The 52,841-nt window shown below is 57.2% G+C and carries 46 protein-coding genes and 3 pseudogenes (1 of these 49 only partly in view); 28 read left to right on the forward strand and 21 right to left on the reverse strand.

What is annotated here, in order from left to right:
- Both ABSE61_RS14855 and ABSE61_RS14860 read right to left on the reverse strand, forming a co-directional pair.
- On the reverse strand, positions 1–763 hold the 5' portion of the coding sequence (locus tag ABSE61_RS14855) for a flavin-dependent oxidoreductase (RefSeq protein WP_423871881.1). The gene continues 488 nt to the left of window position 1, outside the view; the window shows 763 of its 1,251 coding nt (coding positions 1–763); the start codon lies at positions 761–763; the stop codon falls past the left edge of the window.
- Between the two features lie 101 nt (positions 764–864).
- Complete coding sequence (locus ABSE61_RS14860) at positions 865–2,343, reverse strand: 4-hydroxyphenylacetate 3-hydroxylase family protein (protein WP_423871882.1); 1,479 nt, start codon at positions 2,341–2,343, stop codon at positions 865–867.
- A 292-nt stretch (positions 2,344–2,635) separates the two neighbouring features.
- Between ABSE61_RS14860 and ABSE61_RS14865 the strand changes: the two genes are divergently transcribed.
- The 3 genes from ABSE61_RS14865 to ABSE61_RS14875 all read left to right on the forward strand — a co-directional run bounded on the left by ABSE61_RS14865 (position 2,636) and on the right by ABSE61_RS14875 (position 5,546).
- Positions 2,636–3,169 (forward strand): helix-turn-helix domain-containing protein, encoded by a 534-nt coding sequence (locus ABSE61_RS14865; RefSeq protein WP_423871883.1) that lies wholly within the window; start codon positions 2,636–2,638, stop codon positions 3,167–3,169.
- Between the two features lie 282 nt (positions 3,170–3,451).
- Positions 3,452–4,600 carry an FAD-dependent monooxygenase gene (locus ABSE61_RS14870; RefSeq protein WP_423871884.1) on the forward strand — a complete coding sequence of 383 codons (1,149 nt, stop codon included), beginning with the start codon at positions 3,452–3,454 and terminating at the stop codon, positions 4,598–4,600.
- A 46-nt stretch (positions 4,601–4,646) separates the two neighbouring features.
- Positions 4,647–5,546, forward strand: coding sequence for a polysaccharide deacetylase family protein (locus ABSE61_RS14875; RefSeq protein WP_423871885.1), 900 nt, complete (start codon positions 4,647–4,649; stop codon positions 5,544–5,546).
- Positions 5,547–5,549: 3 nt separating this feature from the next.
- On the opposite strand, the gene ABSE61_RS14880 is transcribed toward ABSE61_RS14875, so the two are convergent.
- From ABSE61_RS14880 to ABSE61_RS14890, 3 genes are all read right to left on the reverse strand, one after another.
- On the reverse strand, positions 5,550–6,152 hold the full coding sequence (locus ABSE61_RS14880; RefSeq protein WP_423871886.1) for a cysteine hydrolase family protein: 603 nt from the start codon (positions 6,150–6,152) through the stop codon (positions 5,550–5,552).
- 13 nt (positions 6,153–6,165) lie between these two features.
- Positions 6,166–6,861, reverse strand: coding sequence for an isochorismatase family protein (locus tag ABSE61_RS14885; RefSeq protein ID WP_423871887.1), 696 nt, complete (start codon positions 6,859–6,861; stop codon positions 6,166–6,168).
- An 86-nt stretch (positions 6,862–6,947) separates the two neighbouring features.
- Positions 6,948–7,571, reverse strand: a complete 624-nt coding sequence (locus ABSE61_RS14890) for a cupin domain-containing protein (protein WP_423871888.1) — start codon at positions 7,569–7,571, stop codon at positions 6,948–6,950.
- A 242-nt stretch (positions 7,572–7,813) separates the two neighbouring features.
- Between ABSE61_RS14890 and ABSE61_RS14895 the strand changes: the two genes are divergently transcribed.
- The 7 genes from ABSE61_RS14895 to ABSE61_RS14925 all read left to right on the forward strand — a co-directional run bounded on the left by ABSE61_RS14895 (position 7,814) and on the right by ABSE61_RS14925 (position 13,967).
- Positions 7,814–8,887, forward strand: a complete 1,074-nt coding sequence (locus ABSE61_RS14895) for a BMP family ABC transporter substrate-binding protein (protein WP_423871889.1) — start codon at positions 7,814–7,816, stop codon at positions 8,885–8,887.
- Positions 8,888–8,908: 21 nt separating this feature from the next.
- Positions 8,909–10,429, forward strand: a complete 1,521-nt coding sequence (locus ABSE61_RS14900) for an ABC transporter ATP-binding protein (protein ID WP_423871890.1) — start codon at positions 8,909–8,911, stop codon at positions 10,427–10,429.
- 1 nt (position 10,430) lies between these two features.
- Positions 10,431–11,471, forward strand: a complete 1,041-nt coding sequence (locus tag ABSE61_RS14905; RefSeq protein WP_423871891.1) for an ABC transporter permease — start codon at positions 10,431–10,433, stop codon at positions 11,469–11,471.
- Complete coding sequence (locus ABSE61_RS14910; RefSeq protein ID WP_423871892.1) at positions 11,468–12,409, forward strand: ABC transporter permease; 942 nt, start codon at positions 11,468–11,470, stop codon at positions 12,407–12,409. Before ABSE61_RS14905 ends, ABSE61_RS14910 begins: the two co-directional genes overlap by 4 nt.
- Positions 12,410–12,480: 71 nt before the next feature.
- Positions 12,481–12,813, forward strand: coding sequence for a cupin domain-containing protein (locus tag ABSE61_RS14915; protein ID WP_423871893.1), 333 nt, complete (start codon positions 12,481–12,483; stop codon positions 12,811–12,813).
- 22 nt (positions 12,814–12,835) lie between these two features.
- Positions 12,836–13,507, forward strand: a complete 672-nt coding sequence (locus ABSE61_RS14920; protein ID WP_423871894.1) for an aminopeptidase P family N-terminal domain-containing protein — start codon at positions 12,836–12,838, stop codon at positions 13,505–13,507.
- Positions 13,497–13,967, forward strand: coding sequence for a M24 family metallopeptidase (locus ABSE61_RS14925; RefSeq protein ID WP_423871895.1), 471 nt, complete (start codon positions 13,497–13,499; stop codon positions 13,965–13,967). Before ABSE61_RS14920 ends, ABSE61_RS14925 begins: the two co-directional genes overlap by 11 nt.
- Before the next feature lie 333 nt (positions 13,968–14,300).
- On the opposite strand, the gene ABSE61_RS14930 is transcribed toward ABSE61_RS14925, so the two are convergent.
- A complete protein-coding gene (locus tag ABSE61_RS14930) occupies positions 14,301–17,408 on the reverse strand; it encodes an efflux RND transporter permease subunit (RefSeq protein ID WP_423871896.1) in 3,108 nt (1,035 codons plus the stop codon).
- Entirely contained in the window at positions 17,405–18,583 is a 1,179-nt protein-coding gene (locus tag ABSE61_RS14935; RefSeq protein ID WP_423871897.1) for an efflux RND transporter periplasmic adaptor subunit, read from the reverse strand. The genes ABSE61_RS14930 and ABSE61_RS14935 overlap by 4 nt, the downstream gene beginning before the upstream one ends.
- Before the next feature lie 103 nt (positions 18,584–18,686).
- On the opposite strand from ABSE61_RS14935, the gene ABSE61_RS14940 reads away from it, so the two are divergent.
- Complete coding sequence (locus tag ABSE61_RS14940) at positions 18,687–19,073, forward strand: hypothetical protein (RefSeq protein ID WP_423871898.1); 387 nt, start codon at positions 18,687–18,689, stop codon at positions 19,071–19,073.
- A 481-nt stretch (positions 19,074–19,554) separates the two neighbouring features.
- Positions 19,555–19,875, forward strand: coding sequence for a hypothetical protein (locus tag ABSE61_RS14945; RefSeq protein WP_423871899.1), 321 nt, complete (start codon positions 19,555–19,557; stop codon positions 19,873–19,875).
- Between the two features lie 300 nt (positions 19,876–20,175).
- Here ABSE61_RS14945 and ABSE61_RS14950 read toward each other — a convergent pair whose 3' ends face one another.
- Entirely contained in the window at positions 20,176–23,328 is a 3,153-nt protein-coding gene (locus ABSE61_RS14950; RefSeq protein WP_423871900.1) for an ATP-binding protein, read from the reverse strand.
- 318 nt (positions 23,329–23,646) lie between these two features.
- On the opposite strand from ABSE61_RS14950, the gene ABSE61_RS14955 reads away from it, so the two are divergent.
- From ABSE61_RS14955 to ABSE61_RS14965, 3 genes are all read left to right on the forward strand, one after another.
- The gene (locus ABSE61_RS14955) at positions 23,647–24,393 is read left to right on the forward strand and encodes an SDR family oxidoreductase (protein WP_423871901.1); all 747 of its coding nucleotides are present in this window, start codon (positions 23,647–23,649) and stop codon (positions 24,391–24,393) included.
- 608 nt (positions 24,394–25,001) lie between these two features.
- Positions 25,002–25,466 (forward strand): cupin domain-containing protein, encoded by a 465-nt coding sequence (locus ABSE61_RS14960; RefSeq protein ID WP_423871902.1) that lies wholly within the window; start codon positions 25,002–25,004, stop codon positions 25,464–25,466.
- A 132-nt stretch (positions 25,467–25,598) separates the two neighbouring features.
- Positions 25,599–26,882: an MFS transporter gene (locus ABSE61_RS14965; RefSeq protein WP_423871903.1), complete on the forward strand. Its 1,284-nt coding sequence runs from the start codon at positions 25,599–25,601 to the stop codon at positions 26,880–26,882.
- Positions 26,883–26,909: 27 nt separating this feature from the next.
- Here the strand turns inward: ABSE61_RS14965 and ABSE61_RS14970 are convergent, their stop codons facing one another.
- The 5 genes and pseudogenes from ABSE61_RS14970 to ABSE61_RS14990 all read right to left on the reverse strand — a co-directional run bounded on the left by ABSE61_RS14970 (position 26,910) and on the right by ABSE61_RS14990 (position 33,057).
- Entirely contained in the window at positions 26,910–28,055 is a 1,146-nt protein-coding gene (locus ABSE61_RS14970; RefSeq protein WP_423871904.1) for a T6SS phospholipase effector Tle1-like catalytic domain-containing protein, read from the reverse strand.
- A gap of 422 nt (positions 28,056–28,477) precedes the next feature.
- The gene (locus ABSE61_RS14975; protein ID WP_423871905.1) at positions 28,478–29,092 is read right to left on the reverse strand and encodes a CarD family transcriptional regulator; all 615 of its coding nucleotides are present in this window, start codon (positions 29,090–29,092) and stop codon (positions 28,478–28,480) included.
- Positions 29,093–29,524: 432 nt separating this feature from the next.
- Positions 29,525–29,668 (reverse strand): amino acid permease C-terminal domain-containing protein, encoded by a 144-nt coding sequence (locus ABSE61_RS14980; protein WP_423871929.1) that lies wholly within the window; start codon positions 29,666–29,668, stop codon positions 29,525–29,527.
- A 57-nt stretch (positions 29,669–29,725) separates the two neighbouring features.
- Positions 29,726–31,038: pseudogene (locus ABSE61_RS14985) on the reverse strand (amino acid permease); the annotation flags it as partial.
- 165 nt (positions 31,039–31,203) lie between these two features.
- On the reverse strand, positions 31,204–33,057 hold the full coding sequence (locus ABSE61_RS14990; protein WP_423871906.1) for an ABC transporter ATP-binding protein: 1,854 nt from the start codon (positions 33,055–33,057) through the stop codon (positions 31,204–31,206).
- A gap of 256 nt (positions 33,058–33,313) precedes the next feature.
- Here ABSE61_RS14990 and ABSE61_RS14995 point away from each other — a divergent pair, with 256 nt between their 5' ends.
- Entirely contained in the window at positions 33,314–33,505 is a 192-nt protein-coding gene (locus tag ABSE61_RS14995; protein WP_423871907.1) for a hypothetical protein, read from the forward strand.
- A gap of 380 nt (positions 33,506–33,885) precedes the next feature.
- Here the strand turns inward: ABSE61_RS14995 and ABSE61_RS15000 are convergent, their stop codons facing one another.
- Both ABSE61_RS15000 and ABSE61_RS15005 read right to left on the reverse strand, forming a co-directional pair.
- Complete coding sequence (locus tag ABSE61_RS15000) at positions 33,886–34,059, reverse strand: hypothetical protein (protein WP_423871908.1); 174 nt, start codon at positions 34,057–34,059, stop codon at positions 33,886–33,888.
- Positions 34,060–35,169: 1,110 nt separating this feature from the next.
- Positions 35,170–36,189 (reverse strand): alpha/beta fold hydrolase, encoded by a 1,020-nt coding sequence (locus ABSE61_RS15005; protein ID WP_423871909.1) that lies wholly within the window; start codon positions 36,187–36,189, stop codon positions 35,170–35,172.
- A 34-nt stretch (positions 36,190–36,223) separates the two neighbouring features.
- On the opposite strand from ABSE61_RS15005, the gene ABSE61_RS15010 reads away from it, so the two are divergent.
- Together ABSE61_RS15010 and ABSE61_RS15015 are read left to right on the forward strand one after the other, a co-directional pair.
- Positions 36,224–36,346, forward strand: coding sequence for a hypothetical protein (locus ABSE61_RS15010; protein ID WP_423871910.1), 123 nt, complete (start codon positions 36,224–36,226; stop codon positions 36,344–36,346).
- Positions 36,347–36,430: 84 nt separating this feature from the next.
- Positions 36,431–37,706, forward strand: a pseudogene (locus ABSE61_RS15015) (DUF892 family protein).
- 268 nt (positions 37,707–37,974) lie between these two features.
- Here ABSE61_RS15015 and tkt read toward each other — a convergent pair.
- Complete coding sequence (gene tkt, locus ABSE61_RS15020; RefSeq protein ID WP_423871911.1) at positions 37,975–40,023, reverse strand: transketolase; 2,049 nt, start codon at positions 40,021–40,023, stop codon at positions 37,975–37,977.
- Positions 40,024–40,168: 145 nt separating this feature from the next.
- On the opposite strand from tkt, the gene ABSE61_RS15025 reads away from it, so the two are divergent.
- From ABSE61_RS15025 to ABSE61_RS15035, 3 genes are all read left to right on the forward strand, one after another.
- Positions 40,169–40,399, forward strand: a complete 231-nt coding sequence (locus tag ABSE61_RS15025; protein WP_423871912.1) for a hypothetical protein — start codon at positions 40,169–40,171, stop codon at positions 40,397–40,399.
- 217 nt (positions 40,400–40,616) lie between these two features.
- A complete protein-coding gene (locus ABSE61_RS15030; protein ID WP_423871913.1) occupies positions 40,617–40,859 on the forward strand; it encodes a hypothetical protein in 243 nt (80 codons plus the stop codon).
- 39 nt (positions 40,860–40,898) lie between these two features.
- Positions 40,899–41,459 carry a hypothetical protein gene (locus ABSE61_RS15035; RefSeq protein WP_423871914.1) on the forward strand — a complete coding sequence of 187 codons (561 nt, stop codon included), beginning with the start codon at positions 40,899–40,901 and terminating at the stop codon, positions 41,457–41,459.
- Positions 41,460–42,759: 1,300 nt separating this feature from the next.
- Here the strand turns inward: ABSE61_RS15035 and ABSE61_RS15040 are convergent.
- Positions 42,760–43,000 (reverse strand): annotated as a pseudogene (locus ABSE61_RS15040) (DUF2171 domain-containing protein).
- Positions 43,001–43,240: 240 nt separating this feature from the next.
- Between ABSE61_RS15040 and ABSE61_RS15045 the strand changes: the two are divergent.
- Complete coding sequence (locus tag ABSE61_RS15045) at positions 43,241–43,600, forward strand: SDR family NAD(P)-dependent oxidoreductase (protein ID WP_423871915.1); 360 nt, start codon at positions 43,241–43,243, stop codon at positions 43,598–43,600.
- A gap of 479 nt (positions 43,601–44,079) precedes the next feature.
- Here ABSE61_RS15045 and ABSE61_RS15050 read toward each other — a convergent pair whose 3' ends face one another.
- The gene (locus ABSE61_RS15050) at positions 44,080–44,496 is read right to left on the reverse strand and encodes a DUF1236 domain-containing protein (RefSeq protein WP_423871930.1); all 417 of its coding nucleotides are present in this window, start codon (positions 44,494–44,496) and stop codon (positions 44,080–44,082) included.
- A gap of 114 nt (positions 44,497–44,610) precedes the next feature.
- The gene (locus ABSE61_RS15055; protein WP_423871916.1) at positions 44,611–45,204 is read right to left on the reverse strand and encodes a peptidase S14; all 594 of its coding nucleotides are present in this window, start codon (positions 45,202–45,204) and stop codon (positions 44,611–44,613) included.
- Positions 45,205–45,949: 745 nt separating this feature from the next.
- On the opposite strand from ABSE61_RS15055, the gene ABSE61_RS15060 reads away from it, so the two are divergent.
- The 6 genes from ABSE61_RS15060 (at position 45,950) to ABSE61_RS15085 (ending at position 49,417) form a co-directional block, all read left to right on the forward strand.
- Positions 45,950–46,180, forward strand: a complete 231-nt coding sequence (locus ABSE61_RS15060) for a DUF6894 family protein (protein ID WP_423871917.1) — start codon at positions 45,950–45,952, stop codon at positions 46,178–46,180.
- A 201-nt stretch (positions 46,181–46,381) separates the two neighbouring features.
- Complete coding sequence (locus tag ABSE61_RS15065) at positions 46,382–46,591, forward strand: hypothetical protein (RefSeq protein ID WP_423871918.1); 210 nt, start codon at positions 46,382–46,384, stop codon at positions 46,589–46,591.
- Positions 46,591–46,881 carry a hypothetical protein gene (locus ABSE61_RS15070; protein ID WP_423871919.1) on the forward strand — a complete coding sequence of 97 codons (291 nt, stop codon included), beginning with the start codon at positions 46,591–46,593 and terminating at the stop codon, positions 46,879–46,881. Before ABSE61_RS15065 ends, ABSE61_RS15070 begins: the two co-directional genes overlap by 1 nt.
- Positions 46,882–47,054: 173 nt before the next feature.
- Entirely contained in the window at positions 47,055–47,561 is a 507-nt protein-coding gene (locus ABSE61_RS15075) for a hypothetical protein (protein ID WP_423871920.1), read from the forward strand.
- A 1,015-nt stretch (positions 47,562–48,576) separates the two neighbouring features.
- A complete protein-coding gene (locus tag ABSE61_RS15080) occupies positions 48,577–48,783 on the forward strand; it encodes a hypothetical protein (protein WP_423871921.1) in 207 nt (68 codons plus the stop codon).
- 100 nt (positions 48,784–48,883) lie between these two features.
- Positions 48,884–49,417, forward strand: a complete 534-nt coding sequence (locus tag ABSE61_RS15085; RefSeq protein WP_423871922.1) for a hypothetical protein — start codon at positions 48,884–48,886, stop codon at positions 49,415–49,417.
- A 155-nt stretch (positions 49,418–49,572) separates the two neighbouring features.
- On the opposite strand, the gene glgA is transcribed toward ABSE61_RS15085, so the two are convergent.
- Together glgA and glgC are read right to left on the reverse strand one after the other, a co-directional pair.
- Entirely contained in the window at positions 49,573–51,048 is a 1,476-nt protein-coding gene (glgA, locus tag ABSE61_RS15090; RefSeq protein ID WP_423871923.1) for a glycogen synthase GlgA, read from the reverse strand.
- The gene (gene glgC / locus ABSE61_RS15095) at positions 51,045–52,307 is read right to left on the reverse strand and encodes a glucose-1-phosphate adenylyltransferase (RefSeq protein WP_423871924.1); all 1,263 of its coding nucleotides are present in this window, start codon (positions 52,305–52,307) and stop codon (positions 51,045–51,047) included. Before glgC ends, glgA begins: the two co-directional genes overlap by 4 nt.
- Between the last annotated feature and the right edge of the window lie 534 nt (positions 52,308–52,841).

Consider the following 52,841-nt stretch of genomic DNA (forward strand, 5'->3'; position numbering starts at 1 on the left):
ATTCATCGAGGCTTGCAAGACGGCTCCAATCTTCCTTCTGATACGAAGCGTTCTTGCCGATATTGATCTCGGCCACCCAGTTGGTCAGAACGGGATCGCCGCCCTTTGGAGCCTCGATCGGATAGACGACCGTTTTGGTGTCGCGGTGCCCGGCGATGACCATGGTTTCGCCGTCTAGAAACGGCTCGGCTTCGACGATGCCGCGCCACATCATGGTGCCCGAGAAGGCCAGCGGCGCCGCGCCGGGATGAATCTGCCGGCATACGGTCGAGTGGATGCCGTCCGCGCCGATCAAGAGATCCGATTTGATCGTGACAGGAAGATTGTCAGAACGCCGGCGCAGAACGGCGATGGCGCCGTCGGCAGCATTTTCGAATTGTTCGAAACGGTGCGCCACCAGAATGGCAGAAGAGGGCAAGGTAGCGCGGACTTTCTCTAGCAGAACGGCCTGAAGCTTGCCGCGATGGATGGAATATTGCGGCCATGGCGACCCGGCGTGTCGGCCTCGCGGGTCGCGCAGGATCAGTTGGCCGTACTGGGTTCGATATTCGATGGCGCGGGTTTGCAGACTGACGGCCGCAAGCTGTGGACCCAATCCAAGCTCATGAAGAATTCCCGCGCCATGCGGCAACAGATTGATGCCGGTCCCGAGTTCGGAGATTTCCGCCGCGGTTTCGACCAACGTCACGTCCATGCCGCGGCGATGCAGCATCAGCGCCGTGGTCAATCCGCCGATTCCTGCTCCGACGATTAGAACGCGCATACCGTTATTCCCGTCGTCAGTTCCGCTTCGACCTGAGCTCGTCGTCGCAAGAATCAGGCCATGTCGTCAGCTATCCATGCATGCGACATCAGGGGGTGCGCTCAGCTTGCCAGCGGCAGAGTGGATTTTGCCGTGAGGTCGTATGAGCCTTCGAGGCGATCGACCATTTCGACCGCTCTATTCCAGTCGAAAGTACGGAACGCGTGACCTGTGGTGACATGGGCCCCACCGCCGTAGAACATTTCGTATTGCAGATGACGCGATGCGAATTCGGATCCCGTCGCGTCCCATGCGAGACGAAAGATCTTCACGCGCTCTTCGGCGCTTCGTGTCGTCGAGCCTTGCGTCGCCTCGATAATCTTTTTCAGTTCGGGCGTCGCGAAGTCCTCGACAGAGGATGGCAGCATGATTACAGCGCCGCCTGCAAGCTCGCGGATGGCGCTGATGACCTTCGGGTACATTTCCTGAGTCAAAACCTGCGCAGCGTAAAGCTGCTCGCGGTTGGGAATGAAGTATTCGCCGTGATAACGCCCCGCCGCTTCCATGCCGTTCACCAGTGCTTCGACCATGGTGGCATGCGCGGAGATGTAGCCAAGCTTCGATTTCACCGGCGGCAAATCGAATGTACCGTTCGTTTCGGTGATGCGCCGCGCGATTCCGGTCAGGAACCGCAGCTTCACCATCAGCCGTACCTGCGACTGATAATTCTGGAAGACGTGCGTCGGCGTCTCATGCCATTGGGCACGCGCCGCCGCGACGTCGCGGCAGACAAACACGCGCTCCCACGGGATTTTGACGTCGTGGAAATAGACGACGGCATCATTTTCATCATAGCGGGCGGACAACGGATAATCGAATTCGCATCTCGCTTCGGCCTCATACGATTTTCGCGACAGAAGCTGCACGCCCTTTGCGGCAAGCGGGATCACGAAGCTGAGTGCGAAATTTGCTTCTTCCTTCGATAACGGCGCAATCGCACCGACGAAAATCTCGTCCGACATCACCGCGGACGTTCCGAGCGTCTTGGCACCGCGCACCGTGATGCCGGTCGAATCTTCATCGACGATGGTGGCCGCGATATCGAGCGTGCTCTGCTGATCGGCCCGTTTGGCCCGATCGATGGTGGGGCTCTGCAGAACGTAGCTGATGAAGAGGTCGCGCTCGCGCGCATAGTGATAGTAGTCCCGGACCGCCTTGGCGTGGCGGGCGCCAAAACGCTCGAACACGTCGACGCCCATGGCCATCCCGGTGATGGTGGAGGCCACATGGTCTGGCGAACGCCCGAGCATTCCGAAATTCACGTTCGACCAGGCTTCCAGCGCGCGCCGCCGCTTGACCAGTTCCTCCTGGCTGCGCGGCATCTGCCAGGCGCGGTTAGTGCGCCGACCTCCGCCGATATCAAACGTCATCAGCTCGAGGTTTTCGGGTTTGGACTGGAAGTCGTACATCTTCGCGAACGAAGCCGTCGCATTGGCAAACGCCAGATGCGTGCGCACGTCTTTGACCGGTTGGCCCTCGAAATAAATGCTCCTGTCATCGCCGAGGGCCGCCAAGTAGTCGTTGCCGCTTCGAACCGTCATAAGCTAACTCCATCGCAGAACGGGAATGGAGCTTTCGGCGTAATTTCCTCTATGTCAAGAACTTGAATTACTAAGATGCTGTTTTCGCTATCAAAAGATGCGCTGCGCTGCGGCAACTTGCTCAGGATTCATGCATTTTCATTAAAGGATGGATATTTTCAGGCGAACAGGCTATTCGGCAATCCCGTTTCGGAGACTGATTTTCGCCATGCCCCTCACGAGCGCGATCATGAGAACTGCCGAAGTCGACGGCAACGACACTCCTACAGGCAATTCAGGCCTCGGCGTCCAATTGCGCCACGCGCGGCTGGTGAAAGGCTTGCGGCTGAAGGATCTGGCCGATCTTGCGAATTGCTCCGAAAGCATGATCTCAAAAATTGAGAACAACAAAAGCTCCCCATCGCTCAATACATTACACCGGATCGCCAAGGCACTTGATACGTCGGTCGCGGAGCTTCTACAGGACCGATCCACGGTCGGGCAGGTCGTGCAGCGTAAAGGCGAGCGGCAAATTATCTCGGAGGCAGGTGGCGACGGAGGCAGCGCTGAAACGGAGGTCATGATCCCGTTCGGTTTGAGCTCGATGCTGCAGGCCTTTGTCGTTCGGCTCGAACCCGGCCGCGGCAGCGGCGGCAATCTGCAGCACGAAGGCGAGGAAGTAGGTTACGTGAAAAGTGGGCAACTGCTTTTGACGGTGGCGGGCATCTCCTATCATCTCAACGAAGGCGATTCTTTTTTCTTTGCATCGTCCTCGCCCCATAGCTTCGTCAATCCGGGAGCGTCAACAACCGAAATCATTTGGGTCAACACGCCGCCGTCGCTTTGACGTTCGCTTTCGGCAAGAGATTGCGGTGGCTCGACCAGTGCTCGATGCCCGCTTATGGTCAAGCCGACTCCTTCGATCAATAGATATGTGTTTACTTTAGGCGTTGAAGCCGACGGGAGTAGGGCACCTCGGAGCCAATCTGCGCACGAATTCATACGATGCTGTCGCTTAGACTGTTCGCAGCCCGCATGCGGGAGCCGTGAAAATTACGTAATACCTTGCTAGCTTTCTTGGCGTGTAAATTGCTTGCGCTAGCAGGGTCGTCATTAGCGCGTAGTCTGTATGGCAGCGACAATTGAGATGAATGTAATGAAGCGAGTTGCTGTTGTAGGCGCCGGGCTTGGCGGTTTAACCGTCGCAGGCTTCCTGCAGCGCGCCGGCTTTCCGGTGACTGTCTATGAACAGGCTCCTTCATTTTCCCGCATCGGAGCGGGGATTATCCTCAGCGCAAACGCTATGAAGGCATTTCGACGTCTGGGCATCGAGCAGTCGTTGGTCGAGACGGGAATTCGACCGATGTCTTACGTGAGCCGCGCCTGGAACACTGGCGATATCATGTATGAGATTTTTTTTGACGCCGCGAGCGAAGCTCGATTTGGTGGGCCGTACTTAAATATCCATCGCGGCGATTTGCACGGTGTGCTGGAGAGAGTGGTCGCGCCTGACACCATCGTATTTAACCATCGATTGGTCGGGCTTGACGAGACTCATGACGCGGTGCTTCTTGCCTTTGATAATGGTTTGCGGGTCGAAGCCGATATCGTTATTGGTGCCGACGGCATTCGCTCCAAAGTTCGTGAACATCTACTTGGTACGGAGCCACCGAGATTTGCCGGTGCGGTCGCCCAGCGAGCCGTGTTTCCGACTGCGCGGTTAGGTAAGCTAAAGATTCCGGATTGCACCAAGTGGTGGGGGCCGGACCGGCACGCTCTCCCTTATTTCATGACCAGCCGGCGTGACGAAATATATGTGATCGGAGTTCTTCCCGCGCGTGAATGGGACGGCGACGTATCATCGCTGCCATGTAGTCGCGACGAAATGCTTGAAGCATTTGCGGGATTTCATGACGATTTCCGCCGAATCCTCGAAGTCGCCGAAGACGTGAGCCTTTGGCCCATCTACGATCGCGAAAGGCACGATCGATGGAGCGGTGGACGCGTGGTGCTCCTCGGCGACGCTTGTCACCCTATGCGTCCGTACATGGCAGCCGGCGGCGCGATGGCGGTCGAAGACGGAACGATCTTGAGCCGCTGCCTCGAGAAATTTGAAGATTATCACGAGGCATTCGCCTGGTATGCGACAACTCGTATTCCTCGTGTCGCGGACGTGCAACGAATTTCGACCGAGAACAGCTGGATGCGAGGTCCGACCGAAACCGATTGGTTTTACTGCTACGATCCTTGCGTGGCGCCGCTGACGCCGCCAAATTGATCAGAAATGCAATGAGCATCTCATTATGTACGATAAGCCAGATCCCATGATCACCCGCGATCTCGTCGGTTACGGCGAGGCTCCTCCGCATCCCGCTTGGCCAGAGGGCGCCGCCATCGCAGTGAATTTCAATCTCAACGTCGAAGGCGGCGGGGAGGCGACTCCCTTCAATGGAGATGACCGGTCCGAGGGCATGCTGAATGACATTGGGGTTGCGGCGGTCATTGGAAACCGGTCGCCCTTGGTTGAGTCCGTTTTCGAATTTGGCAGCCGTCGCGGCGTTTGGCGAGTCCTTGACACCTTTCGAGATTTTTCGATCCGGGTCAGTATCCTTGGTGTCGCGCGCGCTTTGGAGCAAAATCCCGAACTCGCTAAGGCCTGCGTTGAGCGCGGGCACGAGATCGTCAGCCATGGCTATCGCTGGATAGATTACGGCGAGGTGAGTGAAGAGGTCGAGCGCCAGCACATCCAGCGTGCAACCGAGTTGCTGACTGAACTGACCGGGGTAAAACCGGTCGGATGGATGACGGGACGCCCAGGGCCCAATACACGCCGTCTCATTGTCGAGGCCGGCGGCTATCTTTACGATCGGGATTCTCTCGCTGATGAGTTGCCCTATTGGTTGCGCGTCGGCGAGACACCGCATCTGGTGATCCCGTACTCGTACGAAGCCAACGACAATCGGTTCAACGAAAATAGTGGTTTTTCGACGGGGGATGACTTTTTCAACTACATGCGGGACGCCTTCGACGTGCTCTACCGCGAGGGCAAGAAGGGTTCGCCTAAGCTGCTGTCGATCGGGCTACATGACCGCCTCATCGGACGGCCGGGGCGATGCGCCGGGCTGATCCGGCTTCTGGAATACATGCGAAAATTCGACGACGTATGGTTCTGTCGAGGAGACGAAATCGCTCGACACTGGCGTCGCGTTTTTCCGTGCCAATAAGTTTCAGTTGCCCCTAAGGAGCTCGTCAGACTGCTTTACCGTTCCAAAGATCTGCATTGTCTCCAAACTGGCATCATGCAGCTTGCGACTGAAGCCCGAGACGCAATCGGACATAACAACGAAACGAAAATCACGGTGGAAGGCATCGCGCGCGGTAGCTTCCACGCACATATTGGTAATGACGCCGGCCAGGTAGATGGTTTCGACTCGCAGCCCGCGGAGCAAGGCTTCAAGGCTTGTGTTGTGAAATCCGCTGTAGCGGGTCTTGTCAACGACATAGTCTGGCGGCGGCAATCCGTCCACGACTTCGACCCCCCAGGTGCCTCGGCGAAGTCCTTCTGCGCGAACAAATGGCCGCGATTTTTCCATGATCAGTCCGGCATCGACAGGAAATCCAGACGCATCCGTATTCCAGGCCATGCGCAGATATATGACCGGTATCCCGCGTTCCTTGCACGTGGTAACGGCCTTTGCGGTGGCGGCCACTACACTTTCCATGTCAAAGCATTGCAGGGCGTTGCGCGGATAAACGCCAGCGGCGTCGCAGTAGTCGTTCTGCATATCCACGACGACAAGGGCGCATTTTTCGGAAGTTTTGGTCGCCATCGGACGCCCCAGCTCACGCAGCCACGGTTTCGGTTGCTGCTTCCAGCCGCTCCAGCACCTCGTCGACCGACAGGACGTCGCCGAAAAATTCGAAGAAGTTATTAAGAGCCGCTGCGTGCGTCTGCGGGGTTGATCCCGCGTTACAATCCGACACCATGATCGTCCGGAAATTGAGCATCATGGCGTCCTGGGCGGAAGCCTGGCAGCAAACGTTAGTGTAAGTCCCGGCAATCAGCACGAAGTCGATGCCCTTGGCTCTCAGGGTCGCAACAATGTCCGATGACCCCTGAGCAAAAGCCGAGTAGAACCTTTTGACCAGCACCGTATCCTCAGGCCGGACATCGAGCGTCGGCCATAGCTGATAGCCATCAGCTCCAGTTTCCATAGCCGCGAGGCGATATTCCGCCCTGGCAGGAGAAAGAAGCTCGTGCCGCACCGACCATGACTGGCGGGTGTTAGTCGTCGTGTTTTGAATCCAGATGACGGTGCCGCTCAGCTCTCGCATCGTTGCAGCCAGCCTGTTGATCGCCGGCACAATGCCTTGCGCCGGGTTTGTCTGGCCCTCGGAATCCGGCGACACGAAATAGTTTTGCATGTCGACGACAACGAGCGCCGCTTTCGAGACCGGAATCCTATCCCAAGGATGGGCCTTTCCGCGGTCCGCGATAGCGGATGCAACCAGCTTCTCAGAGATGGCGTAGTCAGTCATTGGCGTGTCTCCTCGCAATTAAGAATGGCGCACAATACAAAGATAGGCTGCGGAACTGATTCACGAACCAACGCATGCCATACTTCTCACAGCGTTGGAGGCGTATTCACCCATATGATGACAGCTGGAGAGTTGCCAGGATTCTCAATGCCGTGTGGTCGCATGGATGGAAAGAAAAACGCGTCACCCGTCTTCAGGAAATAACGGTCGCCTTCGACCGTCAGCGTAATCTGCCCACTGACGACATAGCCGACCTCGTCGCCCTCATGTTGTCTCAACCCGTCGCTCCGCGCGCCGGGCTGTACATGCAGCAGGGTAGCTTGAAGTGCCGACTCCGCACCGAAAGGAATCAGAAGTTCGGTTTCAACGCCATCGACCCCGTAACCTCCGAGCCCCATCCGGCTGAGCACAGGTCGCTGGCCCTCGCGCATGACGATTCCTTTTGGCGCGGCATCATCACTCAGAAGCTTGGCAATGGTCAGGCCAAGCCCTTTCGCAAGGCTGTGCAAAGTATTGAGAGAGGGAGTGGTCTTTCCATTCTCGATTTTCGAGAGAAGGCTTTCCGAGCAACCAGATACCGTGGCGAGATCTGCCAGTCGCATGCCTCTCACGGTTCTTGCATGACGAAGCTTCAACCCAAGAGCGGAAAGTTCGTCTTGGGACGCTGCTTCGTTCACATGCTGAGCATGTGCTAACGCCGATTTCTTCAAGTTCGCCTCTACTTCAACCGTCGCGCGACTTGCGTTGAACGTACCAAGATTCTGGTTGCATGGCGTGAAAGTATTTTCAGCCGTTCGCGATCAAATCTGCCGGGTTTTTGTGCATGTTTCGACAGACGGACGCAAAGCCCGGTGAATATTGATGGCACATGACTTGCTTAGCGTTCACTATCCGGCCTTGAATCCGAACCTATGGTGGCCGCTGTTTTGAATTCTTTTGAAGGAGACTGGCGGTGAATCACTCTCGTATCGCGGCAACGGCGCTGCTCTGCGGATGGTTTTTTGCGGCCGACGCGTCGGCGGAAGAGAAACTGAAAGTCGCTTTCGTCGAGTTTGCCCAAGCATCCGGATCGTCCTGGGTTCGAGCCAACGCTGACTCGACCAAGTATTTGCAAGATCATGTGCCGGATCTCGAGGTTACTCGCGTCGAATCCGTGGCTGACGGTCCGGGTGTCGTGCCCGTCATCAACAATCTGATCGCCAAAGGAAACAAGGTTATCTTCGCAAACAGTTACGGTTACGGAACATTCATTCCCGAGATCGCCAAGAAGCACCCTGAGATCCATTTTATCGTTCAGATGGCCGATCCGAAGGGGCCGAAAAACGTAGCCTCCTATTACGGCAAGCTTGAAGAGGTTCGTTATCTGGAAGGTGTTCTCGCCGGAAAGATGACGAAGACTAACATCGTCGGATTTGCCGGCGCGTTTCCTTACGCTGCGGTTGTCTCCGGTGCGAATGCATTTGCGCTCGGCGTGAAGTCGGTCAATCCCAACGCCACGGTGGTGACCAACTGGGTCAATAGCTGGTACGATCCGCCGAAGGAAAAGGAAAGCGCCGATGCATTGCTCAGCGCCGGTGCTGATGTCATCGCTAATCACCTCGATTCGGCGGCCACGCTGCAAGCTGCTGCAGCACAGGGCAAATGGGGCATGACGAGCAATGCTGACTGGTCATTTGCTTCGCCCCAAGCATTTCTCAGCGGCAGCGCGTGGAATTGGGGGCCGTTCTACGTCAAGGAAGTGGAGGCCGTTAAGGCGAACAAATTCGAAGCGACGCGCGATCTCGGCGATTTAAAGAGCGGCATCGTGGTGTTGCTGCCCTATGGGCCGATGGTGACCGACGAAGCCAAGCAGGCGGTCGAGGCCGCGAAGCAGAAAATCATGTCGGGCGAACTGAAGGTGTTTGCCGGGCCAATCGAGGATAATGAGGGCAAGGTGCGCGTCCCGGCTGGGACCGAGCTGAGTTCTGAGGATGCCGCCACGAAAATGAATTGGCTTGTTGCAGGAGTAAAGGGCGCCGCAAAATAAATCGACCCCGAGGACTTGCCCATGGCCCCCCCCGAGCAAGGCGTCGTTCTATCGTCGATCTGCAAGCGCTTCGGTGCCATCGTCGCAAATGACCGCGTCGATCTCGTACTGAAGCGAGGAGAAATCCACGCGCTGCTTGGAGAAAACGGTGCGGGCAAGTCCACGCTGATGAATATCCTGTCGGGCGTCTACCTGCCCGATAGCGGTGAAATATATATCGAAGGAGAAAAGGCCGGGTTTCGTTCTCCATGGGATGCGGTCCGTCGCGGCATTGGGATGGTCCACCAGCATTTCCAGCTTGTGAATGCATTCTCCGTTCTAGACAACGTCCTGCTTGGGGCTACTGACGCTTCACTTCGTCTTCACCGGCGAGAAGCAGCGGATCGGATCGAAGCGGTCGGACGAGAACATGGTTTGCATGTCGATCCGCACGCCTTGATATGGCAGCTGACCGTCGGTCAGCGGCAGAAGGTCGAGATCGTAAAGTTGCTTTATCGAGGCGCCGATCTGCTTTTGCTCGACGAACCGACGTCGGTACTGACGCCGAGCGAAGCGTCGGATCTTTATGTGGCGTTGCGCCGACTTGCGGATGCGGGGAAATACGTCGTCTTCATTACCCATAAACTGCATGAGGTGATGGCCGCGGCAGATCGGGTGACGGTGCTCAGGCATGGACGTGTCGTCGCGTCGCTTGGTCGGTCGGACGCTTCGATCCAGAAATTAGGCTCGCTGATGGTCGGCGCATCCATGCCGGACTTGCGTCCAAAAAATAGCCTCAAGTCGGGCGAGATTGCTCTCAAGGTCGAAGGCGCGCAGACGCAAGCCGACCGAGGGACCAGCGGGCTCAACGGTATCACCCTCGACGTGCGGGCGGGCGAGATCTTGGGCATCGCGGGGGTGGCGGGCAATGGCCAGGTCGAGCTTGCCGAATGTCTGGCCGGTATACGTCCCCTACGCCATGGAAAGGTCTGGCTGAAAGATAAAGACATTAGTGGCTCCGATGCGCGGTCGCGGCTTCGTTACGGCCTGCGCTTCGTGCCCGAAGATCGATTAGGCATGGGCCTCGTTCCACAGTTCGACATCGTCGACAATATGCTGCTGCGCGACTATCGGGAGCGGCCTTTGGCCAAGGGAGTCTGGATCGACCGGGCACTGGCCGCTAAGCGCGCTGAAAGTCTGGTTCGTGACTATGACGTGCGCACGCCAGGCGTCCATACGGCCGTGCGGGCGCTGTCAGGCGGCAATCAGCAGAAGATACTGATGGGCCGCGAGATTCTTGCAAAACCCGTCGTCTTCATTGTGGCTCAGCCAACCCGGGGGCTCGACATCGCAGCCGCGAGGGCCGTGCACGACCGGCTGCTCGATCTGCGTGAGGGTGGAACTGCAATTATCCTCATTTCCGAGGACCTGGATGAAATCCTTCAATTGTCCGACCGGGTCGCGGTGCTTTTTGAAGGCACGGTCCGGGGAATCTGGCCCCGCGATGCTGATCGTAGTGCCATAGGCGCAGCGATGGGCGGTCATCTGCTGGATGCGGCTTGATATGGCTATTCCCGTATGGCTGAGATTGCCAGGTGCTTTCGTCCTGTCTGTGCTGCTGGGGATGACCGCATCCTCGGTTGTCCTGGTAGCCGTTCATGCCCCGGTACTTGAAACGTTCCGAGCCATCTTTGACGGGGCAGTCGGCTCCTGGAGTGCACTCGAGAGCTCGCTGGTATTCGCCGAGCCGATCGCTTTCACGGGACTGGCTGCTGCGGTCGCGTTCCGTGCTCGGGTCTGGAATATAGGAGGCGAGGGCCAGATGGTCATGGGCGCCTTTGGCGCGGGATTGATTGCCCTCAACACCTCGTTGCCGGCTCCCTTGATGTTGTTGGCGGTCTTGGCCTGTGGGATTTTGTGTGGCGCGCTGTGGGCCTTCCTATCGGCCGCGCTGAAGGTATGGCTTGGCGTGAATGAGGTGCTCTCAAGCCTGATGCTGAACTACGTTGCTATCCTGTGGGTGCAATCGCTCGTCTATGGTCCGTGGCGGGAGCCGGGTGGGGGATGGCCGTATTCGGCGTATTTCGCCGACGAGGCGAGGTTGCCGTCGCTCGGGTCCGAACTCGACATTTGCGTCGTCGTTGCGCCCGTGCTCGCACTTGCCTTGAGTATACTTCTTCGCTTCAGCCGTTGGGGTTTTGAAGTCACGGTCGTCGGCCATTCGCACGAAGCCGCGCGATACGCGGCAATCAGCGTGACCTGGATCACGATCCTGGTCATGCTGGTCAGCGGCGCTCTCGCCGGGATCGCCGGAGTCCAGCAAGTCAGCGGCTCGGCCGGCAGGCTTTACGTGCTCACGCCAGGATATGGCTATCTGGGTATTTTGGTTTCGTGGCTTGCCGGTCACGATCCGCTGCTCGTGCTGATCATGGCCGTATTCTACGGAATCCTGATGCAAGGCGGCGCCGCACTGCAAATCGCGCAGATCGACCCATCGCTCGTGCGGGTGATACAGGCGGCAATCATTCTTTTCGCGCTGGCGGGCCTGACCCTAGCGCGGCGATCTCAGTCACGCATGCATCTTGGCAAGGTTGATCGAGCATGAATACGGCCGTGCTTGTCAGCATGTTGGCGACCAGCGTGGCAGCGGCTAGCCCGTTGCTGCTGGCTGCTCTTGGGGAACTCGTCGTCGAACGTAGCGGCGTGCTTAACCTCGGTATCGAAGGCATCATGCTGCTGGGCGCGCTGACGGCGGCAGCCGCGACGTTCGGATCCGGCTCAGTTGTGGTCGGTATCGCCTCCGCAATTGCCGCTAGCAGTTTGCTGGGCCTGCTGTTCGCTTTCCTGACCGTCACCATACGAGCCGATCATGTCGTCGCCGGCCTCGCACTAGTTCTGTTCGGCGACGGATTATCAAGTTTCGCCGGGCATGATCTCGTCGGCACCGATATCGGCCAACACGTTCCGCCATTGGCGCTGCCCTGGATCTCTGACATTCCGGCCCTAGGCCAGATCTTCTTTCGTCAGAATGCGCTGGTGTATTTCTCGTACCTCATGGTCGGGGTGGTCTGGTACTTCCTCTACCGTACGCGACCAGGTCTCGCCTTGCGTGCCGCGGGAGAAAAGCCGAGCGCCGTCGATGTTGTCGGCTGGAATGTGTTTCGCATTCGTTACCTTGCGGTTCTGTTCGGAGCGAGTATGGCAGGACTTGCAGGCGCGTTCCTGTCGGTCGCATATCTTACGACGTGGGCGGAAGGCATGACGGCGGGCCGTGGCTGGGTGGCGCTGGCGCTGGTCATCTTCGCTGGTTGGCATCCGATCAAGCTGTTGGGCGGCGCTTACCTCTTCGGCTTTGCCTACATCTTGATTGCACAGTCCCAGGTGCTGGGCGGCGTGTTCCACCTCATCTCGACCTATGTGATGCAAATGTTTCCCTACCTGATGGCGATCGCCGTGCTTGCCGTTATGGGACGGCGAGCCATGAAGCGGCGGGTCGGGGCACCCGAGGCGCTCGCACTTCCTTATGTGCGTGAAGAAAGATGAATATCTACAGCAGTGGATAGTCACGGCCGACGGTAGCCACCGAAATCGATCATCGAAATAAGGAGATCAAGATGCCAAAGCCTGAATTGGAATTCTTCCCCTCCGATAGCATTCCATGGATTGCCGTTGAGGGAGCGCCTCCGGGGCATTACCAAAAAATCCTCACCGAAGACCCCGAGCGGATGTTCGTCACACGCATGTTGAAGGTTGAGCCCGGTTGCGCTAGCGTCGAAACGTTCGTGCACGATTTCTGGGAAGAAGTTTACATCCTCGAAGGCAGTCAGTGGGATGGCGATCAATTCTTTCAAAAGGGGATGTACGCCTGCCGCCCGCCCGGCATGAAACATGGTCCTTACCGAACCGAGGAGGGCGTTGTGACGTTTGAAGTAAGATACGCTCGTTAGTTCCCAATTCGAGGGGACCAGAATGATAGGTACTACCCGATCCGTAACGGCCAACATAGACCGCCTGAATTCCTATATGGACCGGAACGGGTTGGCTGCGGTAGCCGTTCGCACCGGCGTCAATTTCACTTATCTCGCGGGCATGGCGATGCCGGGCACCTTGTCACGTCATATGGACATCGCAAGTACGGTGCGGGGCTTCATGGTGCTCTGGCCTCGTTCGAAAGAACCGATCGTGATCGTCGATGCGTTCGCGCAAAAGCTCGTCCAGCGCGAGTCCTGGATTGAACGCGTTGAGGTCTACCAAGCCTATGAAGAATCCTTATACGGTCGAGTCGCCCAACTGATTAAAGAGGTCGGCTTAGCTGATGCAAAGATAGGGTTTGAGTGGGACGGTCTCGCCGCCGCCCATTGGGACGAAATTCACGCCGCTCTCCCGAAGCTCGACATGTTCGATTGCTCGCGAATGCTGGACGAGGTTCGTTGGCTCAAGACAGAAGCCGAAATCGAGCAACAAAGGCAAGCTGCTGATCTTCTCGATGAGGCACTAGCCGAAGTATTTCCGACCATTCGTCCGGGCGATACCGAACGTACGGTGCACGCTCGGATGATTGCCGCTCTCACTCAAAAGGGCGCAGGATTTGTCCATGGTATTCTGAATTCGAGTTCGAATCATGTGATGTATGAAGAGTGATGTTTCTTTTCGAAAGGGTGACTTTGTACGGAATGATTACTTGGCCTATTTCAGTGGATGTCCGGGACACCAATCCAGGCTTGCCATCCTGGGAAAGCCAGACGTGGAACAACAGGCCGGTTATGACCTTACGCTCGATATCCATCGCAAGACGATCGAGAGATGCCGACCTGGTGTGACCGCGGGCGAGATCTATGCTTTCGTCGTTTCAGAATTTCGCAAGAAGGGGATCGACTACACCGCGTCACTGGTCGGACACGGAATGGGACCCTGGTTTCACCAGCAAGAGCCCGTACTTCGTCGGGGCGGAGATATTATGCTCGAAAAAAACATGATACTGGCGATCGAGCCGCAGCGGCTTCATTGGCACCTTCAGGATCTGATCTTAATTGGTGACGGATCGCCGCAATTAATTTCAGCCAAGTTTCAAACCGATAGGCCATTTGTAATTGAATGCTGAGCTGCTTCAAAAGGTATGGCTTAAAGACGAAGGATCTTCAGCATCTGCCGCTACCGGTAAGCCTGCCGCCAAACAGATTCAGTCGGCTGACTGATAAGCGTTTTCATAAAAGCTTATCAGTTGGGAGCGGTTGAAAGGACGCGTAACGTCCGAGATGCGCAAGCATGTCCGTCCACAAGGTAAATCAGACATCAATCGCGCCTAGCGCCATGTCTGCTTGGACCCGGCGCGGACATGAGTGCAGTTGCCGTGGGCCGTCTACCCGGGCTCAGTGTTAATAGCGATAGTTCCAAGGCGAATTACACGGCTCCGGCTGCCGCGGCAAATCCGGCTTCATTCGGCGGGAGCCGTTTCGGCCGGAGCGCGTCGTCGCCGCCGTTTCATCGCACCGGTGAGCTTGTCGAGATAAAGATAGACGACCGGCGTGGTATAGAGCGTCAACAGCTGCGACAGGAACAGGCCGCCAACGATTGTATAACCGAGTGGCTGGCGCAGTTCAGCGCCGTTACCGGTGCCGATCATCAGCGGCACGCCGCCGAGCAGCGCCGCCATGGTGGTCATCAGGATCGGGCGGAAGCGCAAGATGCAGGCACGATAGATCGATTCCTCGGGATCGATGTCCTGCTCCCGCTCGGCGTGCAGGGCGAAATCAACCAGCATGATGCCGTTCTTCTTGACGATGCCGATCAAGAGAATAATGCCGATGATAGCAATCACGCTGAGGTCGAGGTGAACCGCCATCAGGATCAGAAGTGCGCCGATGCCGGCTGACGGCAGCGTCGACAGGATCGTCAGCGGGTGAATAGTGCTTTCATAGAGCACGCCGAGAATGATGTAGATCACGATCAAGGCGACGGCGATCAGGATCGGCGTCGAGGCGAGCGAAGCTTGAAAGGCCTGCGCGTTGCCCTGGAACGAGGTCGCAACCGATATCGGCTTGCCAGAGTCGTTTTCGAATTGCCTGATGGCATCCACCGCCTGGCCGAGCGCGACATTCGGCTTCAGGTTGAACGAGATCGTTGCCGATGGAAACATGCCCTGGTGATTGATGACGATCGGCGCCGGCTTGATGTTGCTGTTTACCAATGTCGAGAGCGGCACCTGCTGATTGGTCGACGAATTGACATAGATGTTCTTGAGCGACTCGGGGCTGTACTGGAATTCCGGAGAGACCTCTAGTACGACGTGATACTGATTGAGTTCGGTATACATCGTGGAGACGATGCGCTGTCCGAACGCGTCGTCCAACGTGTTGTCGATGGTGACCGGTAGGATGCCGAAGGTCGAAGCGACCTCGCGGTTGGTGGTGACGTTGAGCATCGGGCCGGCATTTTCCTGGTCGGTCGCCACATCCGAAATCTGCGGCATCGACCTCATCTTGTTCAGGAATATCTCAGTCCAGTGATCGAGTTCGCGCGAGTCTGCGTCGTACAGCGTGTATTGGTATTGGGTTTTTGAGATGCGGGCGCCGATCGTGATATCCTGCGCCGGCTGCAAGTAAAGCGTCGCGCCCTGTACGCGCTTAAGCTTCGGCTGTAGCCGTGCGATCACATCGAGTGCGCTGATCTTGCGCTCTTCAAGCGGTTTCAGCACCACAAAGCCGCGCCCCTGGTTGAGCGTCGGTGTCGAACCGCCCGGTCCCATGAAGTCGCTGACGGATTCGACGGCCGGGTCCTGCATGACGATGTTCATCAGCGCCTGCTGGCGCTCCGCCATCGCGGGGAATGAGATGTCCTGCGATGCCTCCGAAATGGCGAACAGCATGCCGGTGTCCTGAAGCGGAAAGAATCCCTTTGGGATCACGTAATAGAGATAGCCGGTCAGGACGATGGTTGAGAACATCACCATCAGCGTGAGAAAGCGGAAGCGCAGCGCAATCTTCAGCGTGCTTTCGTAAGCGTTCAGAAGGAGGTCGAAACCACGTTCGGACCATTGATAGAGGCGACCATGCTTCTTGTGGCTGTCGTCGGAAAGAAGACGGGCGCACATCATCGGCGTCAGGGTCAGCGAGATGATCAGCGACAGCACCAAGGAGATGCTGACCGCTGCGGCGAATTCGCGGAACATCTTCCCAACATAGCCGCTCATGAAAAACAGCGGGATGAAGACCGCGATCAACGACAGTGTGATCGAAACGATGGTGAAGCCGATTTCCGCTGAACCCTTCAGCGCGGCCTCCATCGGCTTTTCGCCCATTTCCAGATGGCGGACGATGTTCTCGATCACCACGACAGCGTCGTCGACCACGAAGCCCACGGCGATGGTCAGCGCCATCAGCGACAAATTGTCGAGGCTGTAGCCGAATTGGTAGAGCAGGGCGAAAGTGCCGACCAGCGACAGCGGCACCGTGATGGCGGGGATGACGGTGGCCCAGAAATTTCGCAGGAAGATGAAGATCACGATCACCACCAGCACAGTGGTCAAGATCAAGGTGAACTGCACGTCCTTCACCGAAGCCCGGATGGTGTCGGTGCGGTCGGAGGCGATGGAGACCTTGATGGCTGGCGGAATCGAGGCTTCGAGCTGCGGCAACATCTTTTTCACGCTGTCGACGGTCTCGATGACGTTGGCGCCTGGCACGCGGAAGACCGTCAGAATGACGGCGCGATCCTTGTCGTGCCAGCCGGCAAGTAGGTTGTTTTCGGATGCTTCGATGGCCTGGCCGACGTCGCGGATGCGCACTGGCGCGCCGTTTCGGTAGGCGATGATCAGATCGTTATAGGCCTCTGGCTTGAGGAGCTGATCGTTGGTGTTGAGGGTGTAGAGTTGCCGCGGGCTGTTGAGCGTGCCCTTCGGAAGATCGACGTTGGCGCCGCTGAGGACGTTCCTCACGTCTTCCATGCTCAGTCCACGCGAGGCGAGCGCCTGCGGATTGACCTGGACGCGAATGGCCGGCTTCTGCTGGCCGCCGATGCCGACCTGGCCGACGCCCGTGATTTGCGAGATTTTCGGCAGCAGAATGTTTTCTGCGTAAGCGTCCACCGTCGTCAGCGGCAAGGTTTCCGACGACAGCGCCAGAATCAGAACCGGCGTGTCGGCCGGATTCACTTTCCGGATCGTCGGCGGGTACGGCATGTTGGCCGGAAGGTATGGGCTCGCCGCGTTGATCGCCGCGAGCACGTCGACCGCAGCACTATCGACGGTCTTGCTGAGATCGAACTGCGCCGTCATCGTGACGAAACCGAGCGCGCTGGATGACGTCAGCTGCACGAGGCCCGGGGTCTGACTGATCTGCTGTTCGAGCGGCGTTGCCACCGATGACGCCATGGTCTGCGGGTCGGCGCCCGGCAATTGTGCGCTGATTTGGATCGTTGGGTAATCGACGTTAGGCAGCGCCGCGACCGGCAACAGGCGATAGGCGCCCAGCCCGCACAAGAGAAGACCCACCATCAGCAACGCTGTTGCCACCGGCCGATGGATAAAGGGTGCGGATATGTTCACGGGATCGCCTGCTCAACGGCGCTTTGCATATTCGCCTCTTCCGCGGCCTTGCCCGTCAGCACTTGGATATGGGTTCCGGCCTGCAGCTTATATTGCCCGTCGACGACGACCTGCTCGTTCTCCTTGAGACCTGAAGCGATCAGGGCCTTGCCTTCGTCGATCTGCGCAACTTTGACCGGCCGGGGTTGCACCGATTGATCGGGGTTGATCACGTAGACATAAGGTCCTTTCGGTCCCTGCTGCACGGCGCCCGCGGCGATCGTCAGCCCGTGCGGTTCTGTCTTGAGCAATAGCCGCGCATTGACGAGTTCGCCGGGCCACAAGAGGCGCTCCCCGTTCGGGAAGGTGGCGCGCAGCCGGATCGTGCCAGTGGTCTGGTTGATTTGGTTGTCGATCAGGAGAAGCTCGCCCTCGTCGAGCTTCGTCTTGTCATCCTGGCTGTAGGCGAAGACCTTGATCGGCCCCTTGGCCAGTTCTTTCTGGATCTCGATAAACGTCGTCTCCGGGAGCGTAAAGATCAGCGAGATCGGCTGGATTTGCGTGACATCGACCAGTCCGTTGGCGTCGGTCGGATGGATGATGTTGCCTTCGTCGATCTGCCGAATGCCCGTGACCCCGTCGAGCGGGGCGGTCAGCTTCGTATAGCTCAGATTGACGCGGGCGCTTTCGATCGCGGCCTCGTCGCCTTTCACCATGGCCTCTAATTGAGCGACCTGGGCCTTTTGGGTATCGACAAGCTGCCCGGTGGCAAACCCCTTCTCCTGCAAGGGTACGTAACGATTGAGATTGGTCTGTGCATTGACGATTTGCGCCTGGTCCCGATCGCGGTTGGCGACAGCCTGGTCGAGCTGGGCCTGATAGGGACGTGGATCGATCTCCGCCAGAAGATCGCCCTTGCGAACCGTTTCGCCCTGCTTGAAGCTGACCTTAATCAAAGGCCCGGTGATCTGGCTACGCACGACGACATTGTTATAGGCGATGACCGTGCCGACGCCCCGCAGGTAAATCGGAACGGGTCCGTTCTGGACTACTCCCGCAACCACGGGCGTTGCTTCGGGTTGCGAGGCGGGGGCGGCTTCCCTGGTGGGTTCGGCGCTGGACTGATGCCAGTAGACCACGCCGCCCAGAGCCGCGGCGCCCAACACGGTTGTCAGAAGCACAAGTGCTTTGCGCATGATTTTCCCCGCTCCCTAGCAGCCGCCGTTGACGGTGGAGGCGGTCGGGCCAGATCCTGTCGACGATCCCTGTGAGGTCATCGATTGCAGACAGGGAGTGGCGGTGGGCACAGGGGTTGTCTGGCTCTCACCCGGTGTACCGAGATCGGTCGCACCGAGCGTGATGCCGGAGCCTACGACCGATCCCGATGATCCTGGCGACATCCCGCCGGCGCCGGACGTCGACGGCGCATTGGAAGCGCTGGTAGTCGACGCGCCCGAGCCGCAATTGTTCGACTGGTTTGATCCGCCGCCGTCGAAGGCAGCGTTCGAACTCGCGCTCGGGCAGGGCATGATCAGCGGACTGACGCCCGGTGTGTTGATTTCGGTCGAGCCGAGTGGAATGCCGCCGAGACCGGAAGAGGTTGAGTTGGAGGAAGAACTGTCCGCGGACGGAACGTTCAGCGGAGATGTCGGTCCCATGCCTGGTGTCGTGGTCGTTTGCGCCTGAGCGGCGGCAATGCCAATCCAACAGACACAACAACCGAGGGCAGCCAGCAAAAGCGGATATCGCATCGAACGTCCTTTGGTTCTCGCCGGCGTCTCCGATCCGATCCCGCAACGCAGATTGGCGCAGGCGCTAGCTCATTGCGGGATCGCAGTGCCGCCGTTTGCTATGGTTCCAGAACACGGCGAAGACCGCGCAAGTTCCGTTGCGCTCAAGAAGACGTGTTGCTCTGCGAAAACCTGGGTCGTCTGACGTCAGAGTCGATTGCGTCTATATTTTAAAGGCGTTTTCGCGAGATTTGCCATTACGACGCATTACAATCCTGAACAAAATTTCATGCTTCAGATATCGAATGAAACGAAAAGAGTCGCTGCTTTCCGTTTGTAACCTCATAAGCTTTGGCAATATTCCGAAATCGCCTCACGCCGATTTGTCGCTTTGAACACCGCGCTTCAGGAACACGAATCGTTTCCGGCCGCTTTAAATGAAAAGCGGTGTTGAGCATCCGATGACGTGTGGCGAACCCAAGAGACAGGACGACTGCAGGATTTTACAATTCCCGTTACGGGATGCTGCCGATCGACACCGCGCCCGCACCGCAAAACATTTCCGTCGCGATATAGACCCGCTGCTTGACCTGTCGCGATACGAGGGGGCGCGACATACCGAGGATTACAAGGCCCGCATGGTCGAGAACGTCGCCGCCGTCATCTTGCTTGCCGCGCTGGTGGCCGTCGCGACTTTCGACTTCAGCGATCTTGAGCAAAGCCAGCGCTGTGCGTATGCGATCGTTTGCGGTCCTTAAGCCAAGCGGCGCACTGGGGCAGGTGAACCGCACCCGGACGCTGTTTTGGATTGATAGAGTCGTTCAGACTTGAGGTAACGCGGCCTGATGTCGTTTGACGAGTTGGAGCCCGCCAAGCGAACAAACCGGAAGATAGTCGTTCAAAGAGTTCCAGGGAACTTTTCGGACATCACTGCTCTGGCAGCTGATGTCCGCTTTCAGGGGACAAAGCCGACGTGCCGTTCGGGCCGGAATTCTTGCGCTTTCGACGCAATTCGCAAAGTGCGTTCGGGCGAAACTTCAATCCAGGGAATACCGACGTTATTTTAGCTCTGCGAGAGCCGAGTCGACACGAGTGAGCATAGGAGTCTGCCCGAACTGGGAGAAGATTCGCCTTGCTTCATTGAGGTGCTCCATCGCAGGTTCGCGCTTGTTCTTCGCCTTGTAGAGTAGACCAAGAATCATCTGAGCGCGCCCTGGGATGTGTCCATCAGGATTGAATCGCGGATTGGCCAACACGTGCCCCATTAGCGCGCGAACTCGCGACGGCCCGGTGCTCATCACCTTGAGAATAACTGGGAGATTCTTCAGCAAGACCAAAAATGGAACCTTCTCGTCCCCAGTGATGATTTGTAAATATACCTCGCCGAGGAATAAGCGATACCAATCTGCTGCCGCCACATAACCTTCGCTTTCCCGCTTCGATATCGCTTCCTCGAGCCACCGAATTCCCCCACTGATATCTCCCTGAATCACCTTCGACACGCCGAGAATCGCGTCGCTCGTGGTCAAAGAATAAAGGTCGCCATCAACGGAGCAACGGCGACGAAATGATTCCAGAATACTCCACCCATCATCGATCCGTCGCAGAAGCGTCAGTACGCATCCCTTTATGTTTAGGGCTGTTTCCCGGTCGAAAGGCGTAATTGCTAAGGTGATCGATTGTTCGCTGTAATCTAACGCCTCCGCATATGCATCGGATAATAGTGAGATCAAGGCTAAGACACAGAGACCAAGTCCCGTCGATCGAGGGTCATCGAGGCTTCGACCTACCTGCATGAGGGCCCGGGCTGAATGACGCGCGTCATTCATGCGCCCCTGGTGAAACTCTTCCCACGCCACCACAAACCTGATCCAGTTCTGGATGTAAGCGTCAGTCGTGGCCGAAGCGGCATTGATTGCGTCTCGCTTAAGAGATTCGAACTCATGTGGCGACTTCGGAGAGACAATCGTCGAGACGAGAATCTCGCTGGCCAGCGCATAGGCCTTTGACTTGCTATCTCCGAGACGTTCAGCTATTTGCCGGGCTTTTCGCTGCACTTCTGGCACCATGCGATAGCTCGTGTTCCAGAGAAGAGCGAATATGTAGTTGTGCCGAATGAGAACAGCCCTCGTATCATCCGCAAGACGATCAATCCGCGCCAGATAGCGCTCGGAGACTTCGATCGTGGCCTTAATCTGCGCAGTCATGTTTAGTAGGGAAGTATACGACAAAAGGAAGTCGGCGACCTGGTCATCAGAGCCGCAATCCGGATTGTTGTTGAGAAGAGTCAGCGCTGAGGTGAAATGATTCGTTGCCTCTTCGAGCGAATACACGCTTAGGCTCTTGGTCCCGGCCAATAAAAGATAGGTGAAGGCTTTTTCGGCGCGGGTTGCTTGGCTATAGTGATGTGCAAGAACCTCGGCCATTTCGGTGAGACGGTTGCCGCTGCGGCGCTCGATCTCCTCCGCGATCCTTAGGTGAATTGCTGTGCGAGCTTCCGTAAGCAGGCTCTGATAGAGCGCGTCCCGCACCAGTGCGTGCTTGAACGAATAGTTATTCGATTTTCCCTCGAGACGGATGAGGTCGACTGCTTGCATAGCCGCGAGGCGGGCAGCGATGTTGTCGGCCTCAACGAATGAGGCAGCCAACAGGCCAGGGTCAAATCGCCTGCCGATGACAGAGGCGACCTGCATAAGCCGGCGGTCCTCTGCCGCCAGACTATCGACGCGTGCCGTCAGAAGGCTCTCGACGGTGGCAGGTAGAGTCGCCGCTACAACCTTCGAATCGAACTCCAGCTTGCCAGCGGCCAGGCGAAGCATGCCCCGTTCGCTGAGAAAACTTAAGATTTCCTCCGCGAACAACGGATTTCCTTCGGCCTTCTCAACAACCTCACGCGCGAGCGCATCTGGCAACGCCGCTACACCTAGCCGAGCCCGAACGAGCTGGCGGATATCGTCCGCTTGGAGCGGCTCCAAGTTGATACTTACGACAGCAGTCCTACCGAGCCATGGTGGTTTGTATTCTGGCCGTCTTGTATGGAGGATGAGAAGCTGCTGCTTGGCTTGGCTACCAACGATCTGGTCCAGCACTTCTTCCGAAACACTGTCGATCCAATGCAAGTCCTCTATCACCAAGATCAAAGGCGAGAGACGGCAGCGCGCTTCGAGTAACTGGCGCAAAAGCTCACGGGTACGTAATCCGATCAATACACCGTCAAGTCCCGATAGCGCGCCATCCGGTACGGCAAGGCCGAGCAGATGCAGCAGCAGGCCGAGATTTCGCGAGGAATGAAGCCCGAGTGTGTCGAGCCCCATCTCAAGCTTTTGAGCCACGTCGGTTTCTGTTTCGCCAGCACCGATTCGAAAAGAGCCACGGACCACTTCGATGAGAGGAAGGAACGACGTTTGCTGGCCTTCGGGTGAACAGCTCCCTGAGAGGATGAAGGCGCGTTGCGTTCTGATCGTTTGGCGAAACTCGTGCAGGAGGCGCGATTTGCCCATTCCTGGCTCCCCAACGAGATCTATAACACGCAATTGCGTGCCGGCTTCCGTAAGACCACCTTCCAGCCGCTCCAATTCGTGCTCGCGCCCGATAAAGACGCCTAGACCACGGCTTACAGCCGCGTCGAAGCGCGCAGCGCCTTGCCGCAGGGCCTCAAGTTGATAAACTCTTTGCCGTTCGGCTTTCCCCTTGACCACGTATTCCCCGGAAAAGGTCGCCTCTACCATTCCTTGTACTAACCGGTACGTTGCCCCGCTCATGACGACCGAGTCTGGCTCTGCTAAAGGTTGCAAGCGCGCTGCGACGTTGACCGTATCGCCGAGAACAGTCGTCGAGGCGTCAGTCCCGCCCTGAACAGCGCCTACCACTGCAAAACCGGTATTGAGGCCGATCCGCAGTTGCGGCCGTAGCCCATGTTTAGTTTGGAAATCCGCTTCAGAAGCCCTCACTTTCGCCAAGATCGAAAGTGCCGCACGGCATGCCCGCAGTGGTGCATCCTCAAATGCAATCGGAGCGCCAAAGACGGCCATGACGCCATCGCCTGTAAAGCCCTGAACGACACCGCGTTGCTCATGTACTGCTTCCTCCATCAGCTTCGCCAACTGGCGCATAAGGTTGAAGGCCGCTTCCTCTCCCGATTGCTCCGAGAAGGCCGTGAAGCCCACCAAATCGGCGAAAAGCACTGTGATCTGCCTGCGTTCAGCGTCCACGCAGCTCTCCGGGAGCAAAAAGCTCAACTTACCACACCTGACGGGCGGAGGCACTGGCGGCTTCTTCTCGGCGACGCGCGGAATGCTTCCTCGCCCATTCCGAATGTGGCGCACGTCACTTTTGGCACGAAACCGACACGGCTGGCCCGGTCGGCAAAGTCCGGTCTCTAGGGTAGAACGGAAGTCGGATTTTGAGGTCAGCTTCGAGAAGTAGGAGGTGGTGGTGCTCGGCAAAAGATGTCCCCCGGCGCCATTGCTCTCGTCAAGGAGAACCCCATCTCTCGGGCACAGCAACCCACTCCAGTCAGGAAAACCTTCATGGCCAAGCTCGACGGCAAGATCGCTCTCATCAGCGGAGGCACCACTGGAATCGGCGCGGAGACCGCCAAACTCTTTCAATCCGAAGGCGCGAAGGTAATCGTTACCGGCTCTAGCGAACGCTCGGTAGAAGCCGCCAAGGCGGCGCTCCCCGGCATCGAGGTTTTGGTCTCGGACGCCGGCAACGTGGCCGCTACCAAGGTCTTGATCGATCAGGTCAAGACCAAACACGGCCATATCGACGTGCTGTTCGTTAACGCTGGCATCGCCAAGTTCGCGCCAATCGCGCAGGTCGATGAGGCCTTTTACGACAGCCAGTTCAATATCAATGTTAAGGGTGCATTCTTCCTGCTGAAGCACGCGATCCAGATTATTCCGGACGGTGGCGCAATCATCCTAACGGCTTCTGTGGCTGGCGCGGCCGGCGGCCTGGGCGGCAGTACAATCTACGGCTCGACCAAGGCAGCACTGCGCTCGTTCGGCCGTACTTTCGCCAAGGAGCTGACGCCGCGCGGGATCCGTGTCAACACCATCAGCCCCGGTCCGATCGTCACCCCGATCCTGGACAAGAACGGATTCACGCCAGCCCAGAAGGACGCTTTTATCGATGGGGCCAAGACACGCATCCCGCTCGGCCGCACTGGCACCGCTGCCGAAGTCGCCGCAGCAGCCCTCTACCTCGCTGCCGATGCGACCTACACCACCGGCGCCGAACTGTTCGTGGACGGCGGCTTGATTGACCTATAGCTCCGTCAGATCTGCTGGTGATCCGATTTCTCTGTGCTAGCGGCGCGAACATGTTGCGATGTCCCGGGCCTCCGGCACCTGAATCCGATGTACGGACTTCCGGAATTGGCAGGCATCTTCGACCCGGATGGCGACGACATCACAGCCACGAAGCTTGCTATCGATTGCCAGGTTGACCATGGCTAGGTCACGAGCGCGGCCCTCGATCTGAAGCTTTGTCCTGATCGACCAGACGTGCTTGGGTCACATCGGCGGCTTTGCCTTTATTCCACGGTACTCGCTGGGGTGCTGGGGTCGCATTCACTTGATCTTGATCCATTCCGCGGCCGGCGATCCCCGCTGATTGGGACCTCCGATAAGTGTGTTGGCGCACCAACCGGTTCCGCTATGTTGACGCCGCGCTGCAATATCTGCCAGTGGCGATGGAGCGCGTTTGAAAATCCGCTGGTTCCGGAGGCATCGAAGCGGCTCAAGGGGAGGCATTTATTGGGTTGAAGAGGCGGCAACTTGACGGTGCCCCATGTGCATGCCAGCATTTATTTCTAGATATTGGCTCAATTGTTTCACGCATAGATGATCAAGGCCAATGCATCTGGGAGGAAGGAAACATGGTCTCAGCATTCACCCCCAACGCTAAGAATCACGAAGGTCTAGGACCGCTCGCGTCGCGTCTCGTGCACGCTAACGATATGCCTTGGGAGCCTATCCGCTATCCGGGCTGCCACGTGAAGACGCTGATGGTCGACAAAGAGTCCGGCTTGCTCACCGTGTTGTTGAAGATGGATCCAGGCGCCGAACTGCCCGACCATGAGCACGTGATGCTCGAGCAGACCTTCATGATCGAAGGTCGGCTGGTCGACAAGGATGGACCAGAAAAGGGCCTGTCGTGCGGTCCCGGCGAGTTCGTCTGGCGCCCCGCGGGCAGCCGTCATTCGGCTTGGACTCCGGAAGGTGGCCTGATGATTGCCATCTTCCAGATCCCCAACAAGTTCTACGAGAAGGACGGTAAAGTCGTCGATCTAGTCGGAGACGACTGGGGCCTGAAATGGGGCAAGGCGCTCGAGCAGGTTTAGCGATTGGGCTTCGGCGCGCCCTCGGCACGCCGTGCTTCATTTTTTATAAAGATAACAACAGAAGCGTCGGATCTCGTCGGCATGCGCCAGCGTGGTCACGTTCGCTCGACATAAATTCAGGGGAGGGATCCGATGGCTGACCAAGTAGCCGGCGATACCACCGAACCGGGTGGCGCTGTTCTGGGGTGGTACCAGGAGCTCACTGCCAAGGAGCGACGAACATTTTGGGCCTGTTTCGCAGGTTGGGCCCTCGATGCCATGGACGTCCAGCTCTACAGTTTGGTCATCGCAACACTTTCGCTTCTTTGGTCGATAAGCCGTGGAGATGCGGGGCTGCTTGCCACCGCCACGTTGCTCTCTTCGTCGTTGGGCGGTTGGCTGGTCGGCATTCTGGCTGACCGTTTTGGCCGGATGCGTATGTTGCAGATAACTATCCTGTGGTTCTCGGTTTTCACTTTCCTCTGCGCTTTCGCTACCTCGTATGCGCAGCTCTTCCTGTTCCGCTCGCTGCAAGGGTTCGGATTTGGTGGCGAATACGCAGCCGGCGCAGTACTGATCGGCGAGATCATCCGCGACGAGCATCGTGGAAAGGGCAACGGTATCGTGCATTCGGGCTGGGCGGTTGGCTGGGGTGCCGCGGTGATCGCCTACGCGGTGTTGTTCACATATCTGCCCGAAACGCTTGCTTGGCGTGCGCTGTTCGCGATCGGAATTCTGCCCGCGCTCTCCGTATTCTTTGTCCGCCAATTCGTTGACGAGCCTTCGGTGTTCGTCGATGCCCAGCGCCGCTACGACAGCGGTGGAGAGACCCGGCCCAGTTTCCTCAAGATATTCGCGCCATCACTGTTGCGAACCACCATCTTAGCTTCGCTGCTCACCATCGGTACTCAGGGCGGCTATTATGCGATCATGATCTGGCTGCCGACCTACCTGAAGACGATACGGGGCCTCTCTGTACTGAGTACCGGCGGCTATCTCGCCGTCGTAATCGTGGCTTCGTTTTTTGGGTACGTCATCAGTGCCTATCTTACGGACATTCTAGGACGACGAAAAAACTTCATCCTTTTCTCCGTCTGCTCGGTACTGACCGTTCTCGCCTACACGTTCCTGCCGATTAGTGATTCAGTTCTGCTCTTCCTCGGCGCACCGCTCGGCTTCTTCTCGTCCGGCATCTACAGCGGCATCGGAGCGTTCTTCAACGAACTGTATCCAACCAGCGTACGCGGTTCGGGTATCGGCTTTTGCTTTAACGTCGGTCGCGCCCTCGGCGCCCTGTTTCCAGCACTTGTCGGTTACATCAGCGCGAGCATGCCTCTTGGCGAGGCCATCGGCATCTTCACTATAGCCGCGTATGGCTTAATCATCGTGGCAGCGCTGTTACTACCCGAAACGAAAGGCCGTTCGCTCTTAGCTTAATCACCCACGAAAAGAGCGATTCGCCCGCTAATCGACAATGGGTAAGCCTGCGAATGAACCACTGCTGAAGAATGGAGTAAGCGTTTCCGGCTTATAAGGGCTCACGCTACAAGTGCCTTTGTCGTCGTCGGAGCATACCTGTGCCAAGCCGGCGTACCGAGATAAGACGCTTCGGTGAATACCTTCATTGATGGTCGAAACCGGTTTGCCGTTTTCATCCAGCGCTTCATAGAGACTCTCATTGAATTTGACAGCGCATTTCGTCATTCCGATCGCGCGCAAGGTTGGGTGATAACGATCAAGCGCAAACAAGCCCGACGATGAATCGTGAGCAGGAGCGGTGACATCAAGCATCGACGGGTCGGGTAGACATTTCCAATCGAGCGCGAGACCATCGGCTTCGGCCTGTTTTGCCATCCACACGAGCGGAATGTCAGCTAGGCTGCGCGTCTTGTAGCCGCCGCCCACATCAGAGTGAGCGCCAGCGAACCACACTTGCTGTATCGTAACGCCAGGCGGAATGGTGCCAGTCCAAAATGTCGGCGTGAAATCGTGTCGGCGCTCATCGATCGCGAGGGCCTGCACCCCATGCTTCAAAAGAGGGGAAGGGCTGGTATCGTGAAATGCAAATTTCTCTTTGTTGCCAGCCGCGAGTAGGCTGCCGGGAATTCCAAGGCTTCCTACGGTGTCCCACACGCCGAGCAATGTGATTTGAGGGTCCAGATGGCATCGTACTTGGTACTTTGAAGCAAAGGCTGCTGGAGAGTGTGGCTTTGGGCTACGATAATAAATCCAGGCATCTGGTAGTGCGTTGAGGGACTCGCGAAATAGGATGCCACAGGCGGTGATAAGACCAGCTAGGCTCCTGGCAGTAAAAGCTCCGCGTGAAAACCCGAAAAGATAGATTTCGTCGCCGGGTATGTAATTCTGCGAGATGAACTGGTACGCTGATCGGATATTGTCATCGACGCCGATTCCCGTAGCACCCTCGATGAAGGTTTCGAGTTTCAAGCCGGTCGTGCCGACGCCTCTTAAGTAGAGTACGATTTGGAGGATACCGCCGGTTTGCTGCGACCCGTGGATAGACCGGGCGAGAAGGGCGACGTTCGTATCGTTGGTCTGGGTGTCGTCTGCATTCCATGTGCCGTCGCAGCATACGATTATTCGTTTCATTCGGTGCCCCCCGCTGACATTCTGGCTTGTCATCGCGATTGCTCGGTCGCGCGCCGTCTCAGCGTACTATCGGTTTGTACCGGTGCAATCTTTGAAAAATGATCGAGCAGCGCGGATCGCTGCTTTGCCGCAGCCAGCGAAGCAAAGATTCACGATAATCTAGCTTCGTGACGCGGCGATATGATCAGTCAGGACTTCGCAGGTCTTGGATCAAACGCTGACCTGCAAGGCTCCGATTCCTTCAAGGGAGGGGCCGACATCGTTGATCGGCCGAACTAATATCGGCTGCCAGGAAAGTACGTCGACGTTCCATAAACTTCGATGCTGACGTCAGGGCGCCAGTGCGAAGTTTAGGCCGACCCCTTAAGGACAGGCTGCGCCGGTCGGCCGTCCGCAACTCTCAATCGCGTTTCTAACTGAGCCTATTGTGTTCTGCTCAATCTCCTGAGCAGCAGACCCTCAAGTTCGGACACGGCGTGTTCTTCAGTAATCCCCTCAACCATGGCGACTTCTTCAGCCAGCCGATGAAGCGCGGCAGTGTAAAGCTGCCGTTCGCTATAGCTTTGGTCAGAATTGGCAGGCCGCCGGTAGAGATCTCGTGTCGCTTCCGCTATGGCGATGACGTCACCGGATTTAATCTTGGTTTCGTATTCGTTGATCAATCGAGACCAGTTGGCCCGCATGCGACGAGGCGCTTCGCTCAAGGTCAGCCGAGCTCGTGCGATAGTGGCAGGGCTGGACAGTTTGCGCATTCCGACGCGTGGTGCCTTTCGCGTGGGTACATGCAGCCTCATTTTGCTTTTTGAGAAGTAGATGGCGAAAAACTCAAGACTGGCTCCAGCAACTGTTTGAACTTCGATCGCTAGTATTTGGCCGACGCCGTGGGCCGGGTATACGACAAACTCGCTTGGCCAGAATTCGAGAGGATTATCGGGCCTTTCTGCTGAGTCACTGTCAGGATGAACCGAGAGAGTGCCTTGCGGCTGATGAGAGTGGTCCGCGTTATCAAAATCGATTTTTGTTGATTCCCAATTCATGTCGTAATGGATCCATCATCTTTGATTTAACGCGTGGCGAGAGGCGCTCAATTACTAATAGGGTGTGAGCCCCAGTACCGCCATGATGATGAATGTTGTTGATGTGATTCCCTCGATAGCTGTGGCTCCCAAGCAACTTGTTCCCGACTGGTGAATTCAGCAACACGCCGTAAATGCACGGAGAACCTGGCGAATGAACCTAGGTGAGGGGCCACTTTATGTCTGCTCAACGTCCAAAGACGACCTGTGCGGTGACTGCTTTAGAACGATAGCTGAGATCGTCATCGGCCGACCTAAGGGTCATTGGCACATCCGAAGCTATCGTCCGCGAACTGGATCGAACTTTTGTAGCAGTTGATCTGTGTATATTTTAAGAATCGTGCTTACCTCGATCTGAATTCTCTTGAAGGACTGAGCAGCAACCTGACTTCCTTAGCCGATTGCGACGCCGCTCTCGCGTGACGGGGTGATGTCACGAATCTTGCTGTGCTTTGCCCCATACGAGACGTAGATGGTAACGCCGAGCATCAGCCAAATCGAAAGCCTGATCCAGGTATCGAGGGGTAGCCCATGCATGAGAATGAAAGACACCAGTGCGCCAGTGGGGGCGACAAACCAGATCGCTGGCGCCTTGAATCGACGTTTTTGATTGGGGTGCTTGACGCGAAGAATCAAGACGCCAATGCAAACGATGGCGAACGCAAACAGCGTCCCGATGCTGGCGAGTTCGCCGACCAGTCCGATTGGCAAAACGCCAGCTAGACCACACACGGCCACACCGGTTCCAATCGTTGCGACATAGGGCGTCCGAAAACGCTGGTGGGTGGCCGCTGCACGCCGCGGTAAAAGGCCATCGTGGGCCATCGCGCGAAAAACCCGGGACTGCCCCAGAAGCAGAACCAGGATCACAGACGTCAATCCCATGACGATCCCAAATTTTACGATTGACGATAACCAAACCAGTCCCGCGGCATCGATGCCGACTGCAATAGGATCAGGCACATTGAGCTTGTCATATGAGACGATACCGGTGAGGACAAATGCGACGGCAACGTAGAGCACAGTACAGATTGCCAATGAGCCCAATATGCCGATGGGCATGTCCCGCTTGGGTTCTTGGCTTCTTGTGCCGCAGTCGACACCGCATCACAGCCGATAAATGCAAAGAACACCACGGCCGCACCGCGCACGACGCCTGACAAGCCGAAAATGCCGATTCCGGCGTTGGGTGGGATGAATGACCCGTTAGGATTGCCAGACGTAACCCAATGCGAGGTATCGACCATTGGCGCTGCGAAGATGATGAATATCGCGATCACAGTTAGCTTGATTGCGACGATGGCGACGTTGAAGCGGGCAGACTCTTGGATGCCGACTACAAGGAGAGCAGAGATTGCGGCGATGATCGCCATCGCGGGCACATTGAGGATTGCCCCTGTGGTGGACCACGTACGCGATGCTGCATCGTATGCAAACGGAGCCGACACCAATTGCTTGGGCAAAAGGATGCCGAAATTTGCAAGCAGGCTCGTAAAACAGCCGCACCAACCGATCGCTACGGTAACCGCGCCGACCGCATACTCCAAAATAAGGTCCCAACCGATAATCCAGGCGACCATCTCGCCGATAGTTGCATAAGCGTAGGTATAAGCACTGCCTGCTACCGGCACAGCCGAAGCCATCTCCGCATAGCAAAGCCCTGCAAAGGCACAGGCGACAGCGCCTAGGACAAATGACAGCGTGATCGCGGGGCCGGCATTGGCTGCCGCGGCGTGTCCTGTGAGAACGAAAATACCCGCACCTACGATACCGCCGACCCCGAGCGCTACCAGGTTCAGAGCTGACAAGGATCGTCGGAGGTGTGTGACGTTGCCCTCAGGCCCGTCGCCAACAGCGGCCTCTTCGGTGAGGTCAGTCAGCGATTTGCGAGACCAGATGTTCGTCATTTGGAATTGCTTCCGCCGCGTAAGTTGATTTATGGCAAGTCTGAGACCGAACTAGAGGTTTCATGTTTTCGGCCCGTGCCGCCAGCTACGCTTGTGACAGGAATCTTTGGTTGGGTCGGACCGACGGCAAAAAGGATAGCTATGTAACATGTGTTGCCCACGAAACTATCGATAGCCGGCAGCCTGTAATTCGAACAGCTCCGAATAGCGTCCTGATTGCTTCATCAGCTCATCATGTGTGCCGGCGGCTTCGACTACTCCGTTGGCAAGCACGAGAATACGGTCGGCCATGCGTACACTTGAGAAGCGATGCGAGATCAGGACGGCGGTTTTGCCGTCGCTGAGTTCTTTGAATCGCTTGAACACTTCAAACTCGGAGCGAGCATCCAGCGCCGCTGTCGGTTCGTCGAGAACCAGCACGGCCGCTTCGCGCATATAGGCCCGGGCGATCGCAAGTTTTTGCCATTCGCCACCGGAAAGTTCCGCACCGTTCTTAAATCGCTTGCCAATCATCTGCTGATAGCCGGCCGGCAGTCTTTTAATTACCTCGTCAGCTTGGCTGCGCGCGGCCGCACGTTCGATGCGGTCTCGATCGTTGCGGGCGGCAATTTTGCCAACCGCGATATTGTCACCAGCGCTGAGATTGTAACGAACGAAATCCTGGAAGATGACGCCCATATTATCGCGCAAGGCGTCGAGGTCATATTCGCGAAGATCGTAACCATCCAGCAGAATGCGACCTTCGTCTGGATCGTAGAGGCGGGTAAGAAGTTTGACCAATGTGGTCTTTCCTGCGCCATTCTCTCCGACCAGCGCAAGTACTTCGCCGGCATGCAGCATGAAGCTGAGATGGCGCACGGCCCATCGATCAGCATCCGGATACCTAAACCCGACATCGTCAAAAACGAAACCTTCGCGAATCGGCTGCGGGAAGGGACGCGGATTGTCCGGAGATAGAATTTCCGGCTCGACCTCAAAGAACGAGAATAGATCATTGAGATAGAGCGCCTGACCGGCCGTGGTCGAGAAGCTCGTCAGAAGCCCTTCGAGGAGGGTTCGCAGACGCCTGAAAGAACCCGCGAGAAAGGTGAGATCGCCGATTGAGAACTCGCCTGTCAAGGTGCGCCAGGCTATGTACGCGTAAGCCAGATAATAGCCGATGGTACCGATCGCAGTGAACAAGCCGCCCCAGCGGGCGCGCCGTATCGCAAGCTTGCGATTTGCCGCATAAAAGTCATTGGCAAGCCGGATGTAACGATCAATCAGGAAACCGTTGAGATCGAAGATTTTCACTTCCTTGGCGGTCTCGACGCTAGCGGCGGTTTGCCTGACATAGTCCAGTTCTCGCCGCTCAGGCGTTCGACCGAAATCGAGCGAGTAGCTCTGCGCATTGAAGTGCGCCTCTCCAAGGAACGCCGGGACCAATGCCAATAGCAGGAGAGCGATTAGCCAGGGTGCAAAGAAAATAAAGCCGGCGACAAAGCTCGCCACGGTGACAATATCTTGGGCTTGACCGAGGAGTTGTCCCATCAACGTCATTCGTCCGCTGGTCTGCCTGCGGGCGCGTTCCAGCTGGTCCTGGAATTCGGAATCCTCGAAATCCTCAAGATCAAGGGTTGCCGCATGCTCCATCAATCGGACGCTTGATGAATTGCTCACGCGCTCCGAAAGCAGACTGTCTACGAGCGAAACGATACGTCCGAGAATATCAGCAAGGACAGCCAGCGCGAATTCGGCAAGCAGAAGCAAGCCCAGCGAGTTGAGTAAGCCGCTATTGAGCCACTGCAAGAACGTATCGGGCTTTTGGGGCATCTGCACCAAAGCCACCACGTCATCGATGATCAATTTGCCAACATAGAGGGTAATAACCGGAAGCAAGGCCCGCACCAGCCGCAACGCCAGCGAGGCTGCCATCAATTGTGGGCTCGTACGCCAGACCATCACGGCGAAAGGTCGCAGGTTCTTTAACGCGCCGACCCGTTCCTTGAGAGACGCGCCAGAGGTTGTGAAGGTTGACATTCGGCCAGGAGGCGCCCTCGAGGCTCGGTCCGCATCGCTGTATTGCCGCGGCATTTAAGCGTTCCTAATTCGGCTGAGGGGGCCTTAGTCAAGTGTCTCTTAAGCGGATTCTACGGCGCTTGATCGCGCGCGCTCGCGCTTAGAGCTGAACGAGATCATGGAAGCTCTCTCACGAGCGCGTCAAGCTGGGTTACCAAAACGTAAGTAGGTCGTCACAAGGGCGGCCCTATACTGAACCGATACTTAGGGGAGTTCCATGATTTCCAAGAACCAATTCGCGGCGTTCGAATTCATGTGCCGTGAGCGAGCTGCGCTCGCCAGGAAGGACATGGAATACTGGCTGGCAGAGGCCCAGGAGTGGAAGGAACTCAGCAACTCAACTGCTTCTCTCCTCGATGCAAATTCTGCCCCTGCGACAGGTTTTACCGAATCTCCGTATCAATACTAAGAGCTTGTTGCTCGGTTCGATCTCTTCGTTCCGCGAGCCCAGAATTGAATAAACAGCATACGGAGACCGACAGAGGCGTTAATGCTGGGCGTGCCGCGTCGGTGACGCTTGATGTAATTCGTCTTGCTGGCGCTGCGCCCTGTACCGCCGTCGGCGTAGGCTGGGCCACGGTTGTTGAGCCGAGCCTCCTTGCACAGGGCCGACGCGCGCGCAGCGGTGCGCAGACCCCAAGCCAATTCGTGAAAGTCAACGGTCCGAAGCTAGGTGAGTTGCGGCGCAGCCAATTGATGCGAGTGAACGATTAGACTGTCTTCGCTCAAGAGCTTAAGCGCATTGATAGTGCGTGCTATCACTGATTTCTAAATCGAGATGGTTATGATTTATGCCGCTTCGTGTTGAAGGGAAATTAATTCCGTCTCTAAAATGAAGTAAAGAGTGCCTTCATGTTCGACGGCGTATCTGAATTCGCCGTCAACAGTGGTAAATATCGCGACGACTTTGCCGATGCTTTTCTTGGCTTTGGTAACGGTATCGCCGATAGAGAGTGCAGCCATAATATTTCTCCTGGTCCAACACGTTGAGTTCGCCGGCCACGATACGCCGGACGTCACTTGGAGATACGCGGTCAACTAAAATCTTTGGATTGTGCTGATTATCTAAAAGATTCGCCGACTCGTTGTCGAACCCAATCAGGGTTCCACGCCAATTCAGTAAGCGAGAGTTGCTTCTCTGCAACGAGACAAGGGATCGGTTTGTCGTGGTCGCCCAGTGTTCGAAATTTGCACCCGCCGGTGACTCGAGCCCGAGCGTTTCGAACTATGGGACTATTCTGGCGCGGAATCTCGAAGTCGCTCGACGGAGGATGCCCTCAGCAGACTCGGGTAAAGTTGGCCTCGACGAGGTATTTCCGACACTCTGGTGTACTCGAATCCTGTACTCGCACCAAAGGTCGCTGCCAGCCTTACTGAGCCCGCTTATTGGAATTGCCAGCCAACCAACGGGAACTTTCACACTGCCGCCGCCTTTTCTTCTCGGTTTCAGCGACCGCAAAAGGGGATTTCGGTGCGACTTTTTCCAATCCTGGTTCTTGGTGTCTCATTATCCCTCGCCGCCTGTGGAAAATCGTCGGGCCCAAAGGGCGACCCTGGTGCACAAGGTCCGGCGGGACCACAGGGAGCCCAAGGCATCCAAGGCGTCGCAGGCACCCAGGGACCGGCTGGCGCGCAGGGGCCGCAAGGGCCGCAGGGAGCACCCGGCGATAGGGGTGAAAAGGGCGACAAGGGTGACGCGGGCACATCCAACGTCCGCGCCGTGCAAGTCGATGGAGTGGTCGCGTGCGAGGCAGCTGAGACGCTTGTCTCTGTGTTTTGTCCGAGCGGTGGCGCGGCAGACGGAGCTAAATGCGCGACGTCGCCAACGGTGGGACTTTGTCTTAGAAAGCCTTGAGCTAGCGGCACATTTGCGTGGAGACCACGCGTCGTGACGAGATCGACAAACGAGATTGCACACCTCAGGAGGTTGGAAAGTCAGTTGACTGATCAAAAGACGCTAGATGGCATCACGGACCTAATCGCTGATCTCGAGGCGGGGAAGGCTTTCTGACGATTAATGGGTTTACCCAAATCAACTGGTTGCGTGTTCCTAACAGTTGTTGGTCCCCGCGACTATTCGGCGGCCGACAGTTTAGCCCCCGCTACCTCACTTATCGCAGACATTACTTGATCTGTAGCCGTCTGCTGGATCATGTGCCCGTGTCCTGGAAGGCGGTGAAACCGGCTCTGCCAGATGGCGGAATGCAGCCGGGCCGACTGGGTATTGAGATCGATCAATCTGTCTTTGTCGCCAGCGATGATAACGACTGGCATCTTCAAATCCGCATACTGGTGGTGATGCTTAAGGGCGCCTGGGATCATCATTGCGGATTCCGCGGCAGCTGCTCTTATTTGAGAAGGTCGCAGGGCCATCTCCTTCGGAAATGCCTCGAATTTTTTTGGCACTGCGTGAGGACCAAAGACCTTCGCCAACACCAACGGCCACGTCGCGCGGCTGAGCAGGGGCGAGAAGGTATGGCTTAAAATGTCACCAATAACCGGCAAGGTCGGTGCAGCCGATGCAACGACGTCTAGCCGAATTGTCGGGTAGTAATATCCCGAGGCAAGAATCAGTCCTCGAACCATACCAGGGAACTTGAGGGCCATCGCAACTGCGATCGATGCGCCCCATGAGTGGCCGAGAACGATAGCATTTGAAATCCTCAGACGTACAAGAGCCTCTTTGAATAATTCGGCTTGTGCATCCGGTGTCCAGACGACGTGACGTGGTCGGTCACTGTGACCAAAGCCGGGGCGATCGAAAACAATGACTCTGAAACGTTTAGCAGCCAGCTCGATCAGATCGCTCGACTCGAAATCCTGGATCATGCTGCCGTTACCATGAAGAAGAACGAGCGGTTCGCCCGAGCCTCGCTCAACATAGTGAAGCCGAACGCCGTTGACGTCGAGGAAGCGACCGGCAGGCGCATTGTCACGCGCCGCTTTCTTCGCAAAATGCTGGTTCACGAGGGCAATTGCGGCCAAAGCTCCTACCGCCACCGCCGCGGCTTCCAGGTAAAAGGGCGTCTTTAGGTTACGATTTTGACCCGGAAAAGATTGGCGAACGCGCCTAATGGATCGGGCTGCAGTCATGCTCATGCCTTGGTGGTGCGTGCACGAAATCCGGATGATCCTGGAAGATGTTGCAGCATGGAGTGAACAGACGATCTCCGGCTTCGTTCCCCGCTTTCGCTCAGCGCTGGTTATTCCGCCAGCCGCCCGACTCGGCTTCAACGATCCGGAGCATTAAGAAAGCAGGGACTTCGAGTTAGGAACATGTGCGGCACGAGCAGCTTGGTAATCAGCTTGCCGCAGTTCACCCAAAGAGGGCACGATGTATCATCACGTAAAAAAATAATGTATACGGTTCGCGTGGACGAACCAGATCCGCGCTTCGGCAATATGCGGCTTGAACAGTTCGGTGGCGCCAATGGCGAACTGGCCGCCGCAATGCAGTATTCATCCAAGGACTGAATTGCGAAGACCCGGATCGCAAAGACCTGCTGATGAACATCGGCACAGAAGAATTGAGCCTCTTGGAAGTCGTCGGCTCGCTTGCGCGGCTTCATCTCAAGCCAATGAAGTTCGACGGCGAAAAGGCTGAATCCGACCCGCTTATTGCGATAGCAGGCGGGGGTGGCGTCAATCTTTTCAACTCGCAAGGAAACGCTTGGACGGCCGACTACTTGAAGATTACCGGCGAATTGGATGTTGATTTGCGTAGCAACATAGCCGCGGAAGCACGGGCCAAGATCGTCTATGAACGGCTGATCAATTTCTGCGACGATGCAGGGACCAAGGACGCGCTCCAGTTTCTGATGACGCGTGAAATCACGCACATGAAGGCGTTCACGGCCGCGCTCGAAAGCATGGAGAAACCGGCGTTCTCTATCGGCAAAATCGCGCCCACGCCCGGTCTCGTGAATCAGTTCTTCAACGACTCCACCGGTGCCGGCGATGAAGGAGAAATCGACACGCGGGGACCGTGGAATGAAGGCGGAGATTGGGAATTTATGACCTCCCCAGTCCTCTCGGCAGCCGATGCGGATCAGGAGGCGGCAATCAAGACAGAAAGCTCTCCGCCTATCGCGCCCGAAGGCGTCAGTGAGCTACTACTGAAAGAGCTTAGAGATATCCTGCATGCGGAAAAGCAACTGACCAAGGCTCTTTCAAAGATGGCCAAGGCAGCACGCTTCGATCGCTTGCGCGAGTGCTTTGAAGAGCATTTGATCGGGACTGAAACACAGATTGAGCGTCTCAACGAGTGCTTTTCACTTCTCGGCGAAACCGCCCGCGCCAAGCAGTGCAAGGGCATGATGGGTCTTGTCGAGGAAGGCCAGGAAGTCATGGCCGATGGAGAAGAGCAAGACGATGTTGTCGCTGACTTGGCACTCATTGGAGCAGCGCAACGCGTGGAACACTACGAAATATCGGGCTACACAACTGCCAAAAACCTTGCGCAGCTATTGCGCCACGGCGCAATCGTATCGCTACTTGCCAAGTCTCTGGCAGAGGAGGAAAACGCCGACCAACTGTTGAATCAAGTCGCGCGCACCTTGATGTCCGTTGCGAAGATGCCGGACGCGATGGAGCAGAGCATCGAGCAATAAGCGATAGACGCCGACGTTTTTCAGTCGGCCCCTCAATTTTGAGTCAACCATGGAAGCTTCATTGGGGCGCCTGTTTTGGTTGTAATGTAAAAAGACTTGCGGCATCGACCGCCGCGTCTCTCGCTGCTGCGATATGTGCTGGTCCGACGGAAAAGTCGGACGGCCGATCGATCGAACGTGGTCTGCCGCGCCCGCGGAGGCACCTGTCTACCCGCCCCAGCGCCGACGCCCAAGTCACATGGAGGCGCTGACGGCCGTGGTGCTGAGTTTAGAGAACGCAGACGTCCGTTAGTGTCGCGTGCGCGGCACGAACTACCGCTTCAGCGTTGATGCCGAATTTCTTGTAAACGTCGGCGATTTTGCCCGAAGCTCCGAATGAGTGCATCCCAACAAAGCGGCCTTCGAGGCCGATATAACGCTCCCACCCAAGTTCGACCGCAGCTTCGACCGCCACGCGGGCACGTGTCGTACCGAGGACGGCTTTCTTATAAGCCGGGTCCTGCTGTTCGAAGAGAAGGCGACAAGGCATGGAGACGACTGCGGTCGGGATGCCTTGCTTTTCAAGCATGTCCCGGGCCTGGACGGCGAGGTGGAGTTCCGAACCTGTGCTCAGAATGGTGAGTCTGCGCTCGCCGCCTTCGGCTTCCTGCAGCACATAGGCGCCTTTGGCCGACTTGTTCTCATTGCCGGGCTCGCGGCGGAGCAGCGGCATCGGCTGGCGAGAAAGAGCGAGGAGGGCGGCTTGGCGAGGCGTATTGAGGATCGCCTCCCAGCACTCGGCGGTCTCGACGGGATCGCCCGGACGATAGACCGCGAGATGCGGGATAGCCCGCAGGGCAGCAAGTTGCTCAACCGGCTGATGGGTCGGACCGTCCTCGCCGAGACCAATGGAGTCGTGCGTCATGACGAAGATCGTCCGGATCTGCATCATGGCCGCCAGGCGGATCGACGGGCGGCAGTAGTCCGAGAAACAGAGGAAAGTGCCGCCGTAGGGGATCAGGCCGCCGTGCAGCGCGATGCCGTTCATGGCGGCGGCCATGCCGTGCTCCCTCACGCCGTAATGCATGTAGGTGCCGCCGTATTCGCCGGGCTTGATCTCGATCATGCCCTTGGCCTTGGTGTTGTTCGACGTTGTCAGGTCTGCCGAGCCTCCCAGCAGTTCCGGAATGGCCGCAGCCAGGTGGTCGAGCACGGCGCCGCTGGCGGCGCGGGTCGCGACCTCCTTGCCGCTGGCGATGAACTCGGCGCGGGCGGCTGCGATCGCCTTCTGCCAACCGGCTGGCAGCTTGCCGTCATTGCGGCGGTCGAGTTCTGAGCGCAGTTCGGCCGGAGCCGCCCTGACGCGGTCCACCCAGGCCGTACGGGCCTCGCGGCCCTTGGCGCCGATGGCGCGCCATTCTCGCAGCAGCGGTTCGGGGATCACGAACGGCGGAGAATCCCAGCCGAGGATTTTGCGGGCGCCGGCAATTTCTTCTTCGCCGGGTGCGTCGCTGTGGGCTTTCTCGGTGCCGGCCTTGGTTGGGAAGCCGAACCCGATGATGGTCTTGCAGGCGATCATGGACGGCTTGTCGGCGACGGCACGGGCCGCGGTGATTGCATCACGGATCGCATCCGTGTCGTGTCCATCGATCTCCTGGACATGCCAGCCTGAAGCGCGGAAGCGCTCGATCTCGGTGTCGGAGACCGACAACCGGGTAGGACCGTCGATGGTGATCGAATTGTTGTCCCAAAATGCGATCAGGTGGCCGAGCTTGTAATGGCCCGCCATCGAGACCGCTTCCTCGCTGATGCCTTCCATCAGGCAGCCGTCGCCCATGAAGACGTAGGTCCAGTGCTTGCAGAGACTGTCGCCAAACTTGGCGTTCAATATCCGCTCGGCAAGCGCAAAGCCCACGGCGTCCGCGATGCCTTGGCCCAGCGGACCGGTCGTCGTTTCGATACCATCGGCATGCTTGTATTCGGGATGGCCCGGAGTCTTGCTGTCGATCTGCCGGAACCGCTTCAACTCGGCGAGGGTCATGTCCTGGAAGCCGGTCAGATACAGTAGGCTGTAAAGCAGCATCGAGGCGTGTCCGTTCGACAGCACGAAGCGGTCGCGGTCGAACCAATGCGGATCTGCCGCATCGAATTGCATAAAATCTTTGAATAGGACGGTTGCGATGTCGGCCATGCCCATCGACGCGCCGGGATGGCCGCTCTTGGCCAGCTGCACAGCGTCCATCGACAGAAAACGGATGCAATCGGCCATGTCTCGCAAATGCTGGTCGCGGGGCTTTGGAACCGTCTTGACGGCCGGAGGTGGCACGGCGTCGGCCATAATATCGGCTCCTTTGTCGGTCGATCGGGAGGGGCGGTTGAATGCCGTCTCGGATGTCGAGACCGAGATTCAAAGCGCCGGGACTCGGATTCGTTCCGGCATGGCCTACATAGGGGCAAGGTCGCTATTTGTTGGAGTTTGCGGCATGTCTTTTCGACCGCGGGACCTTGCCGACCGTATGGCCCGGCGAGCGGATGCGCCGGACGGTTTCGTGCGGGAAAAGTTTGCTCGTCCGCGCGAAGAAGCCCGTGCGAAGGCGAGAGCGTTTTTGGAGAAGTATCCCCCGGCTGCCTACATGAGCGAAGTCGAAAGCTGGCGCGAACTGCGGAACGGTGGAATCGAGTTCACCATGCGCCGCCTGCGGACCGCGGACTGATGGCGGCCGTAGACGAATAGTGCGTCTTCGAAGTCCGCGAGACACGCACGCTGTTTCGCCTGGCGCCTGCCGCGCACAACGACTTTGGCCGGTCCAGCCGCCAAATCGCCATCGTCGCAGCGGACACCGAGGAGGAGGCTCGGCAGATCGCATCCATGCACAGGCGGCGAAGCGGAGACGACATGGAACGCGGACGGTTCTCGTTGGTTTTTTGCTCATGACCGGCTCACTCTCCCAACTGCTCGAGGATTCGTTCCAGATTGCCTGGGAGTACCTAGAACGGACCGGCGAACTAGGAGACGGCGCTGCGGCGAGCCGGTTTCTTAGCGACGTCGTCGAGACGATGATCCGTCGGGGCCAGCGCAGCCGGCTGGCGCTCTCCAACCGGGCCATTAGCGCCTACCAACGTTTCCGATCGTCCGGCGACGGAGGATCAGAACGGGTCCGTTCTTCCGCCTGAAAGCGTCCCATCGTCAAATCTCAAATCGGGAATCACGAAATGTCTGCAAACGACGGAGATCTGGTGGAACGGATGGCTGAGAAGCACTCGGTCTCGCCTGCGGCCGTGCAGGTCGTGCTCGCGGCCCTCCGGAGCGGAGGCGGCCGTATGGCCCAGTTCAGCCACGCCGACTTCGGCGGGATGTCGCAGTGGTCGCCGGGCATGTCGATGGTTGGCGACATGTTCAACACGCAACTCAAGGCCAAGCTGGACGCACTCTGCAGCGATATGGCAGCCCATCTGGAAACGTCGCGAACGGCCGGTGGGACAGGCGCAGCGGGGAAGGAGGTCAGCTACCGTTCACAGACCCGGACGGAGGATTGGTGGCCAGCCGGATTGGGGAGATCGGGCGCAGTCGGTGCGCAGAACGAGCTCCGATATGCGGTTTTTCCCGAGACCCGGCGGCTTGTGATCGACGATCACGGCGCCCTCTCGGTGTACGATACGGGATCCCATCGGATTTTCGGTATCGCGCAGGCCCAAAGCGCCGATCGGACGCTGACATTCACCAGCCAGGACGGGCTCGTGAGAATTGCAGACCTCCCAAGGGTCTCCATCTGATCGGGGTTCCCGGCTCGTCGTCCGCGGGGCCGGACTTTGTCACCTTCAGATCTTCGATCGCGACGAGCCCATCGCCTTTGGCTGCGTCAGATGCTTTTCCCATCCGAATACGGACCTGCCGTTCCGCAATAGCTTGTCATCTTGGGTGTGTGCCATCTAAACGTCCTACAGTACGATTGCCCTCGGCGCGCTAGCGTCCAACTGCAGGCAAAGCAAAGCAAACCCTGAAGGATAAGGACCGCGAGGAAGTATTTTATGCTGTCGCGGGCGCCTTTTTCTTCAAGTTCTCGGTTGAGATCGAGGTGCAGAGCGTTGCGAACAATCGGTTTGTCCGCCTTTCGGCGACGCCGGCTCCACGCTTTGCTGAGGATGCGCCTTATCTCACTTTCGTTTGGCGCTCGACTCAACTTCCTCTGTCCCTTGGTCAATAGTTTCACTCTTCTACGCGCCAATAATCCCGACTTTAATTCTGAATACCAATCGCCGCGATGAAGCCTGGACGTCTCACCAATCAGCCAATTAATGTCCGGGGTTTAACTCCCTTGTCGGCGTTTACATCCTCCAACCCAGAGGGGCATGTCACGGTGATGCCGATCGATCGGTAGCAGCTTCAACGCGACGGGTTGTCGCGATACGCTTGTAGATCCATCGTCGACCGTTATGTCGTCGCCAAACGCGGCCCCATACGAGCTTGCCGGTAATTGAGCGGCGCGGGACGTGAATATTCCAGATATGCCAGAACTCCGCGCCGGCAGGCTTAGCGCTATGCTCATCGTCGACAGGTGCGCGAGTCATCTGTTATTATTTGTCCAGCGTTGGTCGAGGCCGCCGCATGTGGCGGCGGCCTCTCATCGCACACGCGGGAAGTCTGAGCGCCAAGCGCGCGCGACTGAAGGCCAGCGTACTGCCGCTCGGGACGGCTGCAACGAAAGCCTCGTGTTAAGATTTATGCGCGCGAAAAAGGGTAATTCTGAAATCAGGCGTCGGCGTGAGGCCCGCGCAATGTTGATTAGGAACCGAAACCCTCGATCCGCGCTTTGACCACGATGAGGTACACGGTCAGAAGGGCCCCGAAGCAGCGCTGGATGGTGTGGGATACCGTAAGCCGAACGGTTGCCGTCGTTGATGACATGCCGGCCATTGGGCTCTCAGCGGAAACTGCGAAGCTGTTCGCGGACATGCTAAACAGCCAGGATCACGTGGCTGCTCAAGGTTCGCCGAACTCGGGAAAAAGCTAACGAAGCGATTAAGCCCGGTCTGGCGGCGATCCCGGACTTAGTCTGCCTTGGTGAGACGCGGTCTAGGAGCGGCCATGTTGCCAATGCGAGGTCACATCTGCACCTGACTTGTTGAGATGCACGTGCTGATCGATGTGGTCGATCCAAGACACCGGTATGAAGTGATGATGTTGGCCGTCAGGTGAGCTCTGCTTTGTTAGCTTGATCCTGTCGGCCCCTTCGAGATGATCGACCATTCCCGACCGTCTTCCGATCGGAAGAAATGACGTCCATGTGCTCTTTGATATCCGAGATGTCGACCATTTGCGTCTCCAAACATCTGAAGGCAGAAGAACGCGGCGCCATCTGGAAAGTTGCATGGGGTCATTGCCTAGCGCCGGGCCACGGGGAAAAATCGGACGGAGGGGAAGAACCGATAAGCCAATGTGGGAGCGCGCGACAGGCGGTGTAATGACATTCGAATTCCCTGGAAGGCTACCTCATCGGTAGGAACGTCTCGTGGCAACGTGGGTTGATCGTCGTAGTCAGATCAAGGAGAGTGCTATGGCCGATCACGATCCAGCGCGTCGGGGCGTCTTGAAGGGAGCGGCGGTGGTGACCGCGGTGGCGGCGATAGCTTCAGCCGCAGCGCAGACGAGATCTGATACGGCGCCGCGAGAACTGAGCGGCCAGCCCGTTCCGGAGCCGCCGCCAGAGCGTAGCGCCGGGCCGATCCGGCCAGGCCGTGGATCGACACTGGCCGACAAGGTGGCGGTGGTGACTGGCGCGGCTCGGGGCATAGGACGCGCGATCACGGTCGAGATGGCGGCCAACGGAGCAGACGTCCATGCGGTGGATATCGTGGATAATCCTCCGGCTCCCCAAAAATTATTTGACCACGCTCGTTTGTTGGCACGCCAATAGCGGATTGGAGGCGTTATCCCATGTCGGATATTCATCTAGCCCAGCGAATGTCTGGCCATCGCGCGCAGGACAGCGGGTTGTCGCCGAATCTGTTTAGGCTGCCGCTTGAATCGGCCCGTCAGAAAGCACGCGAAATTATTGGCCAGACCCCTCGGAACGGCTTCGTAACTTTCGTCGAACGGTGGCGTCATCTACCGGATTTCCAAATCGAATTCTCTGTTCGGCGTCAGCTGGTCGTCAAATAGGTACTCCACGCCTTGACGGTGCACCTGCGCCGCGATTTTGAAAATTCGGTCAGTGATATTGTTGATAAACCGTCCGAACCGCTTGATCGGGAGTAGTGGCGGCCGACCAATTCGAACACGCGCCAAATGTCTCTCCTGCGGAAAAGGAGTCATTAGCCGAACTACCGTTAACAAAAAGCCGCCCAACCATGGGCGGCTTTAGTCGGTCCTCGCCTCGCCTCGCAGCGATTACGATTACTCAATGACCTCGACAATTCGATGGGTTCTGGGATCGACTAGCACCGTGCGATCATTGACTATGGTGTATCGATAGTCGCGGATGCCATATTCAGCCGGAACATCATAGTAGGTTATGCCCGCTTCGGGCAGAACGGAGCCAACACGAATGTCCTCGTTATAATGATACGAGGGATAGTGACGCTCAACGACGTAGTTTCGGAAGCGCGGACGCTCGTCGATTCCGAGGATACCGTTTACGCCGCCGACAACACCACCAACAACGCCCCCGACGACGGCGCCAACCGGTCCGGCGGCGCGCTCGCCTTCGCGCGAACCGCGTTCTACGCCTCCCGGGACACCCTGCGCTAACGCTGCCACAGGCATTGCCACGGCGGTCGCGACGATAATTGCTCCAAGATAACCACGCATCATCATTTGTTGTCCTATTCGAAGATGAAAACATACAAGTGACGCGGGCGTCGTTTGTTCCGATCGTTAACGTGCTTCAAGTTGTTAGATGTCCCGAGGGGCGACCTCGAAGCGAATTCACAGCACCGCCTCAACTAGCCCGAGGGCCTTCGCCTCTTGAGCTTCGAGATACCAATTCGACGGAGCTTTTTCCAGGACCTGATCGAATGTAACCGATGAACCAAGTACGAGATTCTGAAAACCTTCGTTTTGAATCGCGATGGAGCACTCGATCTCGTTCAAGGTTGCCTTGACAACGGCGACGCATGTTGTCAGTGGCCCATCGATAACGAGCTGCTTGGAAAGTTTACGTTCGTGGATCATAAGGCGCGTGCCGCGGGCGAGGTAACGATTGTTTCGCGCAAAGAAGCCCATGAAAGTAACGCCCGCGGAATAGATTGCGGCTTTCCCGAGGAAGACGAACCTTCGCGTCGCCTCCATCTCGCTTGCAAACCGAACATCTTCACCCATCATGCGCGCAACCTCGGGATCACCTCCCAAGGTCGATAGTTCTATAACGACGATCGCTTTGTCCGATGCATTGTCGAATTGCGTTCTGAATTTCGTGTACATTTCGTAGTCAACGACCCCGGACAGCGCGATTGCCGGTGATTTGAATGCGGTCGCTGGAAGAAGATCATTAGCCATGCGAAATAAGACGCGATAAATCATTTGGTTCCGGAGGCGTGAACCTTCCGGAAGCCCAAGCCCGCGCGCTCTTGTGTTAGTTTTATTTGATCCGGCATCTCAGCGTCTTTCACGCTTCCAAAAGGCCCATCTCAATAAATGCGCGTCGTTAAACGAGCAGCAGCCTTGGTAACCGCAAAAGCACGATCAAAAATATGGGAGGGATCTGCGGTGGTTTAGACCTAATCAGCTGGTTGGCCACCACTCGCTTCGATCACGGATCGACAAGCTGGAAGAAGAGGGATCTGCTTTCGACCACGAATGGCAATCGGCCATCGCGATGCTCAGCTGGCAACGAGGCAATTCAATCCGGGACACAGCTCTCTGATCGCGTAGCTGCCTTAGGACGATTCTCTGCCGAAGACCGACCGAAGTCATTTTTTCGGCGTGGTGTTTTCATGCGGTTGGGTGCTGGCAGCTGGTCGGAAGCCGGAAAGCTCTCTTCTAGACCTTCCTCAGCTCGTCGGAGTGCTTATCGGCGCCATGCCCTTGTCGGCCCGGTTTCTCCGCATGTTTGTCGAGCGGCGCAGGATCAAAATGTTTCGACATCGTGCCTTCCTGAAAAAGCGCTAACGCACCGTCTCCACGCCGGTTCCTAAACCCGGTTTCAGCCGAACAAGCCGGTGTTGCCGTCCGCAGTGTGACGCAACGATTTGTCGCCCCTTCAGTGTGGTTCCTTTGGAACGCCGAGGTCGATAGCATCTTTGTTTTGACAACCAGGGAGGCCAATATGCCATTGTTCCATTTTAACTCTTTCACTGGCGACATGTTTTTGCCGGACCCCGACGGCGAAGATCTTCCTGACGTCGCCGCGGCTCACGTCGCGGCCGAGCAATCGGCGAGGGAGGCGTTGATCGAAGCGGTCAAGACGGGGGACGTTGCTCCCGACTATATTCAGGTGACCGACAGCGACGGCAACGAGGTGGCGACGATCTTTCTCGACCGCCTACTCAGCGGTTGAAAACCGTGGCGGTTGTTCTCGCGAACGCTTTGGTCGGGTACGACTAACGATATCGAGCGCAACTGTGTCGTTGGCATCGCAACCGAAACACCCCGCATTCAATCCATCAAGCCGCTTCGGCGGCCACGTGGAGCGCGACCGCTAGCCTCGCCCAAGGCAGCGGTTCCAAGCGTGGAACCTTTCTGGCCTCCCATGCATTTAATGATGGCGACGATTCGTCTCGAGGGTCTTTCCGACGAAGGCCGTGATATCGAGCCGAAGCAAACTAGCCGGCTGCCCACAATGTCCGATCATGAGATTGACCTAGGCCTGGTTCAGATCGCGCTCAAAGTCGGATTCGCTTGTGCCGTAGCGGGGTTGGTGGTGGTCGGAGGATTTTTCTTTGTTCGTTTTCTCGCCGGCAGTCATTGATGTCGGCGATCTTTACACTCGACATCGGCGGCAAGCCTGTTCTCTCCTTCGAAGCGAAGAATTTGCGAGAGTCGTCTGAGCTGTGTCGCGAGCAATGGTTGCGCGAGGAAATTTCCCAGCTGCTATCCTATGGCGTCTCCCTTTGGGATGGGAAAGCTGTTCTGAAAACAAGATACGCGTCAGAGGCTGAAAAGGGCGCTTTTCTTGAGGCCACCGGAGAAGCTCCCTTTGATGAAATGATTTTGGTTAATCTCGTGCGGCTCGACGTCTCGACGATAGCAGGGCCTTAGCCGACCCGATCTATAACCCCAATTTATTTCGAGATCCTGATGTGCGGAAATAAGGACGACAAGTCTATCTTGGGGAAGGCGGTTGAAGCCGTGAAGGATTTTGCGGCGAATATTTCCGAGATGGGGCAAAAGGCTGCGGAGCCAGACCGTTAAAGGCAGGCGATGAAGTCGTCATGATGCCGATGGCAGCTGTCGGCCTGATGAGCGAAACCGTCGCGCCACCATTTGTGGTGGTTCGCGGGCCCGGGAAGTCGTCCAAGAAGAGCCGGGCGAAAGCAGCGGAGAAAACCGTCAAAACGAAGTCAGTAAAAAAGCCGCCAAAGAAAGCGAAAAAATCTGGCAGGAAGACGAATTCGTCGGCGGCGCGAAAGGTGTCGGGAAGGCCCGAAAATGAAGGCGAAGAAGTCGGCCAGCTAGCGGCGTCCGGATCGCTTATCGTAAGTGCCATCAAAAAAAAGCCGGCGTCAACTTCATCGCTGAGAGGTGCGCCGCAATGCCGCCGGGCTCCTCTACTGCTCGCAGATGAAGCGCTCCGACCGTCCGCGGTGCAAACATCTAAAGGAAATGAAGGCGGGTTTGGCCTCACGGGACTCGTGACCGGCAAGCATCATAGGCTTGCCGCACGAGAGGCTGGCGGGATCTTCGCCAGTATGAATTCGGATTTGAACTCTTGGCTTTGAAGCGGGCATCGAAAGGTGACAGCTGCGTTATCCTGCCGGCGGCTCGATTCAGCCTCCAATTCCCCGACCGTGACAATAGTCGGTTCGGTCGTCTGACGGGGTTGTCGTTCATGGCTGCGCACTCCGGAGTACAACAAGAAAGCCGCGCGGAATTTACGGCGCGCCGCCTCCGTGGCTACTGTCCGGCTCGCTGGATCCCGTCGCCGCAAAATCAATTGCAATAAGCCGGGCCTGTTCGAGGCGAGAAAAGACTTTCACAGCCCGCGGGGGCATGAAGAAAATCAAAAGTGACACATGCTTCGGCCTAGCTGTTCGCTAGGCGCCAGCTCATCCGTTCGATGTAATTCCTGGCGTCAGCCAACGCCGCCTCAGACGTGGGCCAAGCAAAGCCGATGTTTAAAGTCTCAAACAACACGCCGTCGATTGACACGGGCTGGCGATAGAGCCGCCGAAATCGAGCGTGCCAAAGAGCGCGTCCAAGTTCGAAGGTCTCAATTTCGAAATGCCCATGTTTGTCCACGTCTTGCTCCACCTCGATCCGAGCGACGTGATAACGCAGCGCGTGCGGTTTCGTCGGTGTGAAAGTGCACATAGCCGACTGGGCCCGGAATTCGAGGGGGCCTTGGTCGAGGCGGAGCGCTATGACCGTCGACGCACAAACAAGACGCCCGGCAGAAAAGCGACAGCGAGCGAACCGAGGGGCGCTTTTCGGGTCAATCTCGTCAACTGATCGAGCACCCGACCTGGCCGTCAACCTTCGTGGATGGCACTCGCAATGCTTTCGGAGGTTGCCCTGACGGCTCCCGTGGCGCCACGCACAGCCTCGAGCATCCTTCCGGAATCGCTTTAACCTGAGGTCGTCTGTGCCGCCACCGGCCATGACGACCGATTGCGGGCACGATCGGTTGTTCCTACAAGCACTTCTTTCGGGCGGGCGCTCAACACCACCTTTTTTGTATCTCTGCACCCGACGAACGGTTATACCGGCTTTTGACGCCCGCGACGGAGTAGGTAAGTGTCGGAATCGGTGAAGTTAATCGTAGACGGCTATGTAAGCCTAAAAGACCGTATGGCGCTGGAAGAGATGCGTGAGCATCGGCAGAGACTCAAGGGCGATCTGCAGCAGAAGGTCGGTGGCTGTTTCGATGTGAGCGGCTCGTTGAGGCTGTTCGATGAGGATCTGCGGGTGATCGAAGAGGGCTTTGCTAGGTTGGAGCTGTAGCCCACAGAACATTCGAACGAACGTATTGCTTGAGGCCTGGAAAAGACGCTGGTTGGCAGCCCGAAGGATAGGCGCGCCTCTCACGATAACGGAGAGAGAAATGTCCAACCCTCAAGACGCACATATTTCGATCCCCGATACAAAACTGATTTACGAAAGCAGCAACGGCGATACTTGGTATCTGGTCGAAGACCCTGCGACCGGTTTACCTACGGTCAAGCATATCGCAAGCCCTCAATCAGGCGGACACGTCTCCCTGTTTGAAGTCGAAGGTTTCCTTTTGCGAGGGGAGGGTCCGGAGCAACAAGCCCTGCGACATCTCCTGAACCAGGATCATCTATCGACCATTCTGATTGCTTACGACGTTCATCCGATGCAGGCCTCGGCGTACCATGATCTTGGGGAAGCCATTCGATCGCTTGGAGCTTGGTGGCATCATTTGGAAACGGTTTGGATTGTGAGGTCTGGCAAGACACCTGGCGAAATACGAGACAAGCTCGCGGGCTACATCAATGTCGACGACCAACTGCTGGTCGCCGATATCACCAGAAGCAGAGCGGAACTGGCGGGAGTCAACGAGGCCGGAGACAGCTGGTTGAAGGTCAATATTAAACTGGACATTCTCGCGGCGTAGAAAAGCGTTACCGCTTTATGGCTGACGCGGCTTACGCCCATGCGTTTCGACATTGTCGCGTCACGTATCCTCGAAACGTTGTCGCTCGCGGAGGCATAGTTCGGTAGAATCGCGATCCATCACGGATCGGCGATCATGAACCAAACTTCAATCCTTCACCGAGTTGATCCTTCGTTTCGCGATCGAGCAGCGCTCGGATCGCAAATGTCGCGGTACAATTGAGCATATTGTTTGGCGCTGCGCCGCCAAGAAACGTCTGTCGACATGCCGTTGAGCTGTAGCGGTCGCCATTTCGACCGATCACGAAAAAAGGCGTTGGCTCTTACTAACGTGTCTGCGAGAGGCTTGTGAACGACTGAGCTAAACTTGAAACCTGTAGCGGGCCTCAAGGCTTCGTCGGCGACATCTACCACGGTGTCCTCAAGTCCGCCGACGCTTGAGACAATCGGGACCGCGCCATATCGTAGTGCGCATAATTGAGTGAGGCCGCACGGTTCAAAACGCGACGGCACGACAATCGCGTCAGAACCGGCCTGGATGAGGTGGGCGAGATCTTCATCATATCCGATGAGGACGCTAACCTGTTTGGGATGGCTGTGCGCGGCGGCGTGAAATTGAGCCTGAAGTTCGGTATCGCCGGTTCCGAGCAGCACAAGCTGCATTCCTTCTTCCAACAGGCTCGGGATGCATTCGGCAAGCAAATCGAGCCCCTTTTGCCACGATAATCGGCTGACGACCCCGAGCAGCAGTGCCGGACTACTTAGCTCGAGGCCAAAGCGGTGCTGCAGCGCCGTTTTGTTGAGCGAGCGATCATCCAGTTTGGCCGAATTGAAGCGATAAGGAATCGCCGGGTCGGTTTCCGGATTCCACACCGTGGTGTCGATGCCGTTGAGAATTCCATGGAGCCGGGCAGAGCGCGAATGAAGGAGGCCGCCGAGACCCATCCCACCGTCTTCGGTCTGGATCTCCTTGGCATAGGTAGGCGAAACAGTTGTAATTCGATCGGCGAATTGCAGTCCCGCCTTCAGAAAGCCCACGCTTCCGTAAAATTCAACGCCATCCATTGCGAACGACTGTGGGGGAAGATCGATCTCTTCCAGTATCTGCGGCGGGAAACGGCCCTGATAAGCGAGGTTATGAACTGTCAAGACAGTCCTCGGCCACGGCTGTCCGCTGTAATGAAGATAGGCGGGCGTTAAAGCGGCCTGCCAATCGTGCGAATGAATGACGTCGGGAACGAAGGAGGGGACGGCACCGATTCCAATATTCCAGGCCATTCGGGCTAGCGCCGCAAACCGTCGGGCGTTGTCCGGCCAGTCGGTACCTTCGGGCGTCAAGTACGGGTTTCCCGGACGGGCAAACAGATGCGGGGCGTCAAGCACAAACAGGTCGAGGGGCCCCGAACAGCCGCTTAGGAGTCGAGCTGCGCCGCCAAAGAACGGCCATTCGAGCAGTTGCTCGGTGCGTTGCACAGATTCCATGACTGCGGGATAGCCCGGTACAAGCGTCCTGGTGTCAACGTCGTAGTCCTTCAGAGCGACAGGGAGGGCGCCCGCTACGTCTGCGAGGCCGCCGGTTTTGATGAGGGGATAGATTTCTGACGCGACCGAAAGAACGCGGACGGGTCTCATGCATTCAGCCTGTCGATCATAGCCTGGGTGATGAGACAAATTCCCTGCGCTGTGGTTCGAAAACGGTTGGCGTCCAATTCTGGATCCTCACCCACAACGAGTCCTTCGGGGATCTTCACGCCGCGATCGATCACGACGTTCCGCAGCCGCGCGTGCTGTCCTACATCAACATAGGGCATAATCACCGCGCCCTCGACGCGAGCGTGTGAATGCAGGTGCACGCTAGAGAACAGCAGCGACCGACGCAACGATGCACCCGAAACGATGCAGCCACCCGCGACGAGGGAGCTGACCGCTTCTCCGCGTCGCCCCTCTTCGTCATGGACAAATTTTGCAGGCGGCGTGATCTCGGCATATGACCAGATCGGCCATGACCTGTCGTATAAGTCAAGGTCTGGAATCACGGCCGTCAGATCGATGTTGGCCGCCCAATAGGCGTCAACCGTGCCAGCGTCGCGCCAGTAGCTCGGCTGATCAGTGCCGGATCGAACGCAGGATCGGCTGAATTGATGTGCAACCGCGCGGCCGTTCTTGACGATGTAGGGAATGATGTCCTTGCCGAAGTCGTGGCTCGAATTCGGATCTGCCGCATCCCGTCGCAACTGATCAAACAGAAATTCAGTGTCAAAAACATAAATGCCCATGCTGGCGAGTGAACTGTCGGGCTTCCCGGGCATCGGCGGCGGGTCGGCCGGCTTTTCGAGGAAAGATTGGATAACATCATGCTCGTCGACGTGGATGATTCCGAAGGCGCTCGATTCTGATCGAGGCATTTCGAGACATCCAACCGTAACATCGGCGCCCGACTCCACATGCTGCTTCAGCATGATCTCGTAGTCCATTTTGTAGACGTGATCGCCAGCCAGCAACACGATGAATCGGCAAGCATGGGCTTCGACAATATCGATATTCTGATACACAGCATCCGCTGTGCCGACATACCACATGGTTTCAGAAACGCGCTGGCTGGCAGGAAGAATATCAAAACTCTCATTGCGCTCTGGTCGAAAGAAATTCCATCCCATTTGCAGATGACGGATGAGGCTATGCGCTTTGTATTGGGTGGCGACGGCAATACGTCGGATGCCCGAGTTGAGCGCATTCGAAAGTGCGAAATCTATGATTCGTGATTTGCCCCCGAAATAAACCGCGGGCTTGGCTCTCTTGTCAGTCAGCTCCAGCAGTCGGCTTCCCCTGCCGCCGGCAAGCACGAAAGCCAGGGCATATCGCGACAGCGGTTCGTTTAGGGCATCCCTCATGTTTGCCTCCAGGCCGATCATCAACTCGCGGAGCCGACAAGTCGTTCCGAAAACAGCGGATTTGAGCGCGGAGCCGGCGCTTGGCTGAGTTCGAAGGCGGACGATAGACCGTCTGCGGCCGATCTCGAGACGTTGACAGAGACTTCCATGCCTAACTCATCCTCTGTATCGCCGCGATAGTTGCCGTAGAGCGGGCGCGCCCTGTCCCGGCGTGCGAACGGGCATTTGCGTTATTCCGATCGATGAGTGTGAGTAGAGTGAACCTTCTCAAGTAACCGGGGCGACGCTAGTCGATCTGTCCGTGGCATCGCGCGTAAGGGATGGGCGGGTAGACAGGACGATTGATCGTTCAAACTGATAGAGCGTTTGATTAACGATAATCTTACAATAGGCCGCGCACGGGAAGTGATCAGTGATCTTCCTCCGAAAAAATGGACAGGGTTAAGCTGCTTTTAGCTCCATCTCGATCGGGCTGAGATATCCGATGGCCGAGTGGCGACGCGTTCGATTGTAGAAGCCCTCGATGTAGGCAAA

This window comes from Bradyrhizobium sp., assembly GCF_049519115.1.
GTDB lineage: Bacteria > Pseudomonadota > Alphaproteobacteria > Rhizobiales > Xanthobacteraceae > Bradyrhizobium.

Excerpts from the sequence above, each read along its gene's own strand:
- ABSE61_RS14955 (WP_423871901.1), top strand. The coding sequence starts at position 23,647 with ATGGCCAAGCTCGACGGCAAGATCGCTCTCATCAGCGGAGGCACCACT.
- ABSE61_RS14860 (WP_423871882.1), bottom strand. The coding sequence starts at position 2,343 with ATGACGGTTCGAAGCGGCAACGACTACTTGGCGGCCCTCGGCGATGAC.
- ABSE61_RS15025 (WP_423871912.1), top strand. The coding sequence starts at position 40,169 with ATGTCTTTTCGACCGCGGGACCTTGCCGACCGTATGGCCCGGCGAGCG.
- ABSE61_RS15060 (WP_423871917.1), top strand. The coding sequence starts at position 45,950 with ATGCCATTGTTCCATTTTAACTCTTTCACTGGCGACATGTTTTTGCCG.
- ABSE61_RS14925 (WP_423871895.1), top strand. The coding sequence starts at position 13,497 with ATGAAGAGTGATGTTTCTTTTCGAAAGGGTGACTTTGTACGGAATGAT.
- ABSE61_RS15030 (WP_423871913.1), top strand. The coding sequence starts at position 40,617 with ATGACCGGCTCACTCTCCCAACTGCTCGAGGATTCGTTCCAGATTGCC.
- ABSE61_RS14935 (WP_423871897.1), bottom strand. The coding sequence starts at position 18,583 with ATGCGCAAAGCACTTGTGCTTCTGACAACCGTGTTGGGCGCCGCGGCT.
- glgC (WP_423871924.1), bottom strand. The coding sequence starts at position 52,307 with ATGAGGGATGCCCTAAACGAACCGCTGTCGCGATATGCCCTGGCTTTC.
- ABSE61_RS14980 (WP_423871929.1), bottom strand. The coding sequence starts at position 29,668 with ATGCATGGGCTACCCCTCGATACCTGGATCAGGCTTTCGATTTGGCTG.
- ABSE61_RS14970 (WP_423871904.1), bottom strand. The coding sequence starts at position 28,055 with ATGAAACGAATAATCGTATGCTGCGACGGCACATGGAATGCAGACGAC.
- ABSE61_RS14995 (WP_423871907.1), top strand. The coding sequence starts at position 33,314 with ATGATTTCCAAGAACCAATTCGCGGCGTTCGAATTCATGTGCCGTGAG.
- ABSE61_RS14945 (WP_423871899.1), top strand. The coding sequence starts at position 19,555 with ATGAAAAGCGGTGTTGAGCATCCGATGACGTGTGGCGAACCCAAGAGA.
- ABSE61_RS14960 (WP_423871902.1), top strand. The coding sequence starts at position 25,002 with ATGGTCTCAGCATTCACCCCCAACGCTAAGAATCACGAAGGTCTAGGA.
- glgA (WP_423871923.1), bottom strand. The coding sequence starts at position 51,048 with ATGAGACCCGTCCGCGTTCTTTCGGTCGCGTCAGAAATCTATCCCCTC.
- ABSE61_RS14870 (WP_423871884.1), top strand. The coding sequence starts at position 3,452 with ATGGCAGCGACAATTGAGATGAATGTAATGAAGCGAGTTGCTGTTGTA.
- ABSE61_RS14875 (WP_423871885.1), top strand. The coding sequence starts at position 4,647 with ATGATCACCCGCGATCTCGTCGGTTACGGCGAGGCTCCTCCGCATCCC.
- ABSE61_RS15085 (WP_423871922.1), top strand. The coding sequence starts at position 48,884 with ATGTCCAACCCTCAAGACGCACATATTTCGATCCCCGATACAAAACTG.
- ABSE61_RS14910 (WP_423871892.1), top strand. The coding sequence starts at position 11,468 with ATGAATACGGCCGTGCTTGTCAGCATGTTGGCGACCAGCGTGGCAGCG.
- ABSE61_RS15065 (WP_423871918.1), top strand. The coding sequence starts at position 46,382 with ATGATGGCGACGATTCGTCTCGAGGGTCTTTCCGACGAAGGCCGTGAT.
- ABSE61_RS15055 (WP_423871916.1), bottom strand. The coding sequence starts at position 45,204 with ATGATTTATCGCGTCTTATTTCGCATGGCTAATGATCTTCTTCCAGCG.
- ABSE61_RS15005 (WP_423871909.1), bottom strand. The coding sequence starts at position 36,189 with ATGACTGCAGCCCGATCCATTAGGCGCGTTCGCCAATCTTTTCCGGGT.
- ABSE61_RS15070 (WP_423871919.1), top strand. The coding sequence starts at position 46,591 with ATGTCGGCGATCTTTACACTCGACATCGGCGGCAAGCCTGTTCTCTCC.
- ABSE61_RS14965 (WP_423871903.1), top strand. The coding sequence starts at position 25,599 with ATGGCTGACCAAGTAGCCGGCGATACCACCGAACCGGGTGGCGCTGTT.
- tkt (WP_423871911.1), bottom strand. The coding sequence starts at position 40,023 with ATGGCCGACGCCGTGCCACCTCCGGCCGTCAAGACGGTTCCAAAGCCC.
- ABSE61_RS14975 (WP_423871905.1), bottom strand. The coding sequence starts at position 29,092 with ATGAATTGGGAATCAACAAAAATCGATTTTGATAACGCGGACCACTCT.
- ABSE61_RS15075 (WP_423871920.1), top strand. The coding sequence starts at position 47,055 with ATGATGCCGATGGCAGCTGTCGGCCTGATGAGCGAAACCGTCGCGCCA.
- ABSE61_RS14905 (WP_423871891.1), top strand. The coding sequence starts at position 10,431 with ATGGCTATTCCCGTATGGCTGAGATTGCCAGGTGCTTTCGTCCTGTCT.
- ABSE61_RS14880 (WP_423871886.1), bottom strand. The coding sequence starts at position 6,152 with ATGGCGACCAAAACTTCCGAAAAATGCGCCCTTGTCGTCGTGGATATG.
- ABSE61_RS14885 (WP_423871887.1), bottom strand. The coding sequence starts at position 6,861 with ATGACTGACTACGCCATCTCTGAGAAGCTGGTTGCATCCGCTATCGCG.
- ABSE61_RS15000 (WP_423871908.1), bottom strand. The coding sequence starts at position 34,059 with ATGGCTGCACTCTCTATCGGCGATACCGTTACCAAAGCCAAGAAAAGC.
- ABSE61_RS14915 (WP_423871893.1), top strand. The coding sequence starts at position 12,481 with ATGCCAAAGCCTGAATTGGAATTCTTCCCCTCCGATAGCATTCCATGG.
- ABSE61_RS14920 (WP_423871894.1), top strand. The coding sequence starts at position 12,836 with ATGATAGGTACTACCCGATCCGTAACGGCCAACATAGACCGCCTGAAT.
- ABSE61_RS15035 (WP_423871914.1), top strand. The coding sequence starts at position 40,899 with ATGTCTGCAAACGACGGAGATCTGGTGGAACGGATGGCTGAGAAGCAC.
- ABSE61_RS15050 (WP_423871930.1), bottom strand. The coding sequence starts at position 44,496 with ATGATGCGTGGTTATCTTGGAGCAATTATCGTCGCGACCGCCGTGGCA.
- ABSE61_RS14900 (WP_423871890.1), top strand. The coding sequence starts at position 8,909 with ATGGCCCCCCCCGAGCAAGGCGTCGTTCTATCGTCGATCTGCAAGCGC.
- ABSE61_RS14990 (WP_423871906.1), bottom strand. The coding sequence starts at position 33,057 with ATGTCAACCTTCACAACCTCTGGCGCGTCTCTCAAGGAACGGGTCGGC.
- ABSE61_RS15045 (WP_423871915.1), top strand. The coding sequence starts at position 43,241 with ATGGCCGATCACGATCCAGCGCGTCGGGGCGTCTTGAAGGGAGCGGCG.
- ABSE61_RS15010 (WP_423871910.1), top strand. The coding sequence starts at position 36,224 with ATGATCCTGGAAGATGTTGCAGCATGGAGTGAACAGACGATCTCCGGC.